The organism is Cognatishimia sp. MH4019 (assembly GCF_020177595.1).
Taxonomy (GTDB): Bacteria; Pseudomonadota; Alphaproteobacteria; order Rhodobacterales; family Rhodobacteraceae; genus JAHTBL01.
In genome coordinates this window covers 56902-114572 of record NZ_JAHTBL010000008.1, presented here as the reverse complement: position 1 = coordinate 114572, position 57671 = coordinate 56902, and the positions used below count along the sequence as shown (strand labels likewise).

Genomic DNA, 57671 nt, shown 5'->3' with positions numbered 1-57671 from the left:
CATCGCGACGCCCCGGTCAGAGGGATCAAGGCGGGTCACGTCACGGGGGCCGATATTGATCTGGCCTTCGGTGGTTTCCTCCAACCCTGCAACCATGCGCAGAAGGGTGGACTTGCCGCAGCCTGACGGGCCGACGAAGACACAAAACTCGCTGTCTTCGATCTGCAGATCAATGCCGTGGATCACTTGGGTTTCGCCGTAACGCTTGATGACGTTGGAAAGAGTGACTCCGGTCATGTCAGGATCCTGCGGTTGAGACTTGGGTTGGGAAATGCCACGCGCCAGCCTCTTCGGCGATGGCGTGGGCGGCGGCGCGGATATCGGGGACGAGCCGTTCGAGGGCGGCCAGATTGGTCCGCTGCGTCGTCGAGGTGACCGACAGCGCGCCAAGCACGCGATTGGAAGCGGTCAGGATGGGGTGGGCCACGCAGATGATGCCGGGCTCGTGCTCTTCGCGGTCAAAGCCGTAGCCATTGGCGTGGATATCGCTTAGCTCGGCGCGCAACGCGCGGGCACTGGTAAGCGTGTGATCGGTGAAGCGGTGAAAGCTCTGCTGGGCGATCACGCGGTCTTGTTCGGACGGCTCAAGAAACGCGAGCATCGCCTTGCCGACGCCTGTGCAATAGGCGGGGCCGACCTTGCCAGCCTGGGAATACATCTCGACCGGGTCTTTGGCGTTGCGTTTGTCGACATAAAGAACCTGCGCGTGATCGAGCTGGGCCAGATGCACCGTTTCGCCCACTTTGGCAGACAGCGCATCCAGATGAGGCCGCGCGATGGGCGCGAGGCTGGACTGTTGCCATGCGGCATGGGCCAGACGCACAAGACGCACGCCCAGCGAATAGACCTGACGATCCGGTTCATAGCTGAGCATGCCCTGTGAGGTCAGTGTCTGCACAAAGCGGTAGAGCGTGGCTTTGGGATAGGGCGACGCCGCGAGCAGTTCGCCAAAGCGCACCGGGCGGCCAAAGCCAGCCACCTGATCGAGCACATCAAGGGCTTTGCCCACGGTGCCGTCGCCATTACGCGGTGCGTTCATCCTTCTCCTCCCCGCTAGACCGGGATTCTGATGATCCCGTGACCGGCGCTGTTGACAAGCATAGGCGAGTCGGGATTATGATTTCAATATACAAAACTAAGTTTCAAATAATGAAACTGAAAATTCTGGAAGCACTAGGGAGGAAACCATGCATTCCATGCTCAAAGCGTCCATCGCGGCGCTTGCGACAACGGCTGTTCTGGCAGGCGGTGCGCCGGCCGAGGGCCACGGCGAAAAGCTGTCCGGCGATCTGAAGATTTTCCTTGATACATCGAACCCCGCGCCGCGCGCGACGATGGAGGACATGATCGCCCGCTTCTCAGAGATGCACCCCGATCTGACCATCGAAACCACGGTCATCGACCGCGAAGCCTATAAGACGCAGATCCGTAACTTCCTGACGGCCAATTCGCCCGACGTGGCGACATGGTATGCCGCAAACCGCATGACGCCTTATGTGTCCGCCGGTCTGTTCGAGGACGTATCGGATCTGTGGATGGAAGAAGACATCGCCACCAATCTGGCGTCGACCAAGGGTGCGATGACCATCGATGGCAAGCAGTGGGGCGTGCCATATACCTATTATCAGTGGGGCATCTACTACCGCGAGGACATCTTTAACGAGTTGGGTCTGGAAGAGCCGACCACGTGGGAGCAGGAGAAAGCCAACTGCCAGGTGATCCTGGATTCGGGTCGCAAATGCTACACCATCGGGTCGAAGTTCCTGTGGACCGCGGGCGGCTGGTTTGACTACCTGAACATGCGCACCAACGGCTTTGACTTCCACATGGAGCTGGCCCGTGGCGAGGTTCCGTGGACCGATGATCGTGTGCGCGCGACTTTCGCCAACTGGCGTGAGCTGATCGACATGGGCGCGTTTATCGACAACCACCAGTCCTATAGCTGGCAGGAAGCGCTGCCCTTCATGGTGCGTGGCGAGGCGACGGCTTATCTGATGGGCAACTTCTCGGTCGCGCAGTTCCGCGAGGCGGGTCTGACCGACGATCAGCTCGACTTCTACCAGTTCCCCGCGATCACCGAAGGGCTTGAGCTGGCTGAGAACGCACCGACGGACACGTTCCACATCCCGGCCAATGCGACCAACAAGGACAACGCCCGCGCGTTCCTGCGCTTTGTCGTATCGGCCGACAACCAGACGCTCATCAACAATGGTGAGAACCTGGGTCAGTTGCCGGTCAACGCGTCTTCGTCGGTCGATGATGACGAGTTCCTGAATCAAGGCTTCGAGATGCTTTCCTCGAACAGCCCCGGCGGTGTGGCACAGTTCTTTGACCGCGACTTCCCGGCTGAAATGGCAGCGGAAGCCATGCAGGGCCTGCAGGAGTTCATGGTGTTCCCAGACAATCTGGATGACATCCTGAACCGTCTGGAGAGCGTGCGTCAGCGCGTCTACTAAGAGCTTTCGGCAGGGCGCTGGCTTTACGCAGCGCCCTGCCCGCTTTGTCCTGATAAGCTCGCGTGCGCACGGGCTTTTCTGGTCAAAGACCCATCGGAGAGCCGCTATGACCGTTGCCACCGTTCCGGATATGAACCCGCCGCGTCGCAAGTCGTTTTACAAACGAAACGAGATTGCGCTGACCCCTTGGCTGTTTCTGGCCCCCGGCATCTTGTTCTTCGCGGTCTACGTCATCATCCCGATTTTCCAGAGCTTCAACCTGTCGCTTTACGCATGGGACGGGCTGGGCGAGGCGCGGTATATCGGCCTCGCAAACTATCAGGAACTGATGACCGACCGCGCGTTTGAAGTCTCCCTTTGGAACAACGTCAAATGGCTCGCCTTTTACTTGCTCGCCATCCCGGCGGGGTTATTCATTGCGCTGTTCCTGAATCAGACAGTCGTGGGTATCCGGCTTTATAAGTCGCTGTTTTTCTTTCCATTTGTGATCTCTCAGGTGGTCGTAGGTCTGGTCTTTGCGTGGTTTTACAACCCGTCCTTCGGGCTGCTGAACACGGCGCTGGGCTGGGTCGGGCTGGGGCCGATCAACGTGCTGGGCGACCCGACGATGGTGACTTACGGAATCATCGCCGCAGGGCTTTGGCCGCAGACGGCCTATTGCATGATCCTCTATCTGACAGGCCTGAACGCGGTCGATCCTGAGCAGATTGAGGCCGGGCGTCTGGACGGGGCCAAGGGCTTTCGGATGCTTTGGCATATCATCCTGCCGCAGCTGAAACCGGCGACGTTCATCTGCTTTGTGGTCACTATTATCGGGGCGCTGCGGTCCTTCGATCTGATCTCGATCATGACGAATGGGGGGCCGTTTGGATCATCCCGCGTGCTGTCGTTCTACATGTTTGAAAAAGCGCTGTCGGAATACGGCTTTCGCATGGGCTACGGCGCGGCCATCGCCGTGGTGCTGTTCCTGATCATGCTGATCTTCATCGCCTATTTCCTCTGGTCAATGTTCCGCGAAGAACGGGGGCATTAACGATGTTTCCGACCCCGATTGAGAAAACCTCCCGCTCTTGGCAATTCACCTATCAGAGCCTTTTGCCGCTCGCGCTGATCATGTGGCTGCTGCCGCTGATCGCGGTCGCAATCTTTTCGATCAAGCCAGCGGCAGATTTCGCGACCGGCAACTACTGGGGGGCGCCGACATCCTTTGAAGGCCTCACCAACTACATGGCCGTTTTCACGCAAAGCGACATGCCGCGTTACCTGATGAACTCGTTCCTGATCACAGTCCCCACCGTGTTGGGCTGCATCATCCTGTCATCGATGACGGGCTTTGCGCTGGGGGTCTACCGGTTCAAGTCGAACCTGCTGATCTTCTTCATGTTTGTGGCGGGCAACTTTGTGCCGTTCCAGATTCTGATGATCCCGGTGCGCGACCTCACGCTGCAGATGGGTCTGTATGATACAAAGATGGGGCTGGTGCTGTTCCACATCGCGTTCCAGACCGGGTTTTGCACGCTCTTCATGCGCAACTTCATCCGCGCCCTGCCCTTCGAGCTGATCGAGGCCGCACGGGTTGAGGGCATCGCAGAATGGCGCATCTATTGGTTCGTGGTGCTACCGCTGATGAAGCCCGCGCTGGCCGCGATGGCGGTGCTGGTCTTTACCTTTATCTGGAACGATTATTTCTGGGCGGTCGTGCTGACCCAAGGGCCAGAGGCGCAGCCGGTGACGGCGGGCATCACCTCGTTCAACGCGCAGTTCGGCGTGGCCTATCACATGCTTTCGGCAGGCAGCATCGTGGCGGCCCTGCCCCCGGTCGCGATGTTCTTTCTGATGCAGAAGCACTTCATCGCAGGGCTCACGCTGGGCGCCGTCAAATAGTGCACACATGGCGTGTGGATACGACAGCGCAGACGATTGCGCTGGCCTCGGATGGTGGTGTGCCATGGGTGAGCTATTGGGGCCCACCCTTGCCGAAAAGCGAGGATCTGGAGGCGTTGGCCAAAACCGGTCAGCTGGATTTCACCGGCGGGATGCTGGACGGGATCGCGCCCTTGTCGCTTTGCCCTGAGGCCGCCACGGGCTTTGCCGGGCAACCGGGGCTGATGGCCTATCGCGACGGCAAACTGCTGCAAACGCGGTTGCGCTTTATGTCGGCGGATCGGTTTTCGAAGGGGGATGAGAGTGATGACACGCTGCGTATCACCGTCGGTGATGACGACCTGACAGTTGTCTTCGTGTTTCATACGCGCGGGCCGATGATTGAGGCCTCCACTCAGTTAACCACGTCTAAGCCGGTGTTGCTGCACCGGTTGGCAGCTCCCGTCTTGCCCGTGCCGGAGGGTTGCACCGAGGTGTCTGACGTCGCGGGCAAATGGGTCGGCGAATGGCGCGTGCACCGGTCAGATATTCGCCACGGCATCCATATGCGCGAGGCGCGGCAGGGGCGGTCGGGGCATGATCATCCACCTTTCGCGATCCTGCATGATCCGGCGCTGTCGAACACAGATGGTGTCGCGTATTCAATGGCTTACGCGTGGTCGGGCGGTCATCGAATGATTATCGAGGCTCTGCCTGATGGGCGTCGCCAGGTGCAATGGGGCCATGCCGATGGCTCTGCCCGGATCGGCACAGAGTTCGCAACGGCTCCGCTAGTTCTGATCGCCGGCACGGCTGGCTATAACAGCGTGTCGGTGCCGATGCAGCGCCATGTGCGCGAGACCTTGGTGCCTTGGGTCAAGCGGGATCGACCCGTTCATTACAACTGCTGGGAAGCGGTCTACTTTAACCATGATTTCGAGGTGCTGCGTGAGATTGCAGATCGCGCAGCCGCCCTTGGCGCAGAGCGCTTCGTGCTGGATGATGGATGGTTCGGGTTGCGCGACGACGACACGTCGGGCTTGGGCGATTGGCAGATTGATCCGCGCAAATGGCCCGCGGGCCTAAAGCCGCTTATTGATCATGTGCGCAAACTGGGAATGGGCTTTGGGCTGTGGTTCGAGCCCGAGATGATTAACCTTAACAGCGACCTCGCGCGCGCGCGTCCCGATTGGATTTTGGGCGCGATGGATCAGCTTGAAGGGCGTCAGCAGCGCGTGCTCGACCTCTCTCGCCTTGATGTGCGGGAATATATCGTAAATCAAATTTCCAAACTCTTAAGCAATAATGAGATAGAATACATCAAATGGGACCATAATCGTGTGCTGCCCGTTTCGGATGCGGCACAAACCTATGGGATCTATGATGTGTTTGCCCGCCTGCGGGCGGCCCACCCGAAGGTTGAGATTGAAAACTGCTCTTCCGGGGGCGGTCGCATTGATCTTGGGATGATGGAATTTACTCAGCGCGTTTGGCTCTCGGATAGCAACGACGCCGTAGAGCGTGCGCGGATTCAACACGATTCCGCGCTATTTCTGCCCTGCGCAATCACCGGCAGCCATGTCGGGCCGCGCATCTGTCATACATCCGGGCGCAAGCTGAACATCAAGCTACGCGCCTGGACTGCGGCGCAGCGTCATATGGGTTTCGAAATGGACCCGCGCGAGCTGACCGACGACGAGGCGGAGTCGCTGACACTGATCACCGCTTGGTGGAAAGAGAACCGCAGCTGGATGATGGGCGCGGACATCCTGCGGCTTGATACAGAAGACGCCGCAGTTCTGGCAGAGCAGCAAATCAGCGCCGAGGGCGACCGGTTTGTGGTCTTCCGCACACAGATTTCCAATAGCACCCAAATCTCGCCGCGTTTACTAAGGTTAACAGGGTTGGAGCCTGACGCCGTCTATGAGATCAACCTGCTGAACAAAGCCGATGGCAGCCATTTGTCGCGCGGAGCCCTTGAGTTGAAGAACGGTCCGGTAAGGTTAACCGGGCAATCGTTAACGGCGCGGGGTGTTGCACTGCCCTGGGCTTTCCCCGAGACAATCTGGGTCCTGGAGGGCCGCAAGATATGACCAAAGATCGCCGCAATCGCGCTTGGTACGGCAAGCTGGACAAGGACGGTTTCATCCACCGGTCGTGGATGAAAAACCAAGGGTTTCCGGATCACGCGTTTGATGGTCGTCCGGTGATTGGCATCTGCAATACGTGGTCGGAACTGACACCATGCAACAGCGGCCTGCGAACCTTGGCCGAGGGGGTGAAACGCGGCGTTTGGGAAGCCGGTGGCTTCCCGGTTGAGTTCCCGGTGATGAGCCTGGGCGAGACACAGATGAAGCCGACAGCAATGCTGTTTCGGAACCTTTTGAGTATGGATGTCGAGGAGTCGATCCGCGCCTATGGTATTGATGGCGTTGTGCTTTTAGGCGGTTGTGACAAGACAACGCCAGGACAGCTGATGGGGGCTGCGTCGGTGGATTTACCGTCAATCGTGGTCAGTTCAGGGCCGATGCTGAACGGGAAATTCAAAGGGCAGGACATCGGATCGGGCACGGATGTCTGGAAGTTCTCGGAAGCGGTACGGGCGGGCGACATGACCTTGCAGGATTTCATGGCCGCCGAGTCTGGCATGTCGCGCAGTGCAGGCGTTTGCATGACGATGGGCACGGCCTCGACCATAGCGTCTTTGGTCGAAGCGATGGGGATGTCTTTACCCACAAACGCCGCTTTGCCAGCCGTTGACGCGCGACGGATGGCGCTGGCGCATCTGACCGGCAAACGGATTGTGGAAATGGTCGACGAGGACATCAAACCGTCTGACGTATTAACCAAGGAAGCGTTTGAGAACGCGATCCTGGCGAATGCGGCTGTGGGCGGTTCGACCAATGCGGTGGTCCACCTGCTCGCACTCGCGGGACGGGTCGGTGTTAACCTTGATCTCAAGGATTTTGAGATCGGTGGAGAGATTCCACTGTTGGTTAACTGCATGCCATCGGGCAAATACCTGATGGAAGATTTCTGCTATGCGGGCGGGATGCCGGTTGTTCTGAATGAACTCAAAGACCATTTGCGACCCGCGATGACCGTCCTGGGTGGCGATATCAGCGCCTATGCAGACGGCGCTGAATGCTACAATCGTGATGTGATCCATGGCTTTGATGACCCCGTGAAACCAGCCGCAGGATTACGGGTTTTACGCGGGAACCTGGCGCCCAATGGCGCGATTGTGAAACCGTCTGCTGCGACTGACGCATTGCTGGAACATGAAGGGGACGCCTTCGTGTTTGAGAGTATCGAGGACTTGAAAGCCAACATCGACCGCGATGATTTGCCGGTCACACCACAGACGATTTTGGTGCTGAAAGGCTGCGGGCCGAAAGGGTATCCGGGGATGCCGGAAGTGGGAAATATGCCGATCCCAAAGAAACTGGTGCAGCAGGGTGTGCGCGATATGATCCGGGTGTCAGACGCACGAATGTCGGGCACAGCGTATGGGACTGTGATCTTGCATGTGTCGCCGGAAGCGCAGGCAGGCGGGACTTTGGCTTTGGTTAAAACAGGCGACCGGATCAAGGTGTCGGCGGCCTCTGGCACACTTGAGTTGATGGTTGATGAAACTGAGCTGAAAGCACGCCGAGATATGTGGCAATCGGATGAACCTAATTATTCAAGAGGCTATGCAAAGTTGTATATTGATCATGTGCTTCAAGCAGATCAAGGCGCTGATCTGGATTTTCTTGTGGGCAAAGACACCCGCCCCGTCACGCGGGAGAGCCATTGATGGACGCCGTATTTCCAGACTTAAAAGGCGCGTCTGTCTTCATCACAGGTGGAGGAGCGGGCATTGGAGCCTCGATCACGGAAGGATTCCTGAAGCAAGGCGCGCAGGTGGCGTTTGTCCAACGCTCGGACGCGTCAGACTTTTGTGACGAAATGGAAGGCAAGCACGGGGTTCGACCCTTGTTCTTGCCGTGTGACATTACCGATATTGGCGCGCTGAAAAGTGCGATTGATCACGCGGCGGAAGCACATGGCGCCATCTCTGTTCTGGTTAACAATGCAGCGAATGATAAGCGCCATGAGACGCTGGCTGTCGACGAAGAATTCTGGGACTGGTCGCAAGCCATTAATCTCAAAGCGTACTTCTTTGCGTGTCAGGCGGTGTTGCCGGGGATGCAGGCGGCGAAGGGTGGCGCAATTATTAACTTCTCCTCTGTCAGCTACATGATGGGTAACAGCGGTTATCCGTCTTACACGACTGCGAATGCGGGGATTACGGGCATGACGCGGAGCTTGGCGCGCGAGTTTGGACCGGATGGGATCAGGGTTAATGCGTTGGCTCCAGGGTGGGTTTTGACGCAAAAACAGCTGGATATGTGGGCCGATCCAGAGAGCTTGGCGGATCATTTGGAAAAGCAGTGTTTGAAAGAGCATTTGGCGCCGGCGGATGTGGTTGGCGGAGTTTTGTATCTGGCGTCAAAAGTGAGCCGAATGATGACCGGTCAGGTCATGGTGATCGACGGCGGCGTGGTGACGACGGGATGAGCAAACCGGACTGGATAGCGGTCGATTGGGGCACCTCGCACTTGCGCGTTTACGCAATGTCGGGCGGGTCTGTTTTGGACGAGCGCGCGTCGGACGATGGCATGGGATCGTTGGAGCGTAACCAGTTTGAGGGAGCGCTTTTGGCGCTCGTGTCGGATTGGTTGGGAGACCGGACGCCGGTTTTGGCTTGCGGCATGGTCGGCGCGCGCCAAGGCTGGGTTGAAGCGCCTTATTCGAGTGTGCCAGCGGCAGTGGATCAGGTGAAGATGGTTAATGCGCCGACCTCGGACGCGCGCTTGGATGTGCGGGTTTTGCCGGGAGTGAAACAGGTGCAACCAGCCGATGTGATGCGCGGGGAAGAAACGCAAATTGCGGGGTTTCTCGCCCTGAACAAAGGATGGGACGGGGTAATTTGTTTGCCCGGAACTCATAGTAAATGGGTTTTGGTGAGTGCTAATGAAATCGTTTCGTTCCAGACATTTATGACAGGGGAGCTGTTTGCCTTGCTGTCAGAACAATCGGTGCTGCGGCACACAGTGACGACTGCAAACTGGGACGAAAGCGCGTTCTCAGAGGCCCTGTCGGATTCGATGGCACGACCAGAGAAGTTGGCGGCGAAGCTCTTTTCGATCCGGGCGGAGAGTTTGGTTAATGGAACAGCCGCTGAGGTTGGACGCGCGCGGCTTTCGGGCCTTTTAATTGGCGCGGAACTGGCAGCGGCGCGGCCGTATTGGTTGGGCCAAAAGGTGGCAGTGATTGGCGCGCCAGAGGTCGCGCGGCTTTACGTGGCGGCTTTGGCCGAACAGGGGGTTCCTGCGACACACGTGCAGGGCGACCGGATGACAATTGCGGGACTGAATGCGGCGCGATTGCGGGAAGGGATCTCGGCATGACACGGGCGTTGATAGCAATTTTGCGAGGGGTCACGCCGGATGAGGCGGTGCCGATCTGTGGCGCGTTGATCGAGGCTGGCATCGACTGGATCGAGGTGCCGATGAACTCTCCGGAGCCAGTTGAGAGCATCACCAGAATGGTTAACGCGTTTCCGGATGCGGTGATCGGCGCTGGCACAGTGTTAACCACATGTGAGGTCGATGCGATCGCGGAAGCGGGCGGACGGTTGATTGTCTCGCCAAACTGCGATGCAGAGGTGATCGCGCGCACCAAAGCGCGCAGCATGGAGAGCTGGCCGGGTGTGTTTACGCCAACCGAGGCGTTTGCAGCGCTGAAGGCGGGCGCGGATGGGTTAAAGCTGTTTCCGGGTGATATGGCAGGCACCGGAGGGCTGAAAGCGATGAGGGCGATCTTGCCGAAAGGTACGAAAGTGTACGCTGTGGGTGGCGCAGGGCCGGAGAATTTCGCGGACTGGATTTCAGCGAGCGCAGACGGATTTGGATTGGGCTCGGCGATCTACAAACCTGGGATGAGCATGGGCGAAGTAGCAGCGCGGGCGCAGGATATCGTGGCAGCTTATGACCGGGCAGTGGCATGAGCGTTGTCTTTGATGACAGCGTTTGCATGCTTGGCGAAGGGCCACTTTGGCACCCTGAGCGGCAACAGTTCTTCTGGTTCGATATAGATGGCAAAAAGCTAATAACGCATCAAGATAGCTATCAAAAAGTATGGCAATTTGATGAAAACATTTCAGCCGCGGGATGGGTCGATAAGGATCGATTGCTTATGGCCTCGGAAACCGGGCTCTATGTTTTCACGATTGAAACCGGCACTTCTGAGCTGTTGGTGAAACTGGAAGCGGAGACCGCTGTGACACGCTCGAACGATGGGCGCGCGGACCCTTGGGGCGGGTTTTGGATCGGCACAATGGGCAAGAATGCTGAGCCGGATTTGGGCGCGATCTATCGGTATTATCAGGGGGCGCTGACGAAGCTGTATGTGAACGTCACGATCCCGAATGCGATCTGTTTTTCGCCAGATCGGCGCTTTGCCTATTATGCGGATACAGCGACCAAACAGGTGATGCGGCAGGCGTTGCGAGCAGAGGACGGGATGCCGGACGATTTTGCGGAGCTGTGGCTGGATTTGCGCGACGAAGGTTTAAACCCCGATGGCGCTGTTATTGATGCCGATGGACGGATATGGCTGGCGCAATGGGGCGCTGGGCGGGTCGCCTGCTACAGTCAAGACGCGCAACTTGTTGAAACTATTGAGTTTCCCGCGCGTCACACTTCATGCCCGGCCTTCGGCGGGCCCGATCTGCAAACGCTCTATTGCACAAGCGCGGCGATTGGGGTTTCCAAGGTGCAGCGGGACTTGGAGCCGACAAACGGGATGACCTTCGCCGTTAAGGTTAATGCGACAGGGCAAAAAGAACATCAGGTGATCTTATGAAGCGCGCATTAGGCGTCTGTTATTACCCAGAACACTGGCCAGAAGCGATCTGGGCCGAGGATGCGGCGCGGATGGTCGAGACGGGAATTTCCTGGGTCCGGATTGGGGAATTTGCGTGGTCTCGGCTGGAGCCGTCCTTCGGGGATTTGCAGTTTGACTGGTTGGACCGCGCGATTGGCGTGCTTGGGTCGGCAGGGCTGAAAGTGATTCTTGGCACGCCGACGGCGACGCCGCCGCGCTGGATGCTTGACCGGCATCCGGACATGCTGGCCTGGGACGCGGAGGGACGGCCGCGTGGCTTTGGATCGCGCAGGCATTATGATTTCAGCTATGACGGCTACCGCGAGGAATGTGCGCGGATCGTGGACATTCTGGCGCGGCGCTATGGGGCGAATCCGCACATCGCTGCGTGGCAAACGGATAATGAGTATGACTGCCACGACACGGCGCTGTCCTATTCGCCCGCGGCGGAGCGCGCGTTTCAGAACTGGTTGGCGGAAACCTATGGCACCATTGACGCGCTGAATGCGGCGTGGGGCAATGTCTTTTGGTCGATGGAGTATGACCATTTCGAGCAGATCGAGCTGCCAAACCTGACGGTGACTGAACCGAACCCGAGCCATGTGATGGCGTTTCGGCGGTTCAGCTCTGACATGGTGGTGAAGTTCAACAAGGTGCAGGTGGGGCTGATCCGGGCGCAGACGGACGCGCCGATTATCCACAACTATATGGGTCGCGTGACGGCGTTCGATCACTACGACGTGGGTGCGGATCTGGATATCGCGTCTTGGGACAGCTACCCGATTGGGTTTTTATCGGATCGATTGGAGGAAGCCCCCGAGCACAAGCAGCATTATTTGCGGCAGGGCGATCCGGATTTTCAGGCGTTTCACCATGACTTGTATCGCGCTGTCGGCAAGGGCCGCTGGTGGGTGATGGAGCAGCAGCCGGGGCCTGTGAACTGGGCGCCGTATAATCCTGCCCCCCTGCCCGGCATGGCGCGGCTTTGGGCGTGGGAGGCGTTTGCCCACGGGGCCGAGACGGTCACATACTTTCGCTGGCGACAAGCGCCATTTGCGCAGGAACAAATGCATGCGGGGTTGTTGCGCCCTGATTCCGAGGCAGCTCCGGGGTTGGCTGAGGCCGCGCAAGTGGCTCAGGAATTGGAGGACGCACCGGACGTGTCTGTGACGCAGGCTCCTGTGGCACTGGTCTTCGATTATGCATCGCAATGGGCGTGGGAGACGCAGCCTCAAGGCGCGGATTTTGACTATTTCCGGCTGTGTTTCGAGATGTATCGCGGGCTGCGCAAGCTGGGGCTTTCGATTGATGTTCTGCCGCCTGATTGCGCTAATTTGAGCGGCTATAAAATCGTCCTTGCGCCGGGGCTTTTGCAGCTGTCGGACGCGTTGAGAGAAGCATTGGCAACGTTCGACGGGCAAGCGGTGCTGGGGCCGCGCACGAATACGAAGACGGCGGAGCTGACGATCCCGACGTCGATGGGGCCGGGCATTGCAGGGCTGGATGCGACGATTGCGTTCACGGAAAGTGTCCCGCCCTCCGAGCTGATCCCGCTAACGCGGGGTGGTGTTCTGGTGAAGTGGTTTGAACATCTTGAGGGCGATGCCGAGGTGGTCGAAAGTGTAGTCGACGGGCGGCCTGCGATGGTGCGCGCGGACAGGGTGCACTATCTTGCGGGATGGCCGGATGAGACTGCTTTGGACCGCATCTTGCGCGATCTGTGCGAGGTGGCGGGTCTGGTCACGCTCTCACCGCCCGATGGCTTGCGCCTGCGCGACACGGGGGCGCATCGCTTCTACATCAATTACAACCCCCATGAGGTCGAATTTGATGGGCTTCTGATCGGGGCGGCGGATGTCACATGGCGGCCCTTATAGCGTCCTTTGGAACGAGCAAAGCAGGCGCATCCGTGCACCGCGCGGTGCTGGACAATGGCGAGCTGCGGGTCGCTTTTCTGAGCTACGGCGCGACGGTGCAATCGGTTTTGTTCAGCGGTCAGGAGATGACTGTTGGCGGGGCGACAATGGCGGATTACGAAGGGCGGCGCCGCGTCTTTGGCGCGTTGGTGGGACCAGTGGCCAACCGGATCGGATACGGACGCGGAGAGATTCACGGCGTTCTGCATCGGTTCGAGGTGAACCGTGCGCCGCATATGCTGCATGGGGCCTCGGCTGCGCTGCATTTGCGGGTCTGGAATATGGCGCTGGAAGGTGAAACGGTGGTCTTCCGCATCACCTGCGCAGATGGCGAGGCCGGGTTTCCGGGCAATCGCGAGATTATCGCACGCTACCGCTTGGGCGGCTCGGCGCTGGAGTTGGAGATCGAAGGGCGCACGGATCAGCCGACACTGATGAATATCGCCAATCATTCCTATTGGAACTTAGGCGGCAATTTTGCAGATCATCATCTGCAAATCGACGCGGATCACTACTTGCCGACAGATGACACCAGCCTTCCAACCGGCGAAATCAGTGATGTGAGCGGGACGCCCTATGACTTCCGCGAAGGGCGGCGGTTGATGGAAGGGGTGCCGCCGCTGGATCATAACTTTTGCCTGGCTACGGGCGGTCGTGCCGTGTTGAGCGGTCCATCCGCGCGGATGACAGTTGAAACCGATGCGCCCGGTCTCCAAGTGTATGACGCGGCAACGCAAAGCCCGAATTACTGCGGACTTGCGCTGGAAGCCCAGCACTGGCCGGATGCGCCAAATCACGCTGATTTTCCCACAATTTTGGTGCAACCGGACGAGGTTTATCGCCAAAAAACGCGCTGGATTTTCGCCTAGATTTCAACCGGGACAGGCTGACGCGCGGTGTGCGGTCGCACCCGGCTGAAAGAGCGATCCAGTCACCTATCTCAGCCGTAATACATCGTGAAAGAGCAACTAAAAAAGGCCAGATAATGGACACTCTGCTGCTGTCTCGTATTCAATTTGGGGCGAATATCTCGTTTCATATCCTGTTCCCGACCATCACGATTGCCCTTGGCTGGGTGCTGCTGTTTTTCAAGCTGCGCTTTAAAGCAACGGGCGACATGAAGTGGATGGAAAGCTATCGCTTTTGGGTAAAGGTCTTCGCTCTCAGCTTTGCCATGGGCGTCGTCAGCGGCATCACAATGTCGTTCCAGTTCGGCACCAACTGGCCGGGCTTCATGGAGACGGTCGGCAACATCGCGGGGCCTTTGCTGGCCTATGAGGTGATGACGGCGTTCTTCCTTGAGGCGGTGTTCCTTGGCATTATGCTTTTTGGTTTTTCCAAGGTTCCCAGCTGGTTACACACTACTGCGACATTCCTTGTGGCGTTCGGCACGACGATGTCCGCGTTCTGGATTTTGGTCCTGAACAGCTGGATGCACACGCCTGCGGGCTTTGAGATGCGCGATGGTGTGGCTTTTGCGACAGACTGGTGGGCGATCATTTTCAACCCGTCGATGCCCTATCGTTTGGTTCACATGCTTCTCGCCTCAGGTCTGACCGTGGCCTTCCTGCTGGCCGGTATTTCGGCCTTCCGTTACCTGATCGGCGACAAGTGTGAGAGTGTCAAAGCGACCTTGCGTACGGGCGTCACCCTTGGCGCGCTGTTGATCCCGATCCAGATTTTTGCAGGCGACATGCACGGGCTGAACACGCTTGAGCATCAGCCTGCGAAGGTGGCTGCGATGGAGGGCAACTGGGAGACCGGACCGAATGTGCCGCTGGTGCTGTTTGCCATTCCCAACCAAGAAACCCGCTCGAATGATTTTGAGATTTCGATCCCAAATGGGGCGTCGCTGATCCTCAAGCACTCTGCCGATGGTGTTGTCCCTGGCCTGAACGATTTTGTCGAAGAAGATGGCACTATCATGCACCCCCGTGTTGCGCCGGTTTTCTATAGCTTCCGGGTTATGGTTGGCGTTGGCATGCTGATGCTGGTGATGAGCTGGGCCGCTGTCTGGTTCACCCGCAAAAAACGTGGTGGTATCGCCGGTCTTCCCAAGCCGATGCTTTACGGCTTTGTCGCGATGGCCTTCTCGGGCTGGGTGGCAACGCTGGCGGGCTGGTACACCACTGAAATTGGTCGTCAGCCGTGGCTTGTAACGGGCGTGATGGATACGGCATCGGCGGTCGCTGACGTCCCTGCCCCGCTGGTTGCATCGACGCTGATTGCATATCTCGCGATCTATGTGGTGCTCATGTTCGCCTATATCGGTGCGATCTTCTATCTGGCCCGCAAGGCCGCGAAAGGAGAGTCCATCAAACCACGCGTGCCCTCCTCTGGCGGTGCGGCAGTCTCAATCCCGGCGGAGTAAGCGACTATGGACCTTTTTGGCGATCCCGCCGTCTGGCTGCCCTTGGTATTTGCAGGCCTTATGGGTGTGTCGATCCTGATTTACGTGGTTTTGGACGGTTTTGACCTAGGCGTAGGGGTTCTGTTTCCCTTCGCTGAGGACGCAGAGAAAGACCGCATGATTGCGTCTATCGGGCCGTTCTGGGACGCAAATGAAACATGGCTTGTGCTGGCGATTGGCCTGTTGCTGGTCGCATTTCCATCGGCGCACGGAGCCATTCTGACGGCGCTCTACTTGCCTGTGGCGATCATGCTGATCGGCTTGATCCTACGGGGTGTTGCGTTCGAGTTCCGCGTGAAAGCGCCGTTAAAGCACAAGGCCTCGTGGAACAACGCGTTCTTTATCGGGTCGCTGATGACGTCGCTGAGCCAGGGCTTCATGCTGGGCATGTATATCATGGGCTTGCAGTATACTTGGGCGACATTTGCCTTTGCCTGTGTGACGGCAGTGTTTCTGACCGTTGGCTACAGCTTCATTGGCGCGTGCTGGTTGATCCTGAAAACAGAAGAAAAGCTGCAGCTGAAGTCGGTCAGCTGGGCCAAAGGGGGCATCTGGGGACTGATTTTGGGGCTTGGGGCGATCTCGCTTGCGTCACCATTGGTCAGCCCGCGCATCTTTGAGAAGTGGTTCTCGTTCCCGGAAGCGATCTTGCTGGTGCCGTTGCCGATCATGTCCGCGCTGCTTGTAGGCCTGTTATGGGCTGCGTTGCGCAAGCTGCCCACGAAAGACGACAGCTGGGCATGGTTCCCGTTCGTGTGCTCCATCGTGTTGTTCACGCTCAGCTTCTTCGGGCTGGCCTATAGCTTCTATCCTTATGTGGTGCCCGAGCAGATCACGATTTACGAGGCTGCGTCCGCGCCGGAAAGCCTGTTCATTATTCTGGTGGGAACGGTTTTCGTGTTGCCAACGATCATGGGCTACACGGTGCTTGCTTATACGGTCTTCCGCGGGAAAGCGACGGAACTGACCTACGACTGAGGCCGCACGAAAATCTACTTGCGAAAGAGGTTGTTCAACACACCTAAGAACGTTGCCAAAAGACTGAGCAATGTTGCGATGCCGATGGCGAGGGGATCGTTTGCAATCCTCTTGGACCAGGTAGGTTCGATATAGGACGGATTAGCACGGGCGCGTTGCAGCCTCAGGCGGCTATCCTCTTCGGGGGAGGTTGCAATCACGCGCAAGGGGGTGACACCGTCTGGTTGGCTTGGGGCCAGGGTCACAAAAGCATAGGCTGACAAGCGCTTGTCCTGTTCGATAGCCTCTATGGTGATTGCATCCCCCATCGACAGGGTGCCGCTGTCCACCAGCAACGCGTTTGAGCGAAAGAACGGAACCTCGCGGGTCTCATAGCGCCCCTCGCGGAGCAATTTGAGGGTTGCATGCTCGGCGGTTTGCCCCAAAACCACATCCCCTGACAGGCCGAGGCCGCCAGTTTCGGTGATTACAGTATGAGGCAGGCGCAGGATCGTTTCCGGCACAATCGGGATTTCCCCGATGCTGATCTGCCGCTCTGGCGCAAAGCGTATAAGCAAATCAATGGCGTCTGTCGCGCCACTGCGGAGCATAAGTGTCACGTCAGCGGGCCAATCCAGTTCGACATTGCTGATGCGCTGCGCAAGAAACCCACGCCCGCAGGCTTGGTCAAGATCGGCAGCCAGACGCGCCGGGTGGTCCTCTGGCAAACGCCGTTCGGGCAGGCAAAGCAACGCACGGTCAATGTCCCAAACGATTTGGGTATCGGCATCCGTCGTCACTTGTAGAAAATCAGTGGTGACATCCAGAAAAAACGATTTGGGTCGAGGCCAGACGTAATAGACCATAACGCCCAGAAACAGCAGAACGACAAGGCCCGACACCAGCCCAGGGATGCTTGATCTTTGCCCCAATAAGCGCATCGGCGCGCCCACAAGCGAAATCACCCATGGCTTGGAAAGCCGTTTGTGCGCTTTGGGAGGTGGGTACGTCTTTGCCACGGATCAGGGGTCCGCAGGCGGAAACAGTTTGATTGTCGCGGTCCGAGGCGGCGCCGCACGCCCAAAGCGTAGACGTTCGATCGAAACATCAAGCGTGGCCGAAAGTTCTCGCGGGACAGCGAAAACGCATTGATAGTTGAACCCCACACCACGCGCGGTAGTTGGATCACAGGTCATCTCGATTGTCACATCGCCAGAGGTTGCGGCGCCGAAAACACTATCAGCGCGTCCTGCGTTGATGTTGAGCACAAGCTCGACCTGCCCGTCCGCATTGGCCTTGGGACTATCGAGCGCGTTCCAGAGAACGGGGACAAAGGTCTGGGAGATACTGTCGCAATCGCCTTCATGGACAGCAACGCCGCTATTGCTATCGTCAATATTGCTCACGAAATCAGGGTGTTGGGTCGGATAGATAAACTCAACAAGCCCCCCCTCCCAACTGTTAGGCATCTGATAGGGATAAAGGGCATTGTAGCGCCCATTCTCGCCGATCACCCGGACACAGACGGCCTTTCCAGCCCATTCGCTTGAGACATGACTATAGAGACGCGGCACATCATCGGCACGATCCGCACGCGTGTGCACGCCAACCAACCAGTTGCCCGAAATCAGAGCATCCGCGCGGAGGTCATCATTGACCTCGACGATCGGCTCAAGCTGGACCAGAGGCTCCGCAGCAGCAAAACTTGCAAACAAGATGGACAGCGCCGCAGCGCAAAGGTGATAAAGAAATAGCTTTTGAAACATCGTTCTTTTGAAATTGTGACAATTGAATATAAACAAGGATACCCAAAAAATGGCTTTTGTGCACGCGTCAAGATTTCTCCTGTCGGTCGCCGTTTCGATCTTGCTGCTTTTGGGAATGCCGCGCGATGCGGAGGCCACGCAAATCGCGCTTGTGGACAGGGACGTTGGTCACGCGCTTCTCTTCAAGCATCGGGGCAACTGTTACGCGCTCTTGCCCTCACATGTGGCCGAGCGGGACAGCTTCTCGCTTCAGATGCCTTTGCAGAACCTTATCGGAGCCGGCACCGTCTTCTTGCGCGACGCGCAGAGCGATCTGGCGCTGGCCTTTGTCGAGGGCGATGTCATCCAGCGGTGTCTGGACGACTGGAGCAGCTTTCAGACAGATTTGACAACCCTTTTGGACAATCAGAAAAGCGGCGAAATCTTTCGCCTCAGCCCGGAAGGTATCCAAGACAGAACTGCCGGGGATGTGTTCGTGGTCACACCCGATATCGTAGCCGTGCGGACCAGCGATGACCTTGCGCTGGGCGAGATTCAAAAAGGCTCAAGCGGGTCGGTTCTTGAAATCGCCGGGACGGTTATCGGCATTGCCCAGCGCGCACCCAGCGGATCAGAGGCCGTCTTTTACCGGATGGATGAAATCGCGCGACGCCTTGGGAGCGACTTGTCACAAGCCCATCTGAACCATGACGGGCAACAAAGTGGGTTTCGGGTGACCGGGTGGTCAGGCAAGACGGCGTCTTCTGAACCCGACGAGGCAGGCCAAGGCCTGCTGGAGCGTGCATTTGTCACGACGTGGGACGGAAAACCGCAACAGATCGAGATCACGCTGCATCCGACGGAGCCCATTGCGCTGAACAGTATCATTCTGGGAAGCCAGGTCGGGGATCGCACCTCGCAGACCCCGCCCAAGACAATCTCGATCCAAGTGGATGCGGGACCACCGGACGCGCCTTTCTGGCGCAGTGTTGGTGTCAGGGACATGACGCCGCGCGGTGATCTGAAGATCGACATCGGCGGTGTCTTCGTGCGTCGCGTACGGCTGACGATGAATTCGGTCTGGTTTGCAGACCGACCGCTTGTCAGGCTCGACCGTTTGGACGTCGAGTGATCATTCCTTGAGGTCGATGGCCGCGTCCGAGTTGTGGCCACCCGCAAGGAGCTTGCCGCGCAAGACCCCATCAGACCCCAATGTCAGCGCGGCCTGCGCCTTGGTTCCGCTGTTCCCATGATAGTAGAACTGAACTGTCGTGCCCGAAACCCGCAACTGGCACGTCGAGTCGTAGCGCGCGTCCATCCAACACTCTTCGGTCATTTTGCCGATCGGGAAGATGAAATTGCCCACGCGGCCATCATGGGTCCCGCCGACATTGGAAATCCATTGCAAGCCAGAGGCAGATTGTTCGTTCGTCGCTGTCACCTGAAGACGCAGGTTTCCGCCAGCCTCGAAGATCGCAACAATTGCAGAGTTTCGTAGGACCGGGTTTGTGGAGAAGAGTGCATGCTCTTTCGCAATGCGCACCAAGGCGGGATCCTTGGATTTCAACAAGAGCCGCACGGCTTCATACTGGACCCGCGGGTCGGGGTTCTGAAGCGTCTGCTGATACTGCGCAATGCGGTTGGCCCCTGCCATCACCTGCGCCTGAAAGTCCTCAAGCGTCATCTCGGCCTGCGCGGTCACTGCGCTTGGAACTCCCAAAACTGTAGCTGTTAGAATTGCAGCAATACGCATGTTTTTGACGGTTTTTCGCAAAGCGACCCCTTCCCGAATTAACAGCCAATGCTTGCAATGACTCGATTAATCACCAATCATCGTGGAATATTACAAGCTTGGGATCAAGCGACCACATTTGTTTCGGGGGATTTCAATGGGTCGAGCGAGCGTTCTTTTTGCTCTGCTATTCAATGGTGCCTTTGTTGCTCTTGCAGCGATGTTCCTATTGATCATTGGTGCGCCAGACGTGCGCGCGCAGGCGCAGCAAGCGGATCAAACGCAACAGGCGTTTAAGAATTTCCTCGCGCAGGGCGATTACAACAACGCTAACTTCTATTTGCAAAATGGCCTGATCAATCCAGAGCAGTTGGATACCGGCCAGATGTTTTATGACATCCTTCATGCGCAATACTGGCAGACGCTAAACGGCCCCAACCAAAAGGTGGCTGTCTTGCATGACTACCTTGGGAAGCTGAAAGCCTTTGATATCAATCAAGAGATGACCTGCGATTGGCGCAATGGTCGAGTGCAGTCACGGTGCACGTTGTTGAACGATCTGGCGGCCTCCAAATCGGCTGTCACGCTGGCGTTTTTTGCGGATCTCAGGCTGGATCTGAACAAGACCTTTCCCAAGCGCACTGCCGCGACCTTCGACGTGATCCACCGCCTCGGGACGTCTTTCTCTTTGGCGGATATCCAGATGCTGAGCCAGAAGGGGATGATCTTTGGCGACGAGGTTTATGAACCCGTAGCGCTTGCCGCGCATTATGAGATCAATAACACTGTATCGCTGCACAGAAACGTGCCCCGCGGGCAAAGCTTGCAGATGCCCGACAACTACTTGTCGTTGAACCAGCTGAATTTCATGGACGTTCTGATCGTCGCTTTGGGAAACCAGCAGGGCTACAGACAGACCAGCGAGGCCAGCGCACGTGATGCGTTATTGTGCCAATACGTGACATTTGTTGCCGCGCAGATGCGCCCGTCTTTCGACTATCTCGGGTTCGTGTTGTTGAAACGTGATACGTTCCGCGCGGCTCAGATCGGGGAAAGGGTGCGCGCCCGCAACGCCATTTACGAGCCCTTCCCACCTGCATGTGTCAGCCTGATCGCAGGGATGGCGCAAAACCATGCACGTATCAACGACGTCATGTCGCTTTTCGCGGCACGCGGAGATGTCGAGACCGCCAGCTGGCTTTTGTCACTCAAGGCTCCGGCGACGGCCGCAACAGGAGCGACGGGCACCACAATAAATCAGTAACGCATTCGAGCCGCGATTATGCGGACAGACCAAAGGAGATTTTCATGACCACGACATTCAAACGATACATTGGCACGGTCTGCGCAACGGCGCTTTTGGCGACAGGTGCTGTGCACGCACCCCAAAAGGCATCTGCGGACAATGACTTTATCAAAGGGCTTGCCGTTGGCATTGGCGGCGCACTGATTGTGAACGAAGCCAACAAGGCGAACAAGAAACGACAGCAACAAGCCAAGCCGAAGCGCAAGGTCGTCAAGAAAGCGCCAGCGGGTCCTCGTCCGACGATTGCGACCTTCCCGACCACGCGTGATCAGGTGCGGGACTATCAGGCGCGGCTGAATTCAATGGGTTTCAATGCAGGCGCACCGGACGGGCTATACGGAGGCAAGACGCGCACAGCGGTGACGCAGTTTCAGACGTCAATTGGAGCGGCGCCAACGGGCAAGCTGACAGAAAGTGACGCCAGCATCCTGTTCCAACAAAGCAATCAGATCGCAACCGGATTGGCGGCCATGGGAACAGCCCCCGCAATGCCGCAGAACGGCCTTGCACCCGCGCCCAACGCGGCTGGTCAGATAGTCGCGGCTCCGGCACCTGCATTCCCAACCGTCGGAGCGGTCGGGCAGACAGCACCAGCCGCCACACCGACCTTCCCAGCTTCAACTGCACCCGCACCGGGTCAGCTTGCTGCCGCACCAGGCACGGCTTTCCCAACCCTCGGCGGAACATCACAAGCGGAGCCTGCGGCGAACCCTGCCTTCCCAACGACGGGTGCGGTCACACCAACGGCTCCGGCTGCGAACGCACCGGCATTTCCCCAAGTTGGGGGCGCTCCTGCGGGGACCTTGGCTGCTGCACCGGGCGCGGTAGCACCGACAACGACCTTTCCGGCCTTGGGCACGGCAGCCGTGGCTGGTGCCGCAGTCGCAACAGCACCCACCTTTCCAAGCGTAGCTGCGCCACAACCGCAGGACACCGGAAATGCGGCCCTCGCGCTGGCCGCCGCACCAAAGGTAGAGTTGCCCCAGCAAGAGATCGAGAAATTCTCGATCCTTGGTCTGGCGACAGGCCAACCGCTGGACGATGCGTTAAGCACACTTGCGACCGAAGGCTATGGTTCATGCGAAACGATTGGAACGATCACACATTGCGTGACCCAGGCTGGCAGTAATCAAGACATCGTTTCGCTTCATGCGATGGTTATGCAGGACGGCTCGAAACAGGTTGCCGCTCTGAGCCGTCGGATTGAGTTTGGTCAACAGATGCCCAAAGCCCAACTGGCTACGATGATGTCAGATCGCTATGCGAACTTGCTGGCTGCGCCATCTCATATGATCGCGACGGCAGACTGCATGGGTCAGACACAGCTGGTGCAAGCCAGTGCGTCAGGCCTTTCCGAGGATATCATGTCCGAGGACAATCCGGCGCTGGCGGGCCTGATTGATAATTGCGCCCATTTCTCTCGCATCGTGTTTGGAGAAAACACCGGCGAAGCGACGGTCGATAACCTGAGCATTTTCCTGTTTGATGGCGGCATTTTCGCGGCGAGCCCGAACCGTCCAACAGGGGCGGCGGCGATTAAGTTCTAAGCTCTGATAGACAGCCGTCTCGGCAAAGAAAAAGGGCGGGGGCTTTGCGGCCCCCGCCCTTTTCGTTTGTCCATGAGTGGACTTATTTCAGATCGAAGCGGTCCAGTTCCATAACCTTGGTCCAGGCCTTGACGAACTGGCCAACGAAGCGTTCTTCGGCGTCGTCCTGCGCGAAGACTTCTGCAATCGCGCGCAGTTGCGAGTTGGAGCCGAAGAGCAGATCGACACGGGTGCCGGTCCAGACCGGATCGCCGGTCTTGCGCGAGCGGGCTTCAAACACGGTCTCGCTGTCGCTGACGGCTTTCCACTCGGTCTCCATCGAGATCAGGTTGCGGAAGAAGTCATTGGACAGCGCGCCCTTGCGGTCGGTGAAGACCCCGTGAGAGCTATCTTCGTGATTGGCACCCATCACGCGCAGACCGCCGACAAGCACCGCCATTTCCGGCGCAGACAGCGTCAGAAGTTGGGCACGGTCGACCAGCAGTTCTTCCGCCGAGACGGAGAAGTCTTCGGCAAGGTAGTTGCGGAACCCGTCGGCTTTCGGCTCTAGCGGCTCGAAGCTTTCGGCATCGGTCTGCTCTTCGGTCGCGTCCATCCGGCCCGGTGTGAAAGGCACTTCGATGTCGTGACCTGCCGCTTTCGCAGCCTGCTCAACACCGACACCACCGGCCAGCACGATCAGATCAGCGAGCGAGATTTTCTTATCGCCCGATGCGCTGCCGTTGAACGCGCTTTGCACGCCTTCGAGGGTCTCAAGGACCTTTGCCAGCTTGGCAGGCTCGTTCACCTCCCACCCGTTTTGAGGGGCCAGACGGACACGTGCGCCGTTGGCACCACCACGACGGTCAGAGCCGCGGAAGGTCGAGGCCGAGGCCCACGCGGTGGAGACCAGATCAGACACGCTTAGACCTGTCGCGGCGATATCGGCCTTCAGCTTGGCGATGTCCGCGCCATCCACGAGCGGATGATCGACAGCGGGGATCGGGTCCTGCCAGATCAGATCTTCATCGGGGACGTCCTTGCCCAGATAGCAGACCTTGGGGCCCATATCGCGGTGGGTCAGCTTGAACCAAGCGCGGGCGTAGGCGTCTGCAAACTCGTCGGGGTTGGCGTGGTAGTGACGCGAAATCCGCTCGTATTCTGGGTCCATGCGCAGCGCCATATCGGCGGTTGTCATCATCGGCTTGTGGGTCTTGGACGCATCATGCGCGTCCGGCACCAGCTTGGCGGATTCAGGATCCTTCGGGTGCCACTGATGCGCACCTGCGGGGCTTTTGCCCAGCTCCCATTCGAACCCGAAAAGCGTGTCAAAGTAGCTCATGTCCCAAGTCGTTGGTGTTGGGGTCCATGCACCTTCGATACCTGACGTGATCGTGTCGCCGCCCGAGCCAACACCGTGGGTGCTGAGCCAACCGAAGCCCTGATCCTCAATTGCGCCGCCTTCCGGCTCGACACCGACCAGCGTTGCATCCCCGGCACCATGGGCCTTGCCGAAAGTGTGACCACCGGCGACCAGAGCGACAGTTTCTTCGTCGTTCATCGCCATGCGGGCAAAGGTTTCGCGAATATCGCGGGCCGAGGCCACAGGATCGGGATTGCCGTTGGGACCTTCGGGGTTCACGTAGATCAGACCCATCTGGACAGCCGCGAGCGGGTTGGCCAGTTCACGGTCGCCGGAATAACGCTCGTCGCCCAGCCACTCGGCCTCGGTGCCCCAGTAGATGTCTTCTTCGGGCTCATAAATATCAGCGCGACCACCGCCGAAGCCAAAGATTTTCAGACCCATGGATTCCTGCGCGACGTTACCGGCGAGGATGAACAAATCCGCCCAAGACAGGCTGTTGCCGTATTTCTGCTTGATCGGCCACAGCAGGCGGCGGGCTTTGTCGAGGTTGCCGTTGTCGGGCCAGCTGTTGAGCGGCGCAAAACGCTGGTTGCCAGTGGACGCGCCACCGCGACCGTCAGCCGTGCGGTAGGTGCCTGCCGCGTGCCATGCCATGCGGACCATGAAAGGGCCGTAGTGACCATAGTCAGCGGGCCACCATTCTTGGCTGTCAATCATCAATGCGGTGAGGTCCGCCTTGACCGCATCGAGGTCCAGCTTCTTGAAGGCTTCGGCGTAGTTGAACTCTTCCCCAAGCGGGTCAGAGGCCGGCGCGTTCTGGTGCAAAATGCGCAGGTTTAGCTGGTTTGGCCACCAGTCTTTGTTGCCACGTCCTGCAAATGTGGTGTGCAGGGTTGTGCCGTGCATCACGGGGCATTTCCCACCGGTTCCGACGTCATTTCCGTCCATGTTTTGCTCCTCAAGTCGCTATATGTGTTCGGGTCAAGCAGCGCTGCAGACGCTCTTTGCACCGCCTCTTCAGGTCGGGCGCAATAGAATCCCCCACAGCTCTTAAGCACGACGCTAACAAGGATTTGGAATTATTATAAGTTGTGTTTTCTAATGTGATTGATAACTTCAGATTATGAAAAATATCACTCTGAAACAGCTTCGTTATTTCGAGGCTTTGGCCCGTCACAAGCACTTTGGACGCGCGGCGGATGCCAGTGCCATCTCGCAACCTGCGCTGTCGATGCGGATCAAGGAGCTTGAGACCTCGCTTGGGACCGCGCTGTTTGAACGGGGGCCACGGCAGGTGAGCCTGACCGCTTTCGGCGAGGAGTTTGCCCCCCGCGCCCGCGACATTCTGCGGGCTGTGGACGAGCTGGGAGAGATGGCGCGCGCGGCAACGACAGGGTTGTCGGGACGGCTGCGGATCGGGGTGATCCCGACAATTGCGCCCTATCTGCTGCCGGCGCTTATTGGTGAGCTGACACGCGCGCATCCGCAGGTCGATATGCAAATCCGTGAGACGGTGACCCCACGCTTGCTGGAAGAGTTGCAGGACGGGCTGCTGGATACGGCGATCCTCGCTTTGCCGATTGAGGAACCCACGTTGGTAGAGACGCCGCTCTTCGAGGAAGCGATGATGCTTGTGCGCCCGAAGGCAGAGGCGGACGCCCCGGTGCCTGGCAAGGACAAGCTGCGCGAGATGCGTTTGTTGCTTCTGGAGGAAGGCCACTGCTTTCGCGACCAAGCATTGTCTTACTGCGATATGCCTGCGCAGCAACCGCGGGCGGGGCTGGACGGAAGCTCCCTCTCGACGCTGGTGCAGATGGTGGGGGCTGGCATCGGTGTAACGCTTATCCCAGAGATGGCCGTGCGGGTGGAGACACGCTCGGCCCCGGTCTGCGTGGGGCATTTTGCAGGCGAGCCGCCCAAACGCACAGTCGGGATGGTTTGGCGCAAGACGCATCCGCTGGCGACGCAGTTGGAGGAGGTCGCCGCGATTGTAAAACGCGCGGCGGTCAGCTTGATTGATGGAGTGACAGACTAGCCCGCGGCGCGGGCATCCATTGCTATGCCGTATTTCGGCAAGTCCGCAGCGGTCTTGCCGTGGGCAGCCATGAGCGTATCGCGAACGTAAGCGATATGAGCTGTCTCTTCGATGATCTCGGCCAGATATTGCGCGGCGGTCAGTGTCTTGCCGACCCCGATGGTGCCATGATTGGCCAGCACGGCAGCGCGCACGGAGGGATCGCGGAAGACCGGCGTAATCTCGACCTCGGTCTGGGGACCCCCATTGGACGACAGCGGGATCAACGGCATTCGCCCAATCTTTTCGATGGTCTGCACAGTGAGGCACGGGATCTCGATCCCGGCGCTGGCAAAGCCGGTGGCCCAAGGGCTGTGGCAATGCACGATGGCGTTGATATCGGGCCGGATGCGGTAAAGATCGAGGTGGAAATCCATATCTTTGGAGGGCTTGAACGGTGTCGGCTCAATCGTCCCGTCCAGATGCACAATCTGCAGGTTGTCGCGGGTGCATTCGGCAAAGCCGACGCCGGAAGGCTTGATAACAATGGCGTCGCCACTGGACAGGCGCACCGACAGGTTGCCGCCTGCGTTGGTCTGCAAGCCACGCTCGAAACAGCGCTGCGCGGACCAGATCAGGGCATCTTTCTTGGCTTCGATATCGGAAGGGTCAAGCATCGGGGGCATCCTTTGTGATGTCTTGCAGCGCGGCTACGGCGGCCTTGGCCACGGCACTGTCGTTGATGTGACCCGGCAAGCGGGTCAGCGGAATGTGGGTTTCCAGCGTGTCGGCAAAGGCTGCGCGCAGGGCTGGGGCTTCGATGGCACCACCGGGGCGATCCTCGGACGAGAAGCCGCCCATCGGGATAAGAACGCGCACGGGGGCTTCAGCCTTCACAAGCGCACGACCGAGGATATCGGCGCAAGTCACGACCTCGTCTTCGGTGCATTGCACATGGGTGAAAAGCGGTGAATGAGAATAGTGCGGACGCGCGCTGTAGAGGTCGGGCATCAGCGCCGCCTCTCCCAGCCCGATGAAATTAACGCCGCCGGGCAGAACCACGCGGGGCAGATGGCCCATACCGGTGAAGCGGGCCGGCATATCGGCATTGACGCCTGCGACATAGCAGCGGGTCAGCTCGTGCGGCGTGTAGTCGATCACCGATTTGAACGCACCGTTTTGCGCCCAGCGCGTGAAGGCGGCACCGCCAAAGCCGTTGGCATGAAAGACGGTGACTTCTTCCCCAGCGGCACGGAGCAGATCGCAGACTGTATCGGTGCCAGCACTGGTGACGCCCAGTGAGGTGACGCCGATGGAGGGGTTCAGCGACGCGTCGCCCGTGGGCAGCGTGCTGTGATAAAGCCCTCCGGTGATGGCTGCGGCCTGATCAAGGGCGGCGCGCGTCGTGGCGTTCAGACCGCACAGATCGGCAATGGTCGGCACCAGCACAATCGAGCTGTCGGCGATGATGTAGCGCGGATCAAACGGCAAGGTCGTGACCAGCACCTTGGGTATCGCAAGGGGCAAAGACTGCAGCACCTTGAGCGCGATCTGCCCGCCCGTGCCACCACCAATGGCGACCACCATGCGCCGCCCGTTGCCCGTATGCTCGGAAATCTCGGCGATAGCGCGATTGGTGGCAGCTTCCATGCCCGCCAGCTTGGCCTCGGGCGACCATTGCACACCGCGTGCATGAAGCGAGATATCGCAGCGCTCTACCTCGACCCCGAGGGCCAGCAACGCGGCGATCAGGTAATTGGCTTCCTCGGCCTTTGTGTCGTAGGTGGCCAGCAGAAGGACAGACATCAGCCTTTCACGGCTCCTGCGGTCATGCCGGTGATAATCTGACGGCTGGCAACAAAGGTAAAGATGATGGGCGGGATAGCCAAAAGCATCCCTGTGGCCATGATCACGCCCCAGTCGATGTCAAACTCGGTCAGCCTGTTCACGATGGTGACCGGCACGGTGCGGCTATTGCGATCCGAAAGCGCATTGGCCAGCAGAAATTCGTTCCACGCGACCCGGAACGTGAAGATCGAGGCGGCTGCAATACCCGGCTTGATGAGCGGGAGCACCACAAGAAAGAAAACCTGGAAGGGACCGGCGCCATCCATGCGCGCGGCCTCTTCCAGCTGGATCGGCACTTGAACAATAAAACTCTGTAAGATCCAGATCACGAATGGCAGGTTGAGCGCCACGTAAACAAGAATGATCCCGCCGCGCGAGCCGTCGATCCCGAATTGGAAGGTCCATATACCAAAGACCGGCACCAGAAGAACGGCAGGCGGCACCATGCGCATCATCAACGTCCAGATGGAGACCACATCGCGCCCCATGAAGCGAAAGCGCACAAGCGCGTAAGCGGCCATGGTTCCGATGATGAGCGTAATCGCGGTGGAGATCAGGCCAATGATCAACGAGTTGGTTAACGCGCGGCCAAAGGTCGGGTCGCAGCGGCGCAGGTGTTCTGGCTCATACCAAAGGAAATCGCAGAGCGCGGTCTCGTAATTGCGCAAGGTCGGCATGAACAGCCAGCTGCTGTTTTCCGACATGATGTCGACATTCAGCTTCAGCGAGGTCGCCAGCATCAGGTAGATCGGCCCAATGGCCATCAAGACCAGCGCGACAAGCAGCGCGTAGAAGGCGGGGTTCTGACGGTCGTAGGTTTTCTGGCTCATGCTTCTTCCTCGGCCGCTCGCATGCGCTCTGCGCGGATCTCCTGCGCTTTGTTATAGATGAACATCACGAAGGTCAGGATCAGCAAGACGATCAGAAGCAGGTTCGACATGGCTGCCGCCTCGCCCAGTTCACGGAACTCAGACGCCGTTCGGTTGATGCGAATCGACAGGATTTCCGTCGAAAGACCCGGCCCGCCATTGGTCATCACAAGGATCACTTCGAGCACTTTGAAACTGTCGATCAGACGCAGGAGCAGGGTCACGATCAGGACGGGCAACATGAGGGGCAGCTTGATATAGATGATCTGCTGCCAACCGGTCGCCCCGTCGATCTTGCTGGCCTCGATGGCCGAGGATGGCAGCGATTGCAGGGCGGCCAGCGACAGGATGAAGATAAACGGTGTCCATTGCCAGACATCAGCGATGATCACAGAAGTGAAGGCCCAACTGCCGTCGGACAGCCATGGGATTGGTTCAAACCCCCAGGATTCAAGCGTCTGATTAAAGATGCCCACGGTTGGGTGATACATGTAGCGCCACATGAGACCGACCACGATGGGTGCAATCATCATCGGTAGAATGAAGAGAGTGCGCAGCACGGACATGCCGCGAATGTTGCGATCCAGAAGCAGCGCAAGGCCAACGCCAATGACCATCTCAAGCGTCACCACGATGGCTGCAAATCTGAGCGTGACCCACATGCTTTCGCGGAAGGCGTCATCGCTGAAAAGTTTGATGTAATTGCGCAGGCCGACGAAATCCGCTTCACCGATGCGCTGGCTCGGGTTCCAGTCCAGAAAACTGGCGTAGATCATGTAGCAGATCGGGTAGAACAGCGCCACCAGCAACACGATCCCGGCGGGTGCCAGAAAAAGATAGGGGGTCAGCCGGTTCGCACGCGCAGTGGACATCAGATCAGAGCCTTAGAGACGGTCAGGATGGGCCGGCGCCGTAGCGCCAGCCCGGAAGGAGTGCTTACTGCCAAGTGTAATACCCGGCCTCTTCCATAACAGCGCGCGCCCGTTCGGCCACACCGTCCAGCGCTTCCTGCGGGTCCAGACCTTCGGTCAGAACCTGACTCATGGTGGTGCCGATATCCGCGTTGATCTTGCCCCATGTGGGGATGATCGGACGCCAATCGGGGTCGGCAAATTGCAGCGCTTCACCGAAGGTTGCGGAGTAAGGATACTTCGCGTTCAGCTCGGCATTCTCATAGGTGGAGAAGCGCGACGGGTTACCGCCTGCCATGGCCACGGCCAGATCACCCTCTTTCGAGGTGAGCCACTGCATCAGAAGGAAGGCCGCTTCCTTGTTCTGTGCGTTGGACGGAATGCCGATGCCGAAGCCACCGGTCTGGCTGCCGCGACGCACACCTTCGGGGTGCAAGGCGTAGCCGACCTTACCCGCGACGGTGCTTTGCGACGGATCCTCGAACCCGGCGGCAAAGGCGATGCTGTCCATGAACATGGCGGAGGAGCCTTGCTTGAAGGACGCAGCCGCTTCTGCCGGACCAAAGGTCTGCGAGCCTTCGGGGCCGCAATCGACGATGGTTTTCAGCGCGTTGGCCGCTGCGACACCCGCTTCATTGTTGATGATCGGGTTCCACTGCTCGTCAAAGACGCGACCACCAAGGGGCGCGAGGTGCAGAAGGAACGCGTGGCTCGCCTGGTGGCCGGAGGCCGCACGAGAGGCCATGCCGCCCATTCCGGGCTCTACTTCGGGGATCTGACACGCGACTTCGAGCAGTTGGTCATAGGTCTGCGGGACCTCGATACCGTGCTTCTCAAAAATGTCCTTGCGGTAGGCCAGAACCGACGTTTCAGCGCCGAACGGAATACCAAAGAGCGAGCCGGTCGGACCGGGCAGATAGCCCTTTTCGCCGCCCGCAACACCGATGTTCTGGACATAGCCGTCAATCAGGTCGCCCGCGTCATAGTTGGGGTTCGCCAGTTTGGGGTTCATGAAGTATTTCGCGAGATTCTCAAGCTGATCGGCAAAGACGTAGTCAGCTTTCGAGAAAACCACATAGGAAATGAGGTCGTAATCGCCCTCGTCCTTGGTCAACTCAAGCGTCTGGCGCTCGCGCATCTTGAGGTATTGCAGTTGGTCAACTTCAACCTCGATACCGGTTTCTTCGGTGAACTGTGGCAACACGTCGAGCACAGCGTTGTAATGCGGATGCGCGGGGAAGTTCACGACCAGCGTTGTGCCTTCATAAGGCGCATAGACATCGGCGGTGTGACCTTCGGCAAGCGCGTAGCTGGCAGTGAATGTCATCGACACCGCCATCGCGGCTGACCAGACATTGCGTTTGAGTGATTTCATATCATCCTCCCAGATGGTTATGGGCCTCTGCGGCCCCTTTTTATGAGCGGCTAGAGTGCCGCCTCTGACTGCGGGTCAAAGAGATGAACCTCATCCCCCTGCACCGTGAATTCGCGGCTTTCGCCTGCGCGGATCGGGGCCACCGTGTTGACCTCAATCGCGACCTGCTGGCCGCCCAGCTCGGAAATCAGTACAGATTGCGCGCCGATATATTCAGACAGGATCACTGGCATCGAGATGCCGCCGCTGCCTTCAGCAAAGCTGGACGGACGAATGCCTAGCGTGATTTTGCGGTCCTTGTGGGCCTGCAGCCGCGCCTTGCGATCCTCGGCCAGCGGGATTGCAAACCCGGTGCCGCGGGCGTGAAGCACGCCATCTTCTTCGGACAGTTCGGCGTCCAGAAAGTTCATTGTGGGCGAGCCGATGAAGCCAGCTACAAACTTGTTCGCAGGGTTGCGATACAGCTCTTCCGGGGTGCCGGCCTGCATTATCTCGCCAAACTTCATCACGACGATCTTGTCGCCCAGCGTCATCGCCTCGACCTGATCATGGGTCACGTAGATCATGTTTTTCTTTATACGCTGGGACATCAGCGCCAATTCGGCGCGCATCTGACCGCGTAGTTTGGCATCGAGGTTTGACAGCGGTTCATCAAACAGGAAAGTGCCCGCGTCGCGCACGAGGGCGCGGCCCATGGCGACGCGCTGACGCTGGCCGCCCGACAGCTCGGCCGGTTTGCGGTCAAGATAGGCGGTGAGATCCAGCGTCTCGGCCACTTCCTTCACGCGCGCTTCAATATCAGACTTGTTCATCCGCGCCAGACGCAAGGCAAAGGACATGTTCTTGGCGACGTTCATATGCGGATATAAAGCGTAGTCCTGAAAGACCATCGCCAGATCACGCTCTTTCGGCTCAAGCTGCGAGACGTCACGATCCCCGATCATGATCTGACCGCCAGTGACGCTTTCCAGACCCGCGATCATCCGCAGCGTCGTGGATTTGCCGCAGCCTGATGGGCCAACCAGCACCGTGAACTCGCCATCGGCCATCTCGAGGTTCAAATCCTCAATGACGGTCAGGGCACCGTAGTCCTTGCGCAGATGCTGTAGTCGTATCTCGGGCATTCAAGGCGTCTCCCACACTCGATGCTGAAAAAATAATAGTTTGTATACAAAAGCAATCTTAAATATCCAAAATAACCAGATTGGATGGTTTTTCCGCAGAGAGCATGCTACAGACAAAGGGCACAAGCCTGACAGGAGACCTCCATGGTGCAAACCAGCCCCCTTCCGCGCGAATCGACCGGTCAGAGAATCGAAGCGGCTTTGCTGGACGATATTTCAGGTGGATTGTTGCAGCCGGGCGAGCGGTTGGACGAGACCAAGCTTGCCGAACGCTTTGGCGTGTCACGCACGCCGGTCCGCGAAGCGCTAAGCCGTCTGACAGCGCAAGGCGTGTTGGTGGCGGGCGAAAAGCGGGGCGTGCGCGTCGCGCAATATACCCGTGAAGAACTGGCGCAGATGTTTGAAGCCATGCAGGAAATAGAGAGCATTTGCGCACGCTTAGCCAATCAACGCCTGACTTTATTGGGCCGTGCGGAGATTGAAGCAGCGCAGGCCGAGTGCGTGGAGGCCGCCAAGCACAATGACAGGCTGGCCTATATCAAGGCCAATGAAAAACTGCATCTGGCGATCTACCGCGCGACGGACAATCCCTATATCTGCGATCTGGCGTCGGACTTTCGCCGCAAGACCGGACCGTTCCGCGCCAAGAAACTGGCGACACAGGAAGATTTGTTAGCCTCAGTCGAGAACCATGTCGATCTGCTGAACAAAATCTTCTCGGAGGATTCACAAACGGCAGTGGATGGCATGCGCAAACATATGACCGAGAGTTTCATGCGCGTTCTCGCCGCGAACTGAGAAACTGACGGAAAGTTTTGCTGCGTATGTAGACACTTCCATATTTTTGTATACAAAAGGTTCGACTCGTATCTGGAGGACCACAATGGGTGTCGCTGAAACCAAAATCTATCCGATCAACACCGGCTGGCTCGAAGCCGACCTTGGGACCTACATTTTCTGGAAGGGTCCAGCGGGTCAGAAAATCTGGAACCCTTGTTATTGCTATTACGTCGACACCGGCGAGCATAAAATTCTGATCGACACCGGTCTTTGCGACGAAGAGCGCGCCACGAAATACCACCACAAATGCGACAAGCGCGGCAGCACCGAGGTGCATCTGCACCTCAAGGAAAAGCTGGGCGTCGACCCGTCCGAGATTGACGCGATTGTCTTTACCCACCTGCACTGGGACCACGTGCAGAACATGAAAGAATTCCCGAACGCGCGCTATATCGCCCCCTCTGCCGAGATCGAGATGGCGTATAACCCACTGCCGCTTTACTACCGCACCTATGAGTGCGGCATCCTTGGGATTGAGCCAGCCTACGCGGGGTGCGTGTTTGAAGGCATCAAGGACGAGACGGAGGTGCTGCCCGGCATCACCATGTTCCACACACCCGGACACTCGGTTGGGCATATGGCCGTGACCGTTGCCACATCGGCTGGCGATATCGTGGTCTGCGGCGATGCGATTTTCCAAGCACGCAACCTTGAGCCGAACCCTTCTGAGATGTGGCGCTATTGGGTGCCTGCGCGGTTCGTGAACTCCGTCGATGGGTGGAAATCGGTCGAGGAGATCGACAAGCGGGCAGACTACATTCTGGCCTGCCACGACAAAGCCTGCGGCGATCACGAGGTCTATCCTTTCCCCGGAATGGAGTTGCGCAAACGACGGCAGTTCATCCCTGGCTACCCATTCTATTTCGGTGACATGCCTCCGGGTACGGCCGAAAAATCGGCCCCTGCTATGAAGCCTGACGAGGTGGACGCTTATATCGAAAGCCTCGTGCCGCCGACACCGGACCCCAAGTAAATGCAAACGCTCGACAGCATCCTGACGGTCGCGGACCGCTATGATGCGATCGTGTTTGATCAATGGGGCGTGCTGCATAATGGCAGCGCGCCCTACCCTCATGCGGTCGGAGCTGTTGAGGCGCTGGCTCATGCAGGAGTGATGTTGGGGGTTCTGTCGAACTCCGGCAAATCGGCGGCGATCAACCGGGATCGGATCACGGGGATCGGGTTTCCGGCCTCGGCATTCGGCCCGGTGATGACCTCAGGCGAGGCGCTGAAGATCGACATGCGTGCAGGGCTCTTGGCGCATATCCGGGCGCTTTACGTGATTTCAGCTACGCCAGAGGACGCCGCGCGCAGCGTGGCGGACATGGGCGTGGCTCAAGTGGCGACCCTGTCCGATGCGGACGCAGTCTTGCTGATGGGGCTGCCGGACGGCGGTGACCATGCGACTGAACGGGCGGTGCTGCGCGAGGCGCGGGCTCAGGGAAAACGCTTGATCTGTTCAAACCCGGATCGGCACTCGCCCCGCGCAGATGGCGTGCTGGTGGAATCTCCTGGCGCACTGGCCCATGAATACGCAGATGAAGGCGGCGAGGTGTTGTTCTACGGCAAGCCCCATCGCCCGATTTTCGACGCGCTTGGTGCGCAGCTGGGCGCGCGTCGCGTTTTGATGGTGGGTGACAGTCCAGAGCATGACATCGCCGGGGCCAAGGCCGCCGGATGGGACAGCCTGTTCATTCAAGGCGGTCTGTATGCGGATGTTGAACCTAGGGCCGATCTTTTCGACGGGATCGGGCTGCCTGACTATATGCTCCCCACTCTGAGGTAATCTGATGACCGACCTGTCCCCCGCCTTCCGCACGCTGTCTGCGCGCCTTGGCCAAGACCCTTTGCAAGTGCAAGGGCCCGGCGGCAACACCTCGATCAAGGAAGGGGAAGTGATGTGGATCAAAGCGTCCGGTACAGAGCTGGCGGACGCGGAGGTGAAGCCGATCTTTGTGGCAGTAGACCGCGAAAAGGCCAAGGCGGAGGCGTTTGGGGCAGGCGACGGGACCTGCAAGGCGACTGTGATTGATCCGGCCAACACGCTGCGCCCGTCGATTGAGACAACATTTCACGCGCTGCTCGATTGGTCCGTCGTTGCGCATACCCATTCGGTGCCGACATTGGTGCATGCGATCAGCCCAGAGGGCCGTGCTGTGGCGGCGGAAAAACTGGCTGGGCTGCCGGTGATCTTTGTGCCTTATCACAAGCCGGGTGTGCCTTTGACAGGTGCAATTGCGGAGCGTTTACACGCGGAGACGCAGGTGATTATCCTAGAAAATCATGGCCTTGTTTGTGCGGGTGATACAGTCGAGGACGTCGCGGCATTGATCAAAGAGGTCGAGGCGCGGCTGGAAATGCCGGTTCTGATATCGGCCGCTGCGGTGCCAGAACGTGCAGCACCGGAAGGCTATGAATGGATGCCCGAAGCAACGCCTTTGGCGACAAACGCGCAGCTGAGGGAACTGGCATTGGCCGGATCTTACTACCCGGATCACGTCGTGTTTCTGGGCGCTGCGTTACCGACCAGCCCTGACGCGCCCGCCTTCCTCACCGAAGATGGGGCGGCTTTGCGTGCGGATGCGACGACGTCTCAGCGGGCGATGTTGCAATGTCTGATGGATGTGCTTTCGCGCGTGCCGGAAGACTGGACTCCAGAGCCCATTGGCATGGCTGCCGAAGCAGAATTGCTGAACTGGGATGCAGAGAAGTACCGTCAAGCATTGGCGGAGAAAGCAATACCATGAGCCTGTCGCTTGGCATTGATCTGGGCACCTCGGGCATTCGCTGTGCGGTGATTGACGCTGATCATCAGGTGATCGCGATGACGCGCGGGGGCTACCCCGATGACAGTGCGATGGGCTGGTGGCATGCGGTTGTCGAAGGGCTGGACGCGCTGCGGGCGGAAATTGGCACGGACCGAATGGCGGCGATTGAGCGCGCCGCGATTGACGGGACGTCCGGCACAATGGTGTTGGTGGATGCCGATCTGACGCCGGTGACGGACCCATTGATGTATTTCTCTGGCGGGTTCGACGAGGAGGCGGCTCAGATCGCGCAACACGCGCCAGATGGGGATATTACCCGCGGGGCCTCCTCGGCGCTGGCGCGGTTGTTGCGGTTGCAAGGGTTGGATACCGCCCAGCGCGCGGCGCATATGTGCCATCAGGCGGATTTCATTCTGGCGAAGTTGACCGGCAAAGCGGGGCTATCGGATGAGAATAACAGCCTGAAAACGGGCTATGATGTGGTCGCGCGGCGCTGGCCTGATTGGATTAACAGGACGCCAGTCAACACGCATCTGCTGCCGGAGGTGCATCCGGTTGGCACGCCGCTGGCACAGGTGAGCGCGGACGCTGTGGCGCAGTTCGGCTTTACGCCGTCGTTACTGTTCTGTGCAGGCACAACCGACAGTATCGCGGCATTTCTGGCGACAGGTGCGTCTGAGATCGGCGAGGTTGTGACCTCGCTTGGGACGACGCTTGCGATCAAGTTGCTGAGCGATGTGCGGATTGTTGATGCGGCCCACGGAATATACAGCCACCGGCTAGGTGATGCATGGCTTGTCGGCGGGGCCTCAAATACGGGCGGAGGGGCCCTTTTGGCGCTGTTCGAGTTGGAAGATTTGGCCAGTCTCAGCGCGCAAATCGACCCGGCGCAATCGAGCGGGTTGGATTACTACCCCCTGCCCCGCCCCGGCGAGCGCTTTCCGGTGAATGATCCCGCGCTGGAGCCGAGGTTGACCCCGCGCCCGGACAGTGACGTGCTGTTTCTGCATGGGCTTTTGGAGGGGATCACCCGGATTGAGGCGCAATGCTACAAGGCGCTAAAGGCGCGCGGCGCGCCCGATATTACGCGGGTCTATACAGCAGGCGGTGGGGTGAAGAACCCAGCTTGGCTGGCCATCCGAGAGCGGATGATTGACGTGTCCTTCCAGATCGCACCGCAGACCGAAGCGGCTATCGGAGCCGCGATCCTCGCCGCGCAAGACGCTTAGCAAAAGGGCAAAACCTGCGGCCCATACGTATTGGATCGGTGCCGTGTATTCTTGAAAGGTTGATTTCTGACGCGCGACAAGAAATGCTTTGCCTAGGAAAGTTTTCGATCTTTACGGAAGCTCATATGAGAAGGCAGTGACATATGGCGGGCATCAAAATTCGGAACATGGACGAGTTTGCCCGCGTGAGCGGCGTCTCTCGACCCACATTGTCCAAGTACTTCAATGCACCCGAAAGCGTAAGGGAGCGCACCCGCACCAAGATCGAAGCCGCCTTGGAGGCGCATGACTACCGGCCCAATATCTACGCGATGAACCAGAACCGGAAGCTGACCAAGACGATCGGAATTGTGGTGCCGCTTCTGACTGACCCTTATTTTGCCGAGATTGCGCGCAGCCTTGAGCAAAGATGTGTCGCGGAAGGCTACCGTCCGACGCTGTTCAGTTCCCACGGAGATACGGCGATGGAGGTGGAGGTTCTTGAAACGCTCCGCTCGCTGAAGCCCGCTGGGGTGCTTTTGGCGCCGCTGGGGCGGGCCTCTAATTTGCGGGGGCTTGAGAAGTTCTGCGCAGACGTGCCGACCTTGATTTTTGACAGCAGTGTGGATCAAATCGGCCTAGCTTTTGTAGGCTCTGACAACTTTCAGTTCACATCGCATATCACCGATTATCTGTGCCGAACCGGGGAGCCACCCTGCTTTTTCGAGATGAAGACACCGGCCAATCCGAATGCGCATCGCAGACGACAAAGCTATCTGGATGCGATGAAAGTCTATGGATTTGAACCGCATGTTATCTCGGTCGAAGGGGAAGGTTGGGACATCGAAGAGATTGGACGTCTTGGCGGGCATGACGCTTTGAAAAGCGGCCGCTTTTCGACCAATACCATTCTGTGCTCAAACGACCGTCTGGCAATTGGATTGCTGACGGCCTGCTACGAGCAGGGCATCCATGTCGGGCGCGGTCCGGAGTGCACGATTCGTGTTGCGGGACAGGACGGTCACCCGCATTCGCGCTATACCTGCCCTCCGCTGACAACCATTTCGCATGACTATGATGCGGTTTCCCAAACCGCTGCCGAAACCCTTTTTACGGCAATCGAAGGCACGGTAAAGCCTTGGGAAAGCACGAGATTGGAGGGCAAGCTGATCATGAGAGACTCAGCTTAAGCTCAAATTATTTTACGCGCGTAAATTTTTTATTGACGGCGCGTGGCCCCGCCGATTAGCGTGCGTGCATCACATCCAATAGGGAGGAACTCGGATGTCTTTGAGGACCACACTTTGTGCGGCCACAGCGATGACGTTGGTTGCCACAAGCGGTGTATTCGCCGAAAGCCACAGCAAGACCATCACCATTGCCACCGTCAATAATGGCGACATGATCCGTATGCAGGGCTACACGGACACGTTCACCGAACAGACCGGCATTGCGGTTGAATGGGTTACACTGGAAGAGAATGTACTGCGTCAGCGCGTGACGACAGACATCACCACAAAAGGCGGTGCTTTCGACATCATGACCATCGGCATGTATGAAACGCCGATCTGGGGTGCCAACGAGTGGCTGGTCCCACTGGACGATCTGTCGGCTGAATATGACGTGGACGACATCCTGCCTGCAATGGCCGGTGGTCTGTCCCATGACGGCACGCTTTATGCGGCACCGTTCTACGGCGAAAGCTCGATGGTGATGTATCGCACGGACCTGATGGAAGCCGCTGGCCTTGAGATGCCAGACGCGCCGACATGGGAGTTCATCCGCGAAGCAGCCGCTGCCATGACTGACCGCGATAACGACATCAATGGCATCTGCCTGCGCGGCAAAGCCGGTTGGGGTGAAGGCGGCGCATTCATTACGGCAATGTCCAACTCGTTCGGTGCACGCTGGTTCGACATGGACTGGAACGCACAGTTCGACACCGAAGCTTGGGCCAATACGCTCAACTTCTACAAAGGCATGATGGACGAGTCCGGCCCTTCGGGTTACGCGACCAACGGCTTTAACGAGAACCTGTCGCTGTTCAATCAGGGCAAATGCGGCATGTGGATCGACGCCACAGTAGCTGCATCCTTTGTGACCGGCGACGACTCGACCGTTGCAGACAGCGTGAGCTTTGCACTGGCACCTGACAATGGTTTGGGCAAACGCTCCAACTGGTTGTGGGCATGGGCCTTGGCGATCCCGGCGGGCACCCAGCAGGAAGCCGAAGCCAAGCAGTTCATCGAATGGGCCACATCCAAGGACTATATCGAGCTGGTTGCAGCGAACGAAGGCTGGGCCAACGTGCCTCCGGGCGCACGCACCTCGCTTTACGAGAACCCTGACTATCAGGCCGTGCCTTTCGCACAGATGACACTGGACTCGATCCTGTCGGCCGATCCCACGGACTCCACTGTCGAGCCAAGCCCCTATGTCGGCATTCAGTTCGCAGCGATCCCCGAGTTTGCGGGTATCGCGACCGAAGTGAGCCAGGAGTTCTCGGCCGCATATGCAGGTCAGCAGAGCATCGAGGAAGCGCTTGAAAAAGCTCAGGCGATCACCAACGAAGCGATGGAAGCCGCAGGTTACCGCTAAATCGCACTGGTTTCACGGGCGGCCTTGTGCTGCCCGTGAGCCCCCCTTTCAAATTTCGCACCGTTCCATAACGTACCCAGACGGCGCCCCCGTCTACGAACGAGGTATATCCAATGGCAACCAAAGCATCTCGCTCAGCCGCCCGCATCATGATGGCGCCCGCCGTGGTCTTGCTCCTTGGATGGATGCTGGTGCCACTGACGATGACGCTGTGGTTCTCGTTCACCAAATACCTGCCCTTACGTGGTGACAGTATTGAGCGTGGCCTGGATTGGGTCGGGTTTGACAACTACGCGCGCTTTTTGTCGTCCAGCTCGTTCTGGCCCAGCGTGCAGACCACCCTGATCATGGTGGGCGGTGTTTTGATCATCACGGTCGTTCTCGGTATCCTTCTGGCGATGCTGCTGGATCAGCCGATCTGGGGCCAAGGCGTTGTTCGTATCCTTGTCATCGCTCCGTTCTTCGTGATGCCAACCGTTTCGGCCCTCGTATGGAAAAACATGCTGATGGACCCGGTGAACGGCATCTTTGCCCATATCTGGCGTTTTTTCGGGGCCGCGCCCGTCTCGTGGCTGTCGGATGCCTCGCTCAGCTCGGTCATCATGATCGTCTCGTGGCAGTGGCTGCCCTTTGCAACGCTGATCCTGCTGACCGCGATCCAGTCGCTGGACAGCGAACAGTTGGAGGCCGCAGAGATGGATGGCGCCCCTGCCCTCAAGCGGTTCTGGTTCATCGTGCTGCCGCATCTGTCGCGCGCAATCACCATCGTGATCCTAATTCAGACGATCTTTCTTCTGTCGATTTTCGCAGAAATTTTCGTCACCACCGGCGGCGCTTTCGGCACCCGCACCCTGACCTATCTGATCTTCCAGAGGGTCATCGACAGCCAAAACATCGGGCTGGGGTCTGCGGGCGGTGTCTACGCCATCATCCTTGCCAATATCGTTGCGATCTTCCTGATGCGCATCGTCGGCAAAAATCTGGACACGTGAGGAGCTGATCTCATGGCCCGTGCTGTAACGACCAATCGCAAGATCATCACCAGCGCTGCTGCGTGGACGATTGCGCTAATCATCTTCTTCCCGATTTTCTGGACGATTCTGACAAGCTTCAAAACCGAAGCGCAGGCGATCAATGATCCGCCGCTGTTCTTCAACTTCGACTGGACGCTGGAGAATTACGCCATCGTGCAGGAACGCTCGGACTATATGAAGTTCTTGTGGAACTCGGTTATTGTGGCCGGTGGTTCGACCTTGCTGGGCATCCTCATTGCGATCCCCGCGGCATGGTCGATGGCTTTCGTGCCCTCTAAGCGCACCAAGGACATCCTGCTGTGGATGCTGTCCACCAAGATGCTGCCCGCTGTCGGCGTGCTTTACCCGATCAGCCTGATCTTTGTGGAGTTCAACCTGCTGGATACCCGTGGTGGTCTGATCGTTGTTCTGATGCTGATCAACCTGCCGATCATCGTCTGGATGCTCTACACCTATTTCAGGGAAATTCCTGGTGAGATCCTTGAAGCAGCCCGCATGGATGGCGCGACCTTGAAGGAGGAAATCCTTTACGTGCTGACCCCAATGGCGGTCCCGGGCATCGCCTCGACAGTGCTGCTGAACTTCATCCTCGCGTGGAACGAGGCGTTCTGGACGCTGAACCTGACGGCGGCCAATGCGGCCCCGCTGACTGCGTTCATTGCCAGCTATTCCAGCCCCGAAGGCCTCTTTTTCGCAAAGCTCAGCGCGGCCTCGACCATGGCCATCGCGCCGATCCTCATTCTTGGCTGGTTCAGCCAAAAGCAACTTGTGCGCGGCCTGACATTCGGCGCCGTGAAGTAAAGGACCAGAGACATGGGACAGATAGAACTCAAGCAAGTCACCAAAAGCTTTGGCGATGTTCAGGTTATTCCTCCGCTGGACCTGACGATTGAAGACGGCGAGTTTACCGTCTTCGTCGGTCCCTCGGGCTGCGGCAAGTCCACGTTGCTGCGCTTGATTGCCGGGCTGGAGGATATCACCACCGGCCATATCGAGATCGATGGCAAGGACGCCACGGATGTGGTTCCCGCCAAGCGCGGCCTTGCGATGGTGTTCCAGTCATATGCGCTTTACCCGCATATGTCGGTACGCAAGAACATCGCCTTCCCACTGCGCATGTCCAAGATGGATCAGGCAGAGATCACCAAGCGGGTGGAAGGTGCGGCCAGCGTGCTGAACCTGACCGACTATCTGGATCGTCGTCCCGGTCAGCTGTCGGGCGGTCAACGCCAGCGTGTGGCCATCGGACGCGCAATTGTGCGCGAGCCTGCGGCGTTTCTTTTTGACGAGCCTCTCTCAAACCTTGATGCCGCGTTGCGCGTCGGCATGCGCCTTGAGATTTCCGAGCTGCACAAGCGGCTTGAGACCACGATGATTTACGTGACCCATGATCAAGTCGAAGCGATGACCATGGCCGACAAGATCGTCGTGCTGCAAAGCGGCGTGATTGAGCAGGTCGGCACCCCGCTTGAACTCTATCGCACGCCGCGCAACACGTTTGTGGCGGGCTTTATCGGTTCGCCAAAGATGAACCTGATCGAAGGGGCTGAGGCAGCCAAGCATGACGCCACCACCATCGGTATCAGGCCAGAGCATATCGACGTTGTCGAAAGCGGTGGGCTCTGGCAAGGCACGGTGGGCGTGGCCGAGCATCTGGGCTCTGACACGTTCTTTCACATCCACAATACCGGGCTGGCCGAGACCTTGACCGTGCGCGCGATTGGGGATGTGAGCCTTAAACATGGCGACACCATTCATCTGACCCCGCGCAGCCACGAAATTCATCGCTTTGGCGCAGACGGGCTGCGGATGGCGTAATGCAAAGGCTGGCAGGCAAAACCGCGCTGATTACGGGCGCCGCCCGTGGGATCGGGCTGACCTTCGCCAAGGCCTATGTGGCCGAAGGCGCGCGAGTGGTGATTGCCGATATCGACGCAGATCGTGCCGAAGTCGCGGCGCATGAGATCGGTACAGCCGCGCTTGCCGTGAAAATGGACGTCACCGACCAAGCCAGCGTTGAAGCCGGGATTGCAGCGGGTGTAGAGGCCTTTGGGCAGATCGACATCCTGATCAACAATGCCGCGATTTTCACAGCAGCCCCTGTGATGGAGATCACCGCGTCTGACTATCAGCGCGTCTTTGATATCAACGTCAAAGGGGCGCTTTTCACGATGCAGGCGGCGGCGCGGCAGATGATCGCGCAAGGCAATGGCGGGCGGATCATCAACATGGCATCTCAGGCCGGACGGAGAGGCGAAGGCTTGGTTGCGGTCTATTGCGCCAGCAAGGCCGCGATTATCAGCCTGACCCAATCGGCAGGCCTGGATTTGATCAAGCATGGCATCAACGTCAACGCCATCGCGCCCGGTGTCGTCGATGGCGAGCATTGGGATCATGTGGACGCGCTCTTTGCAAAATACGAGGGCAAAGAGCCCGGCCAGAAGAAACGCGAAGTGGGGGCAGCGGTGCCTTATGGGCGTATGGGCACCGCAGAAGACTTGACCGGCATGGCGGTCTTTCTGGCCTCTGAAGAGGCGCGTTACATCGTGGCCCAGACCTACAATGTCGATGGCGGGAATTGGATGAGCTGATGGCAGGTCAGGCTGAACATACGGCCGTCTCAAAGCTGAGCGAGGCAACCCTGCGGACGCTTCCGGCGACCGTCAAAGTGCCGGGTTACGACCATGCAGCACTGACCCCAGGCATTGTGCATATCGGTCTAGGCAATTTTCACCGCGCCCATCAGGCCTGGTATCTACACCAGTTGATGGAGCAAGGCCTCGCACATGATTGGGCGATTATCGGCGCTGGCGTGCGGTCGGGTGATGCGAAGATGCGCGAACGGCTTTTGGCGCAGGACTGTCTGACGACACTGATTGAGCTTGATCCCAAAGGAACCTCGGTAGAGGTCACAGGCCCAATGATTGACTTCATCGAGGTTCAGCCTGGTAATTCTGCGCTGATCACAGCGATGTCTGACCCGCGGATCCGGATCGTCTCTTTAACCGTGACCGAGGGCGGGTATTACCAGACCGAAACCGGCGCACTGGACATAGATCATCCCGACATCCAGCACGATATGCATCATCCTGCAAAGCCGATTACAGCCTTCGGTGCGATGATTGCGGCCTATGCGGCGCGGCGGGCTGCCGGGATAAAGCCGTTCACCGGGCAATGCTGCGACAACCTGCAAAACAATGGGGCTGTGCTGCGCCAAAGCATTGTCGGTCTGGCCAAGCTGATCGACCCGGAATTGGCAGATTGGATCGACCGCGAGGCCTGTTTTCCCAACGCGATGGTGGATTGTATCGTCCCGGCCACGGGCGACGCTGAGCTGTCTTTCGTCAAACAATTGGGCATTGATGACGCCGCCCCCGTGACCCACGAGAAGTACCGCCAATGGGTGCTGGAAGACCGATTCTGCGCGGGGCGCCCCCCATGGGAGGAGGCTGGCGTCACCATCACCGATAATGTGCACGCCTACGAGAACATGAAGATCCGCATGTTGAACGCAGGGCATCAGGTTCTTGCAAATGTCGGCCAGGTTTTGGGCATTGCCACGATTGCCGATTGTATGGCCGATGCGGATGTGGCTGCGTTCTTCAATAAGGTCGAAACGGACGGCATCCTGCCCCATGTGGATGCCGTGGAGGGTGTTGACCCACTGGATTATCTTGCGCTGATCGAAGGCCGTTTTGCCAATCCGCTGATCCGGGATACGACGCGGCGCGTGGCCTTTGACGGCTCTTCCCGACACCCAGGCTTTGTGCTGCCGATCTTGCGAGATGCTTTGGCGGCTGGTGCGTCCATCGACGGCTTGGCGCTGGTCGAGGCATTCTGGGCGCGCATGTGCGAAGGCACGCGCGAGACCGGAGAGCAGATTGAAGCCAATGATCCGGTTTGGGATGATCTCACATCTGCTGCCCTCGCGGCGAAATCCAACCCGAACGCGTGGCTGCAGCAGACACAATTCTACGGCGATCTTGCCCATGATCATCGCTTTGCCCAAGCCTTTGATCGCTGGTTGCGGATGATCTGGAAAGATGGCGCGCGCGCGGCGATATCAGCTTATTTGTCCGCGTGATGGCTGGCACGGATTTCGACACACTTCTGCGTCGCATCGAGGGTCTTTCGCCGAATGCTGCGCGCTGCCTGATTGCCATTGCGGGCCCGCCCGCATCTGGCAAATCCACCTTGGCCGCAGAGCTTGCCGAACACTTGGGCGCGATCGCCATGGTGCTGCCGATGGACGGGTTTCATTTGGATAATGCGGAACTCTCCGATCTGGGCCTGCTCGACCGCAAGGGTGCGCCCGAGACCTTTGATGCACAGGGCTTCGTCGATCTGGTGCAAAATCTGCGCGAGACGCCCGTTTTGACGGTCCCGACCTTCGACAGGGCTGCGGACAAGACAATACCCGCAGGTGATCGGATCGGCCCTGACACCCAGATCGTTCTGATTGAGGGAAATTATCTATTGCTGAATACCACGCCCTGGGCTCAGCTAAAGAACGCGTTTGATCTGACTGTCAGCCTGCGTGTTGAGCACGATGAACTTGAAAGACGCCTCGTTGAGCGTTGGTACACTCATGGTCTGTCGCATCGTGACGCCCTCAAACGCGCGCGTGAGAATGACTTGCGAAATGCAGATTTTGTGGACGAACATTCCTACCCGGCCGATGTGGTTTATCTCGGGTGAAGGGCCGCCAGGTTCATAGGCGCGTGAAGAACTGTGCGGTTGGGGAGCGGGTATTTAAGATGTGATGCCGACAGGCACTTGATCTTAGTATTTAAAATTATTGTTATGACTAAATAATTTTTCACGCCACGAACACCTTCGACTAATTTTTAGGCGACACCTGACATGCATTTTGGTCAAGTTGTGAATATGGGTTCTACGAAAGGTGTCTACCTTCAGCCCTAAGCCAACCTGCAGCTCTACAACCAAAAGCTGCGCTGTAGCCCGCCCAGTCGGTCATATTCTGCGTCTACAAGACCGGTGTTGCCTTAGCTATCCGAGCGGAACGAAGTTGCGATCCGGAAACGGAACCATTGTTTCTGTTGGAGGTTGTTCAGAGTGATCCGCTTCCAAACAAATGGGATGTCATGTCCGTAAAACTCTTTCTCGCTCGCATTCTGGAGCCCATCGAGCGGCGCATTGATGCCGTCAAGAACGTAAGCGATGCGCCCTGTCGTATCGAGCCATACGCCGGATATGAAACGCCTGAGGGCGTGGTGCTTCGTGGTCGCATTCTGACTGCGGCACCGAAACGTCGCGACCACGATGAGAGCAATAAATGGCAAAGTGCGCGTGAATTTTTCCGTCGTTTTGCAACCGATGAACGGGCTGACGTCTCGGTGTCGATCGCTTCGGGTGACGTCACGGTGGAAAGCGACGAGGAAGGCTATTTCAAGCTTGTTGTCCCCCGCGACGCGATTGCCGAGGACGGGACGGTCGAGTTAACGGCCAAAACCACAAGCGCGCATGCCAAGGTCTTTCTTGTTCCGGATAACGATGAAACCGGCGTGATCTCGGATATCGACGATACGATGATGCATACCGGCGCATATTCCCTTGTGATCAACCTGTGGAACACGATCACGGGTAGTGTTGCATCGCGGCAAGTCTTTCCAGGCTCGATTGATCTGATCAAACACTTTCATTCGCGGGGCGCACCGATCTTTTACGTGTCGTCGTCCCCTTGGAACCTGCATACGTTTCTTCATCGTGTGTTCGAAAGGAATGGGCTTCCTCTCGGCCCCATGTTCCTACGCGATCTGGGCATCTCGCAAACACAATTCGTGACGGGCACGCACGGCGATCACAAGGGCGCGGCAGTCCAGACCATCCTCGCCGCTCAACCCGATCGGAAATTTGTTCTCGTCGGGGATACCGGTCAGCACGACGCCGAAATTTACGGAAGGATTGCACGAGATCATCCCGAGAGGATTTCGCGCATACTCTTGCGGCAGCCGACCGACAACTTACCGGAAATTGCCGAAGACGCCGTAGGATGGAGCCGTGCCATTGGTATCGATGTTCAAGTTGTTCGAGATTTCAGCGAGGTTGAGCTGGACAGTGGCAGATAGTCCGCAGCTTTCAAGAAAATGGCCACGCCTTCTCTCTCGCACGCGTATCGTGTCGGTATCAGACAAACTAAGCGCTGCGGGCCGCCATGATGTCGGCCTTCCCTCTAAAGCAGGTGTTTGAGAGCTCTGGTGAGCATTTGCGCGCATTTCGTGAGTTGCGCTTCGCAGATGTATTCGTCTGCCTTATGGCCCTGATCTGCCATCGAACCGGGGCCGCAAACAACCGTAGGAATGCCAAGGTCTGAAAGAAAACCGCCTTCTGTGCCGAAGGCCACTTTGCAGATTTTGCCACCTGACCAGTTTTGCACTGAGGTTACTGCCGCGTTCGTGGCTGCAGTCGCCAAACCCGGATAGGCGGCCAAGGGCTGCAGTTTCACGCCAGCAACTTTGGAATACGGCGCTTTCACTGCATCGACGGCTTCGCTGATCCTACGCTCCAGAAGGTCTGGATCATCTTCCGCGAGGTGTCGAAATTCGAACAGCACTTCGGCGCTAACCGGCACTATATTCAATGCGGTGCCACTGTGCATCCGGCCCACATGGATCGTAGTATAGGGAATGTCATAGCTGTCATCCCGGCTGCCGTTTCGTGCCAACCCGTCCTGCAACGCGCGCAGGGCCGCGACAAAGTCCACCGCAATATGCAGTGCACTGACATGCCGTGGTGCCAACGCAGAGTGACCTGCCTGACCTGTTATCCGTGCCATATAAGCCCGCTTGCCCTTGTGACCTATCGCGACTTGCATTTCGGTCGGTTCGCCAACGATGGCCAGTTCGGGGCGCTTCAACAGAGGTTTCAGGCGGTCTTTCATGCGGTCAATGCCAACGCAGCCGATCTCTTCATCGTAGGAGATCAGCAGCCTAAGCGGCGCTTTCAGGGCTTTTCCGCTCGCCCTATCCGCTGTCGCCAGCATTTCGGCCAAAAAGCCCTTCATATCCGTCGTGCCACGCCCGAAAAGCTGGTCGCCCTTGCGTGTCAGCTGAAAGGGTGGACGGGTCCATGCCTGGCCTTCCACCGGGACAACGTCGGAATGCGCTGACAAAAGAAGGCCGCCGTCCGTCTGCGGGCCGATCTCTGCGTAAAGGCCTGCTTTTTCCTCGGTTAGATCGGGGATACGGTGGACCCGAAACTGTCGCGCGCGCAGAAAATCCTCAACATAGGCTATCAGATCAAGGTTGGGCCGGTGACTGACGGTGTCAAACGCAATCAGCCGGTCCAGAATGTCCAGTGACAGCGTCATTACAACGGCTCCCCGCCGATGGGTTCAAGCGCACCGCAGGCGACCTGATCGCGGGCGAAATTCATGAAGGTTCGCACGGTGCGAGAGTTTTCCGCACCCTGCGTCGTAAGCAAGCCCATGCGCAAAGGCCGCACAGAGCCTGCAATGGGCACGCAAACCAGTGGCAGCCCATCCGGGGAGACATCGCTTTGCGGTCGGACATTGGCGATGGAATAGCCAAAACCATTGCCGACCATCGACCGCATCACTGCCATGTCGCGCGTGCGCTCGGCGATGCGGGGGCGTTGTTTGACGGCTTCGAACAGAGAAAGGAAGTAATCCGTGCTGATCGGCAGATCCAGCAGCACCATTGGCAGATCAGCGAGGTCTTTGATGTCAATCTCTTCTTTGTCCGCATGGTTGTGCGTAGCACTTAGCAATGCGAAAGGGCGTAGGCGCACAAGTCCGGTAAATTGCAGATCCGTGGGGATATCCATATCGTAGGTCAGCGCGATATCAATATCGGAGCGGCGCAATGCGCTGAAGATCTCGGCCTGGTTCAGCTCGGTTTGATTTATGCGGACATCTGGATAGGCCGCTTCATATCCGGCTCGCATGCGCGGCAAGACGAGCTGTGCGAAAGTGATGAGGCATCCGACAGCCAGAGGGCCACGTGCTGTGCCGGACACGTCTGAGGCAATGTCGGCGATCGTCGCGGCCTCTTTCAGGACGTGCTTTGCCTGATCAATCACCTTGCGCCCACCTTGTGTGATCGACAGGCCTTGAGCGTGTTGCCGGACAAACAGAGAAATGCCGAGTTCGTCCTCCAACTGTGAGATCGCGGCTGAAATGGAAGGCGAGGACACATTCAGGCGCTCGGATGCCCGAGCGATGCTGCCTGTCTCACCAACGGCGACAAGATACTCCAATTGCCGAAGTGTGAAGCGGGGCAAATGTACTTCCTTTGACATGAACCTGCATGCAGCAAATCAGGTTTTCTACCCCAGAGCCAGAGAAGGCTCCACGTCACATGCGTCCCCGCTTACCAGTTTGCCCGAAAGGGGCTTCATTCGGATCGAGGGTTACACAGATAAAGCCCGCCGTCTCGGTCATCTGCCTGATGTCACGCGTCGCCCGGCACACCGTAGGACGGGGCCTCTGAAGGGTCGAGCGCGCGGCGCACGTAGTCATCCAGTTGAGGTTTGTAGACATCCCATGCGGTTGCAATCGCTTTGATGGGGCAGTCTTCAGTCCAGTCGCAGCGCAGTTCGGCCACGGGCCAAGTGACCTTGTCGACCAACAAGAGACCCGCCGAATGAACCGGCCCGGCTTCACCGCCTGCAGCAAGACCTGCGCACATGGCGGCAATCAGGCGGTCGCCCAGATGGCCTGTCGCGGTCTCAAACCCTGCGACAATGGCGGCGGGCACCTCTGTGTTGTCCAGCAAATTTCCACCAGAGGCCACGTTGCGTCCCTGCGCCTCGTTCCAATTGCCCAGCACATTTGCACCCGAATGAATCGCCGTACGCCCAGCGGTGTCGATGGCAAGAAGCTGGCGGTATTCCATATGGGCCGCGTCTGTCACAACAGCATTGACGGCTTCCGGCGCAGACAGGCCTTGCGCCATCCGGTCCAATGTCTTGGGCCCCAGCGTTGGATCAGTCACATTTTGACTGGCCACCGCGCCAACACCAGCACGCGCATAAGCACAGCGCGCCGCAACTGCAGGAGAGGAGGACGAGATGGCCATGCCGAACATGCCTGTATCCGCGCATCGGGCGACAAGGGAAAATGTCATGGGTCTAATCCGGGATCACGGCTGTGGCGTCGATCTCCACCAGCCATTCGGGCCGCGCCAGCGCCTGCACCACCAAACCGGTCGAAACCGGATGCACGCCTTGGATATACTCGCCCATCGTGCGGTAAACCGCTTCGCGGTGGCGCACATCGGTGATGTAGACGACCACCTTCACCAAATGCTCCATCTGTCCGCCTGCCTCTTGGATCAACTGGCGAATGTTCTGCATCACCTTGTGGGTCTGTTCGACAGGATCATGGCTGTCGAGGTTGACGGCATCATCCAGGTTCTGCGGACACTGACCGCGCATCCACACCGTTTTGCCCCCGTGGGTCACAACCGCCTGACACAGATCATTGTCCAGCGCCTGTTCGGGGTAGGTATCGCGGGTGTTGAAAGGGCGAATGCGGGTATGTGTCATGTCAAGCCGCCTGCCCTTCATCAATCTTGGCCATCAGATATTGCGCAAAATCATAGTTCGGCCGTTCCGAGTGGCTCAGATGCCCCGGCGTGGCCGCGTCAGAGCAAAGGCCGCGATAGACCTTCTCTGTGCAACCCCGATCCTCAAGATTCACATCATCCAAAAGGCTCTTGAGCTGTGCAAAGTTCTCGTTCGTATCCGGATCATTGGCAAAATCGTTGGACATGCCACCGCCGAAGCGAATGTGGACCTGACCCGGCCCTTTGGGGTGCAGGGACAGATACCAGAAATAGCCGGGCGTAAGCGTGATCATCAGGCTGGGATAAAGCGCCAGAAGATATGTCATACGCCGTTCCTCTCCCTTCAAGCGGTCATTCTTTGTGGGATGCGCCATCGCAATGCGAAGCGCTTCATCTTTCAGAATTGTGTGGTAGTTGAAGGCAGGGCGGCCCGGGGGGCAGATCATGTCTTCGAGCTTGGACAGGCTCCCGATCGTGCCTGCATGACAAACTGGCAGATGGTAGCTTTCCATGAAATTCTCGGCCAGCACTTTCCAGTTGGTATCCCAGACGTGTTCTTCGTAGAACGCCTCGGAATAGTTGGTCATGTCATAGCCAGAGATCATCTGTGCGACCTCTACCAACTGATCGCAGACCGGCGCGGCATCGGGGTCGAGGCAGACAAAAACCCAGCCTAACCATTCTTCGCACCGCATGTGCGGGAGCGCGTAGTGATCCTTGCAGAACCCTTCATTCTGCGTCATCGCCGGTGCGCCGCGCAGTTTGCCGTCAAGGTTGTAGGTCCAGGCGTGGTACGGACACACGATGGTCTTGGCGCTGCCCCGCCCGTGCAGCAAGGTCGACATACGGTGCAGGCAGACATTGTTGAGCGCCCGCAGAGCACCCTCACCGTCACGCAGAACGACAATAGGTTGGCCTGCAAGTTCGCAGGATACATAGTCACCCGGGGACGACAGTGAATCTGCGCGCCCCACACAATACCACTCTTTGCTGAAGATATGCTCCAACTCGGCTGCGACGAAGGTTGGCGACGTATACACCTCTGTCGGCATGGCGCGTGCACGCTCGAAAGGCACGGACGTGTTATCGCGCAATGCGGCAATCGGGTCGACATGATCCTTGGGCATGGGCACATCTCCTTGAGCGAGTCGGCACTGAAACGTCACGCAACATTGTGCGACCGCCTGCCCTTAAAAGAAAGTGTGCCGTTAACTTATCATTGCTTAGGCAAAGCAGAACCACTGCTTCGCAAATGACTGATTGGTTCGACGTCCCTCGCACTATAGCACGTTGGACAAAGCAACAGAGGCGATTGCCATGGAACAGATCGACACTCTTGTTATCGGCGCAGGTCAGGGCGGTGTTGCGACCAGTGAACATCTGCGTGCAGCTGGCATTGATCACGTGGTTGTCGAACGGGGTCGCATCGCAGAGCGCTGGCGGTCGGAGCGGTGGGATTCTTTGAAGGCAAATGGTCCGGCCTGGCATGACCGCTTTCCCGGAATGGCCTTTTCATGTGACGGCGAAGACTTTCCCGACAAGGAGAGCGTCGCTCGCTATTTTGAAGACTATGCCCTTATAATCGACGCGCCGGTCCGGACCGGCGTCACCGTTGAAGCGGTCACACCACACCCGGGTCGCGCAGGTTTCCATGTGCGCACATCCCGGGGCGAGTTTGATGCCCACAATGTCGTCTGCGCCACCGGTCCCTTCCAAAAACCGGCCATCCCGTCGATCGTGCCGGACACGGCGGAGGTAACGCAGATGCACTCGACCGCTTACCGCAACCCGCAGGCCTTGCCCGAGGGGGCTGTTTTGATCGTCGGAGGCGGGTCATCCGGCTCCCAGATCGCGGCCGAATTGCATGATGCCGGACGTGAGGTCTATTTCTCAATCGGCCCGCACGACCGCCCTCCACGGCGCTATCGGGGGCGTGACAACGTCTGGTGGCTTGGTGTACTGGGCATCTGGAACATGGACACCCCTGCGCCGGGGACCGAACATGTGACCATTGCCGTGAGCGGCGCACATGGCGGCAAGACCGTGGATTTTCGACGACTTGCTGAACAGGGCATCACGCTTTTAGGGATGACCAGCGGATATGAGGACGGGGTCCTGCACATTGCCGATGATCTCAAAACCAACATAGACGCAGGCGATGCCAACTATCTGTCTCTTCTGGAAGCTGCAGACGCCTATGTGCGCCGCACCGGGATTGACCTGCCGCCAGAGCCCGAAGCCTGGCAAATCCCCGCTGATCCCACCTGTGTCACCGATCCGGTCAGATCGCTGAACCTGACCGAGCGTGGCATCGGCACGATTATTTGGGCAACCGGTTTTCGATTTGACTACAGCTGGCTGCACGCGGACACGCTGGACGAGAGCGGTAGACCGATCCATCAACGCGGTGTCTCGAAGGTGCCGGGTCTTTACTTCGTAGGCTTACCTTGGCAGTCCCGCAGAGGCTCCTCTTTCATTTGGGGGGTCTGGCACGACGCCAAGTTCATCGTGGACCAAATCGCGATCCAGCAAAACTATCAAGACTATCACCAGAGCAAGGCGTGAACTGATTAGAGTGTCAGGATCAACCGCCGCAGCAAGTGCGAAAACTTCACGCGCCCAAATCTAGCAAGCGCGCCATTGCTACATGCTTTAAAGGCGCCAGCTACAAAACTGTTCGCAATTGATAGCCCGGTGCATAGATCAGTCGGACTTTTGTGACGGATGCGGTGTGATCCCAAGTCAGACGGTCTATGGCAAAGAGTGCGCTGCGCTCTGACACACGCAGCATATCTGCTTCTTCCGGTGTCGCCTGAACAGCGGAAAATCCGATCTCGCCGCCAGTGTAGGGGGCATTCGCCATGAGCCACTCGTTTGCGCTGATCTGATCGAAGCCCTCGGACAAGGCTTTCGGAACAACGGTTGTATTGATCCACCTGTCTTCCAGCGCGTAGGCCGCATCGTCGGCCAAATGAAGTGCGCGCACGTGAAGCAGCGTGCCGGCGGCTGGGGTTCTCATCGAACCACTTACCTCCAAAGGCGGGATAGCCTCGCTGCGTTCGATCAACTGGTAGCCATATTTGCAGCCCCGCTCTTCCACTTCCTTGCGGATGACAGAGATATCCAAAGTGGCTTTTGCCACGGGCTGAGCGGCAACGCGCGTTCCGGCTTTGCGCCGACGATCAAGCAGCCCACTGTCCGCCAGAGACCGCAACGCGCGGTTCACGGTGGCTCTTGCACAGCCAAACTCCATCGCGAGGTCGGCCTCATTCGGTATCAACTCCCCCGGAGGCCATTCGCGCGCATGAATGCGGCGACGCACTTCCTCTTGAACGCTCTGCCAGTTGCGGAATGTCGGTGCGGTCATAGTGCGTCTCTAAGCTCGTCAATCGTGTCTTTGTATGCCGCGACAATCTCGCTGCGACGCGTGTGGGCGCCATCCTTTACCATGTGACGTCCGGCCGACCAAACATCGGTCACCAATCGGTCGTCGCCCGAAAAAACCCAAGCGTCGAGAGCCGTGTCCCGGTCTCTGCCCCACATGAATTCTGAACTTGTATCAAGTGCAAGCATATCTGCCCAATATCCGACTTCCAGGCTGCCCGTTTCTCTGCCCGAGGCCTGTGCACCGCCTTCGACGATCCCTTCGAAAATGCGCCGCCCGGTGGACTGCTCCGAGGACGCAAGCGCCGCACGCGTTCCGTCCCGTAGTCGCTGGGAGTAGTCGAGCGTTCTGAGTTCTTCGCTGAGCGAAATACGGATGTTGCTGTCAGATCCAACCGCAAAGGTGCCGCCATTATCCACCCAGCGGATCGCATCGAAAATACCGTCTCCCAAACTGCTTTCGGTTATTGGGCACAAGCCTGCAACTGCACCTGAGCGTGCAAGCGCAACGGTTTCTTCCGGCGTCATCTGGGTGCAATGTATCAAACACCAGCGCTCATTCAGATCGATGTTGTCTAGGGCCCAAGTGACAGGACGTGCGCCCCAATGGCTTTCAACTTCCTCGACCTCTGCGCGCTGTTCCGCCAGATGCATATGGATGGGGCCGTGTTCAAAAGCCGAACTGTAGGCACGAAGCTGATCGACCCCAACGGCACGAAGCGAATGAGGGGCGACACCGATTTTCGTATCCAGCGATGAAGCCCTGACACCATCGGCTGCTGCATCGACCAATGACAGAAACTGATCGAAATTATTTGCGAACCGGATTTGTCCGGCGGTCAGGTCTCGCTGATCACACCCGCCATATTGATAATGGACCGGCAGTAAACACAGCCCAATGCCAGTTTGATCGGATGCAGATAGAATGCGAAGAGACGTTTCCGCGATAGTGTCATAATGCGCGCCGCCGGGTTGGTGGTGGAGATAGTGAAATTCCACCGACGCGCCGTATCCAGCCTCCAGCATTTCCATTTGGGCCAATGCGGTGATCGCCTCGATATGCTCGGGGGTCAGCCGGTCAAGAAACCGGAACATAAGTTGGCGCCACGTCCAGAAGCTGTCTTGTCGATGTGAGCCGCGACCTTCCGTCAGGCCCGCCATGGCGCGTTGAAATCCGTGGCTGTGCACATTGACGGGCGCGGGAAGCAACAATGCGACTTGGTTGCCAACCTTTGGCGCGCCTACTTCAAGCGCATCTATCCGACCTGACGCATCAACCTCAACGCGCACCTTTGAGGCCCAGCCGGACGGCAAGAGCGCTGTCTCTGCCCAGATCGTTTGCATGTTTCGCTCCGCTTGACAGATTATTATGTGCAGACATAAAAACATTAAACATACCCCTAATCAAGTGAGTCGATTGATGCTTCTTACAAACGCACATCTCACGACCCTGAGGGACAATCGCGACTATGGCTTGATTGAAAATGGGGCAATCGCACTTGATGGCGCGCAGATTGCGTGGGTGGGACCAGCTGGGGGCATTCCACCCGAATATCAGTCCGCAGAGACACATGATTTAGGTGGGCGGCTTGTGACGCCGGCGTTGATCGACTGTCACACACATATCGTGTTCGGAGGTAACCGTGCCGCGGAGTTCGAGTTGCGCTTGAATGGTGCCAGCTATGAGGAAGTGGCCCGGGCTGGCGGCGGCATTCTATCCACGGTAGCCGCCACACGGCGCGCGGACGAAACCGCCCTTCTCGAAGATGCGCTTCGCAGAGTGGACACGCTTCTTTCCGAAGGCGTCACCGTGATCGAGGTGAAGTCAGGCTACGGTCTGGACAACGACACAGAGCTGAAGATGCTGCGGGTCGCGCGCCGGATCGCACAGGAAAGATCCGTCCAAATACGCACCAGTTTCCTTGGCGCGCATGCTGTGCCACCTGAGTATAAGAAAACGCCAGATGCATATATAGATGATGTCTGCATCCCTGCCCTTCACGCCGCACATTCAGACTGTTTGGTCGATGCCGTAGACGGGTTTTGCGAAGGGATTGCCTTTGACACCAAGCAAATCCGGCGTGTTTTTGATGAGGCCGTGCAGTTGGGCCTGCCGGTCAAACTACACGCCGAGCAGCTTTCAAACATTGGCGGCACCCGGTTGGCCGCTGAATACGGCGCTCTGAGCGCTGATCACCTCGAGTATGCGACGAATGCCGACGCAAAAGCGCTTGCGGGCTCCGGCACAGTCGCAACAGTTCTGCCAGGCGCATTCTACACCCTGCGCGAGACGCAGTTGCCGCCGATCCAGGCCTTCCGGGACCACGGCGTTCCGATTGCTTTGGCGACGGATTGCAATCCCGGCTCGTCCCCTCTGACGTCACCTCTTTTGATAATGAACATGGCCTGCACGCTTTTCCGCATGACGCCGCTAGAGGCCTTGCTGGGTATGACGGCCCATGCGGCCCAAGCGCTTGGATTAAAGAACCGTGGTCGCATTGCGCCCGGTTATCGTGCTGATCTGTGTGTTTGGGACGCGGCACATCCTGCGGAACTGTCTTATCGGATGGGCTTCAATCCCCTTCACACGCGCATTTTCAGGGGCGTTTTATAATGATCATCCTCACACCCGGCACTGCGACCCTCGCGCAACTACAAGACATCTGGGCGGGCAGTTCCAACGTTCGGCTTGATCCGGCTTTTCACGATGGAATTGCAGCGGCGCATGCGATGGTCACTAAGGCCGCAGCGGGGGAGAAGGCGATCTATGGCGTCAATACCGGGTTTGGGAAACTGGCCAGTGTCAAGATCGCGGCGAATGATGTCGCAACCCTGCAGCGTAACCTGATCCTGTCGCATTGCTGCGGTGTGGGCGAGGCGCTGGATGATGCCACCACCCGGTTGATGATGGTACTCAAGCTACTGTCACTGGGGCGCGGCGCGTCCGGTGTCGCCATGCGTACGATCCAGATCATTGAGGACATGCTTGCCAAAGGTGTCTTGCCCTTTATTCCTGATCAAGGCTCGGTCGGTGCTTCTGGCGATCTGGCGCCCCTCGCCCATATGGCGGCCGCAATGATCGGAGAGGGTGAAGCGACACTGAATGGCGTCAGGATGCCCGCAGGCGACGCCCTGAAAAAAGCCGGTCTCAAGCCCATCGTCTTGGGCGCGAAAGAAGGTCTCGCCTTGATCAATGGCACGCAGTTTTCGACGGCTTGTGCCTTGGTCGGGCTATGGGGCGCATGGCGCAATGCCGCGACGTCGGTTTTGACCTGTGCCTTGTCGACAGATGCCATCATGGGATCCACGGCCCCGCTACAGCAGGCGATCCACACATTGCGCGGTCATCCCGGCCAAATTGCGGTCGCGCAGGCTCAACGCGCCTTGATGGAGGGCTCGGAAATTCGCGAGAGCCACCGCGATGGAGATACCCGGGTTCAAGATCCGTACTGTATCCGCTGCCAACCTCAGGTGACAGGAGCGGCGATGGATCTTCTTCATTTCGCAGGGCGCACGTTGGAGATCGAAGCAAACGCGGTGACCGACAACCCATTGGTGCTGGTAGATGACAACCTGATTGTATCGGGTGGAAATTTCCACGCAGAGCCTGTCGGTTTTGCCGCCGACCAAATCGCCGTCGCTCTGTCAGAGATCGGGGCGATTGCGCAACGGCGCGTCGCATTGATGGTGGACCCCACATTGTCCTTCGATTTGCCACCGTTTCTGACGCCGGATCCCGGGCTCAATTCCGGTCTGATGATTGCCGAGGTCACGACGGCTGCGCTGATGAGTGAAAACAAACACCTTGCCAACCCTTGCACGACTGACAGCACGCCCACCTCTGCCAATCAGGAAGATCACGTCAGTATGGCGGCACATGCCGCGCGCAGGCTGGAGCGGATGAATAAGAATCTGAATGTGATCCTTGGCGTAGAGGCGA

53 protein-coding genes (2 of these 53 only partly in view) are annotated in these 57671 nt (G+C 58.3%); 34 read left to right on the top strand and 19 right to left on the bottom strand.

Annotated features, from left to right (window positions below; genetic code table 11):
* Together KUW67_RS14315 and KUW67_RS14310 are read right to left on the bottom strand one after the other, a co-directional pair.
* Positions 1 to 237, bottom strand: partial view of an ABC transporter ATP-binding protein gene (locus KUW67_RS14315; protein WP_224826005.1) — the 5' end (the start) only. It extends 819 nt beyond the left edge of the window; 237 of the gene's 1056 nt are visible here — the first part of the coding sequence; the start codon lies at positions 235 to 237; its stop codon lies beyond the left edge, outside the window.
* 1 nt (position 238) lies between these two features.
* The gene (locus tag KUW67_RS14310; protein ID WP_224826004.1) at positions 239 to 1039 is read right to left on the bottom strand and encodes an IclR family transcriptional regulator; all 801 of its coding nucleotides are present in this window, start codon (positions 1037 to 1039) and stop codon (positions 239 to 241) included.
* A gap of 148 nt (positions 1040 to 1187) precedes the next feature.
* On the opposite strand from KUW67_RS14310, the gene KUW67_RS14305 reads away from it, so the two are divergent.
* The 13 genes from KUW67_RS14305 (at position 1188) to KUW67_RS14245 (ending at position 16556) form a co-directional block, all read left to right on the top strand.
* On the top strand, positions 1188 to 2456 hold the full coding sequence (locus KUW67_RS14305) for an ABC transporter substrate-binding protein (protein WP_224826003.1): 1269 nt from the start codon (positions 1188 to 1190) through the stop codon (positions 2454 to 2456).
* A 130-nt stretch (positions 2457 to 2586) separates the two neighbouring features.
* Entirely contained in the window at positions 2587 to 3489 is a 903-nt protein-coding gene (locus tag KUW67_RS14300) for a carbohydrate ABC transporter permease (protein ID WP_370635005.1), read from the top strand.
* 2 nt (positions 3490 to 3491) lie between these two features.
* Entirely contained in the window at positions 3492 to 4340 is an 849-nt protein-coding gene (locus tag KUW67_RS14295) for a carbohydrate ABC transporter permease (protein ID WP_224826001.1), read from the top strand.
* Positions 4337 to 6412 carry an alpha-galactosidase gene (locus KUW67_RS14290; protein WP_224826066.1) on the top strand — a complete coding sequence of 692 codons (2076 nt, stop codon included), beginning with the start codon at positions 4337 to 4339 and terminating at the stop codon, positions 6410 to 6412. The genes KUW67_RS14295 and KUW67_RS14290 overlap by 4 nt, the downstream gene beginning before the upstream one ends.
* Complete coding sequence (locus tag KUW67_RS14285; protein WP_224826000.1) at positions 6409 to 8118, top strand: IlvD/Edd family dehydratase; 1710 nt, start codon at positions 6409 to 6411, stop codon at positions 8116 to 8118. The genes KUW67_RS14290 and KUW67_RS14285 overlap by 4 nt, the downstream gene beginning before the upstream one ends.
* Positions 8118 to 8882: an SDR family NAD(P)-dependent oxidoreductase gene (locus tag KUW67_RS14280; RefSeq protein WP_224825999.1), complete on the top strand. Its 765-nt coding sequence runs from the start codon at positions 8118 to 8120 to the stop codon at positions 8880 to 8882. Before KUW67_RS14285 ends, KUW67_RS14280 begins: the two co-directional genes overlap by 1 nt.
* The gene (locus tag KUW67_RS14275; RefSeq protein WP_224825998.1) at positions 8879 to 9775 is read left to right on the top strand and encodes a 2-dehydro-3-deoxygalactonokinase; all 897 of its coding nucleotides are present in this window, start codon (positions 8879 to 8881) and stop codon (positions 9773 to 9775) included. Before KUW67_RS14280 ends, KUW67_RS14275 begins: the two co-directional genes overlap by 4 nt.
* Positions 9772 to 10374, top strand: a complete 603-nt coding sequence (locus KUW67_RS14270) for a 2-dehydro-3-deoxy-6-phosphogalactonate aldolase (protein WP_224825997.1) — start codon at positions 9772 to 9774, stop codon at positions 10372 to 10374. The genes KUW67_RS14275 and KUW67_RS14270 overlap by 4 nt, the downstream gene beginning before the upstream one ends.
* Positions 10371 to 11231 (top strand): SMP-30/gluconolactonase/LRE family protein, encoded by an 861-nt coding sequence (locus KUW67_RS14265; RefSeq protein ID WP_224825996.1) that lies wholly within the window; start codon positions 10371 to 10373, stop codon positions 11229 to 11231. Before KUW67_RS14270 ends, KUW67_RS14265 begins: the two co-directional genes overlap by 4 nt.
* Entirely contained in the window at positions 11228 to 13129 is a 1902-nt protein-coding gene (locus tag KUW67_RS14260; RefSeq protein ID WP_224825995.1) for a beta-galactosidase, read from the top strand. Before KUW67_RS14265 ends, KUW67_RS14260 begins: the two co-directional genes overlap by 4 nt.
* Positions 13114 to 14037 carry an aldose epimerase family protein gene (locus KUW67_RS14255; RefSeq protein WP_224825994.1) on the top strand — a complete coding sequence of 308 codons (924 nt, stop codon included), beginning with the start codon at positions 13114 to 13116 and terminating at the stop codon, positions 14035 to 14037. The genes KUW67_RS14260 and KUW67_RS14255 overlap by 16 nt, the downstream gene beginning before the upstream one ends.
* A gap of 116 nt (positions 14038 to 14153) precedes the next feature.
* The gene (locus KUW67_RS14250) at positions 14154 to 15539 is read left to right on the top strand and encodes a cytochrome ubiquinol oxidase subunit I (RefSeq protein ID WP_224825993.1); all 1386 of its coding nucleotides are present in this window, start codon (positions 14154 to 14156) and stop codon (positions 15537 to 15539) included.
* Between the two features lie 6 nt (positions 15540 to 15545).
* Positions 15546 to 16556 carry a cytochrome d ubiquinol oxidase subunit II gene (locus tag KUW67_RS14245; RefSeq protein WP_224825992.1) on the top strand — a complete coding sequence of 337 codons (1011 nt, stop codon included), beginning with the start codon at positions 15546 to 15548 and terminating at the stop codon, positions 16554 to 16556.
* 14 nt (positions 16557 to 16570) lie between these two features.
* On the opposite strand, the gene KUW67_RS14240 is transcribed toward KUW67_RS14245, so the two are convergent.
* Together KUW67_RS14240 and KUW67_RS14235 are read right to left on the bottom strand one after the other, a co-directional pair.
* Positions 16571 to 17437 carry a hypothetical protein gene (locus KUW67_RS14240; protein ID WP_224825991.1) on the bottom strand — a complete coding sequence of 289 codons (867 nt, stop codon included), beginning with the start codon at positions 17435 to 17437 and terminating at the stop codon, positions 16571 to 16573.
* A gap of 120 nt (positions 17438 to 17557) precedes the next feature.
* Positions 17558 to 18250, bottom strand: a complete 693-nt coding sequence (locus tag KUW67_RS14235) for a hypothetical protein (protein WP_224825990.1) — start codon at positions 18248 to 18250, stop codon at positions 17558 to 17560.
* 100 nt (positions 18251 to 18350) lie between these two features.
* On the opposite strand from KUW67_RS14235, the gene KUW67_RS14230 reads away from it, so the two are divergent.
* The gene (locus KUW67_RS14230; RefSeq protein WP_224825989.1) at positions 18351 to 19412 is read left to right on the top strand and encodes a hypothetical protein; all 1062 of its coding nucleotides are present in this window, start codon (positions 18351 to 18353) and stop codon (positions 19410 to 19412) included.
* On the opposite strand, the gene KUW67_RS14225 is transcribed toward KUW67_RS14230, so the two are convergent.
* Positions 19413 to 19982, bottom strand: a complete 570-nt coding sequence (locus KUW67_RS14225) for a HEAT repeat domain-containing protein (protein WP_224825988.1) — start codon at positions 19980 to 19982, stop codon at positions 19413 to 19415.
* 250 nt (positions 19983 to 20232) lie between these two features.
* Here KUW67_RS14225 and KUW67_RS14220 point away from each other — a divergent pair, with 250 nt between their 5' ends.
* On the top strand, positions 20233 to 21276 hold the full coding sequence (locus tag KUW67_RS14220; protein ID WP_224825987.1) for a hypothetical protein: 1044 nt from the start codon (positions 20233 to 20235) through the stop codon (positions 21274 to 21276).
* A 44-nt stretch (positions 21277 to 21320) separates the two neighbouring features.
* Positions 21321 to 22865 carry a peptidoglycan-binding protein gene (locus KUW67_RS14215; protein WP_224825986.1) on the top strand — a complete coding sequence of 515 codons (1545 nt, stop codon included), beginning with the start codon at positions 21321 to 21323 and terminating at the stop codon, positions 22863 to 22865.
* Positions 22866 to 22947: 82 nt separating this feature from the next.
* On the opposite strand, the gene katG is transcribed toward KUW67_RS14215, so the two are convergent.
* Positions 22948 to 25158 (bottom strand): catalase/peroxidase HPI, encoded by a 2211-nt coding sequence (gene katG / locus KUW67_RS14210; RefSeq protein ID WP_224825985.1) that lies wholly within the window; start codon positions 25156 to 25158, stop codon positions 22948 to 22950.
* A gap of 175 nt (positions 25159 to 25333) precedes the next feature.
* Between katG and KUW67_RS14205 the strand changes: the two genes are divergently transcribed.
* The gene (locus tag KUW67_RS14205; protein ID WP_224825984.1) at positions 25334 to 26245 is read left to right on the top strand and encodes a LysR substrate-binding domain-containing protein; all 912 of its coding nucleotides are present in this window, start codon (positions 25334 to 25336) and stop codon (positions 26243 to 26245) included.
* Here KUW67_RS14205 and KUW67_RS14200 read toward each other — a convergent pair.
* From KUW67_RS14200 to KUW67_RS14175, 6 genes are all read right to left on the bottom strand, one after another.
* Positions 26242 to 26901 carry a class II aldolase/adducin family protein gene (locus tag KUW67_RS14200; RefSeq protein ID WP_224825983.1) on the bottom strand — a complete coding sequence of 220 codons (660 nt, stop codon included), beginning with the start codon at positions 26899 to 26901 and terminating at the stop codon, positions 26242 to 26244. The genes KUW67_RS14205 and KUW67_RS14200 overlap by 4 nt on opposite strands.
* On the bottom strand, positions 26894 to 28030 hold the full coding sequence (locus KUW67_RS14195; RefSeq protein ID WP_224825982.1) for a Tm-1-like ATP-binding domain-containing protein: 1137 nt from the start codon (positions 28028 to 28030) through the stop codon (positions 26894 to 26896). The genes KUW67_RS14200 and KUW67_RS14195 overlap by 8 nt, the downstream gene beginning before the upstream one ends.
* Positions 28030 to 28902, bottom strand: coding sequence for a carbohydrate ABC transporter permease (locus KUW67_RS14190; protein WP_224825981.1), 873 nt, complete (start codon positions 28900 to 28902; stop codon positions 28030 to 28032). Before KUW67_RS14190 ends, KUW67_RS14195 begins: the two co-directional genes overlap by 1 nt.
* A complete protein-coding gene (locus tag KUW67_RS14185) occupies positions 28899 to 29813 on the bottom strand; it encodes a carbohydrate ABC transporter permease (RefSeq protein WP_224825980.1) in 915 nt (304 codons plus the stop codon). Before KUW67_RS14185 ends, KUW67_RS14190 begins: the two co-directional genes overlap by 4 nt.
* 64 nt (positions 29814 to 29877) lie before the next feature.
* The gene (locus tag KUW67_RS14180; RefSeq protein ID WP_224825979.1) at positions 29878 to 31227 is read right to left on the bottom strand and encodes an extracellular solute-binding protein; all 1350 of its coding nucleotides are present in this window, start codon (positions 31225 to 31227) and stop codon (positions 29878 to 29880) included.
* A 50-nt stretch (positions 31228 to 31277) separates the two neighbouring features.
* Positions 31278 to 32351: an ABC transporter ATP-binding protein gene (locus tag KUW67_RS14175; protein ID WP_224825978.1), complete on the bottom strand. Its 1074-nt coding sequence runs from the start codon at positions 32349 to 32351 to the stop codon at positions 31278 to 31280.
* Positions 32352 to 32495: 144 nt separating this feature from the next.
* Here KUW67_RS14175 and KUW67_RS14170 point away from each other — a divergent pair, with 144 nt between their 5' ends.
* The 14 genes from KUW67_RS14170 to KUW67_RS14105 all read left to right on the top strand — a co-directional run bounded on the left by KUW67_RS14170 (position 32496) and on the right by KUW67_RS14105 (position 46888).
* Positions 32496 to 33149 (top strand): GntR family transcriptional regulator, encoded by a 654-nt coding sequence (locus KUW67_RS14170; protein ID WP_224825977.1) that lies wholly within the window; start codon positions 32496 to 32498, stop codon positions 33147 to 33149.
* An 85-nt stretch (positions 33150 to 33234) separates the two neighbouring features.
* Positions 33235 to 34164: an N-acyl homoserine lactonase family protein gene (locus KUW67_RS14165; RefSeq protein WP_224825976.1), complete on the top strand. Its 930-nt coding sequence runs from the start codon at positions 33235 to 33237 to the stop codon at positions 34162 to 34164.
* Positions 34165 to 34977, top strand: a complete 813-nt coding sequence (locus KUW67_RS14160; RefSeq protein ID WP_224825975.1) for a TIGR01459 family HAD-type hydrolase — start codon at positions 34165 to 34167, stop codon at positions 34975 to 34977.
* Between the two features lie 4 nt (positions 34978 to 34981).
* Positions 34982 to 35938 (top strand): class II aldolase/adducin family protein, encoded by a 957-nt coding sequence (locus KUW67_RS14155; protein WP_224825974.1) that lies wholly within the window; start codon positions 34982 to 34984, stop codon positions 35936 to 35938.
* Complete coding sequence (locus KUW67_RS14150) at positions 35935 to 37188, top strand: FGGY-family carbohydrate kinase (RefSeq protein ID WP_224825973.1); 1254 nt, start codon at positions 35935 to 35937, stop codon at positions 37186 to 37188. The genes KUW67_RS14155 and KUW67_RS14150 overlap by 4 nt, the downstream gene beginning before the upstream one ends.
* A gap of 143 nt (positions 37189 to 37331) precedes the next feature.
* On the top strand, positions 37332 to 38357 hold the full coding sequence (locus tag KUW67_RS14145) for a LacI family DNA-binding transcriptional regulator (protein WP_224825972.1): 1026 nt from the start codon (positions 37332 to 37334) through the stop codon (positions 38355 to 38357).
* 94 nt (positions 38358 to 38451) lie between these two features.
* Entirely contained in the window at positions 38452 to 39765 is a 1314-nt protein-coding gene (locus KUW67_RS14140; RefSeq protein WP_224825971.1) for a sugar ABC transporter substrate-binding protein, read from the top strand.
* Positions 39766 to 39878: 113 nt separating this feature from the next.
* The gene (locus KUW67_RS14135) at positions 39879 to 40757 is read left to right on the top strand and encodes a carbohydrate ABC transporter permease (RefSeq protein ID WP_224825970.1); all 879 of its coding nucleotides are present in this window, start codon (positions 39879 to 39881) and stop codon (positions 40755 to 40757) included.
* A 12-nt stretch (positions 40758 to 40769) separates the two neighbouring features.
* On the top strand, positions 40770 to 41600 hold the full coding sequence (locus KUW67_RS14130) for a carbohydrate ABC transporter permease (protein WP_224825969.1): 831 nt from the start codon (positions 40770 to 40772) through the stop codon (positions 41598 to 41600).
* A gap of 12 nt (positions 41601 to 41612) precedes the next feature.
* On the top strand, positions 41613 to 42617 hold the full coding sequence (locus tag KUW67_RS14125) for an ABC transporter ATP-binding protein (protein ID WP_224825968.1): 1005 nt from the start codon (positions 41613 to 41615) through the stop codon (positions 42615 to 42617).
* Positions 42617 to 43390, top strand: a complete 774-nt coding sequence (locus KUW67_RS14120; protein ID WP_224825967.1) for an L-iditol 2-dehydrogenase — start codon at positions 42617 to 42619, stop codon at positions 43388 to 43390. Before KUW67_RS14125 ends, KUW67_RS14120 begins: the two co-directional genes overlap by 1 nt.
* A complete protein-coding gene (locus KUW67_RS14115; RefSeq protein ID WP_224825966.1) occupies positions 43390 to 44883 on the top strand; it encodes a mannitol dehydrogenase family protein in 1494 nt (497 codons plus the stop codon). Before KUW67_RS14120 ends, KUW67_RS14115 begins: the two co-directional genes overlap by 1 nt.
* Positions 44883 to 45497: an AAA family ATPase gene (locus KUW67_RS14110; protein WP_224825965.1), complete on the top strand. Its 615-nt coding sequence runs from the start codon at positions 44883 to 44885 to the stop codon at positions 45495 to 45497. Before KUW67_RS14115 ends, KUW67_RS14110 begins: the two co-directional genes overlap by 1 nt.
* Positions 45498 to 45904: 407 nt before the next feature.
* The gene (locus KUW67_RS14105; RefSeq protein WP_224825964.1) at positions 45905 to 46888 is read left to right on the top strand and encodes a phosphatase domain-containing protein; all 984 of its coding nucleotides are present in this window, start codon (positions 45905 to 45907) and stop codon (positions 46886 to 46888) included.
* A gap of 104 nt (positions 46889 to 46992) precedes the next feature.
* Here the strand turns inward: KUW67_RS14105 and argE are convergent, their stop codons facing one another.
* The 5 genes from argE to KUW67_RS14080 form a co-directional block, all read right to left on the bottom strand.
* Positions 46993 to 48129: an acetylornithine deacetylase gene (gene argE, locus KUW67_RS14100; protein ID WP_224825963.1), complete on the bottom strand. Its 1137-nt coding sequence runs from the start codon at positions 48127 to 48129 to the stop codon at positions 46993 to 46995.
* A complete protein-coding gene (locus tag KUW67_RS14095; RefSeq protein WP_224825962.1) occupies positions 48129 to 49061 on the bottom strand; it encodes a LysR family transcriptional regulator in 933 nt (310 codons plus the stop codon). Before KUW67_RS14095 ends, argE begins: the two co-directional genes overlap by 1 nt.
* A gap of 170 nt (positions 49062 to 49231) precedes the next feature.
* The gene (locus KUW67_RS14090) at positions 49232 to 49906 is read right to left on the bottom strand and encodes a DUF1028 domain-containing protein (protein ID WP_224825961.1); all 675 of its coding nucleotides are present in this window, start codon (positions 49904 to 49906) and stop codon (positions 49232 to 49234) included.
* Between the two features lie 4 nt (positions 49907 to 49910).
* Entirely contained in the window at positions 49911 to 50327 is a 417-nt protein-coding gene (locus tag KUW67_RS14085) for a RidA family protein (RefSeq protein ID WP_224825960.1), read from the bottom strand.
* A gap of 1 nt (position 50328) precedes the next feature.
* The gene (locus KUW67_RS14080) at positions 50329 to 51474 is read right to left on the bottom strand and encodes an aromatic ring-hydroxylating dioxygenase subunit alpha (RefSeq protein ID WP_224825959.1); all 1146 of its coding nucleotides are present in this window, start codon (positions 51472 to 51474) and stop codon (positions 50329 to 50331) included.
* A gap of 184 nt (positions 51475 to 51658) precedes the next feature.
* Between KUW67_RS14080 and KUW67_RS14075 the strand changes: the two genes are divergently transcribed.
* Positions 51659 to 52912, top strand: a complete 1254-nt coding sequence (locus tag KUW67_RS14075; protein ID WP_224826065.1) for an NAD(P)/FAD-dependent oxidoreductase — start codon at positions 51659 to 51661, stop codon at positions 52910 to 52912.
* 100 nt (positions 52913 to 53012) lie between these two features.
* Here the strand turns inward: KUW67_RS14075 and KUW67_RS14070 are convergent, their stop codons facing one another.
* Both KUW67_RS14070 and KUW67_RS14065 read right to left on the bottom strand, forming a co-directional pair.
* On the bottom strand, positions 53013 to 53714 hold the full coding sequence (locus tag KUW67_RS14070; protein WP_224825958.1) for a UTRA domain-containing protein: 702 nt from the start codon (positions 53712 to 53714) through the stop codon (positions 53013 to 53015).
* Positions 53711 to 55075 (bottom strand): formimidoylglutamate deiminase, encoded by a 1365-nt coding sequence (locus KUW67_RS14065; protein ID WP_224825957.1) that lies wholly within the window; start codon positions 55073 to 55075, stop codon positions 53711 to 53713. The genes KUW67_RS14070 and KUW67_RS14065 overlap by 4 nt, the downstream gene beginning before the upstream one ends.
* A gap of 76 nt (positions 55076 to 55151) precedes the next feature.
* Between KUW67_RS14065 and hutI the strand changes: the two genes are divergently transcribed.
* Positions 55152 to 56345 (top strand): imidazolonepropionase, encoded by a 1194-nt coding sequence (hutI, locus tag KUW67_RS14060; RefSeq protein WP_224825956.1) that lies wholly within the window; start codon positions 55152 to 55154, stop codon positions 56343 to 56345.
* On the top strand, positions 56345 to 57671 hold the 5' portion of the coding sequence (gene hutH, locus KUW67_RS14055) for a histidine ammonia-lyase (RefSeq protein WP_224825955.1). 212 nt of this gene lie beyond the right edge of the window; 1327 of the gene's 1539 nt are visible here — the first part of the coding sequence; it begins with the start codon at positions 56345 to 56347; its stop codon lies off the right edge, out of view. The genes hutI and hutH overlap by 1 nt, the downstream gene beginning before the upstream one ends.

Coding starts and splice junctions, on each gene's coding strand:
- KUW67_RS14170 (WP_224825977.1), top strand. CDS start 32,496: ATGGTGCAAACCAGCCCCCTTCCGCGCGAATCGACCGGTCAGAGAATC.
- KUW67_RS14085 (WP_224825960.1), bottom strand. CDS start 50,327: ATGACACATACCCGCATTCGCCCTTTCAACACCCGCGATACCTACCCC.
- KUW67_RS14270 (WP_224825997.1), top strand. CDS start 9,772: ATGACACGGGCGTTGATAGCAATTTTGCGAGGGGTCACGCCGGATGAG.
- KUW67_RS14250 (WP_224825993.1), top strand. CDS start 14,154: ATGGACACTCTGCTGCTGTCTCGTATTCAATTTGGGGCGAATATCTCG.
- KUW67_RS14105 (WP_224825964.1), top strand. CDS start 45,905: ATGTCCGTAAAACTCTTTCTCGCTCGCATTCTGGAGCCCATCGAGCGG.
- KUW67_RS14205 (WP_224825984.1), top strand. CDS start 25,334: ATGAAAAATATCACTCTGAAACAGCTTCGTTATTTCGAGGCTTTGGCC.
- KUW67_RS14130 (WP_224825969.1), top strand. CDS start 40,770: ATGGCCCGTGCTGTAACGACCAATCGCAAGATCATCACCAGCGCTGCT.
- KUW67_RS14255 (WP_224825994.1), top strand. CDS start 13,114: ATGGCGGCCCTTATAGCGTCCTTTGGAACGAGCAAAGCAGGCGCATCC.
- katG (WP_224825985.1), bottom strand. CDS start 25,158: ATGGACGGAAATGACGTCGGAACCGGTGGGAAATGCCCCGTGATGCAC.
- KUW67_RS14190 (WP_224825981.1), bottom strand. CDS start 28,902: ATGAGCCAGAAAACCTACGACCGTCAGAACCCCGCCTTCTACGCGCTG.
- KUW67_RS14150 (WP_224825973.1), top strand. CDS start 35,935: ATGAGCCTGTCGCTTGGCATTGATCTGGGCACCTCGGGCATTCGCTGT.
- KUW67_RS14295 (WP_224826001.1), top strand. CDS start 3,492: ATGTTTCCGACCCCGATTGAGAAAACCTCCCGCTCTTGGCAATTCACC.
- KUW67_RS14145 (WP_224825972.1), top strand. CDS start 37,332: ATGGCGGGCATCAAAATTCGGAACATGGACGAGTTTGCCCGCGTGAGC.
- KUW67_RS14140 (WP_224825971.1), top strand. CDS start 38,452: ATGTCTTTGAGGACCACACTTTGTGCGGCCACAGCGATGACGTTGGTT.
- KUW67_RS14275 (WP_224825998.1), top strand. CDS start 8,879: ATGAGCAAACCGGACTGGATAGCGGTCGATTGGGGCACCTCGCACTTG.
- KUW67_RS14305 (WP_224826003.1), top strand. CDS start 1,188: ATGCATTCCATGCTCAAAGCGTCCATCGCGGCGCTTGCGACAACGGCT.
- KUW67_RS14200 (WP_224825983.1), bottom strand. CDS start 26,901: ATGCTTGACCCTTCCGATATCGAAGCCAAGAAAGATGCCCTGATCTGG.
- KUW67_RS14110 (WP_224825965.1), top strand. CDS start 44,883: ATGGCTGGCACGGATTTCGACACACTTCTGCGTCGCATCGAGGGTCTT.
- KUW67_RS14115 (WP_224825966.1), top strand. CDS start 43,390: ATGGCAGGTCAGGCTGAACATACGGCCGTCTCAAAGCTGAGCGAGGCA.
- KUW67_RS14285 (WP_224826000.1), top strand. CDS start 6,409: ATGACCAAAGATCGCCGCAATCGCGCTTGGTACGGCAAGCTGGACAAG.
- KUW67_RS14135 (WP_224825970.1), top strand. CDS start 39,879: ATGGCAACCAAAGCATCTCGCTCAGCCGCCCGCATCATGATGGCGCCC.
- KUW67_RS14220 (WP_224825987.1), top strand. CDS start 20,233: ATGTTCCTATTGATCATTGGTGCGCCAGACGTGCGCGCGCAGGCGCAG.
- KUW67_RS14230 (WP_224825989.1), top strand. CDS start 18,351: ATGGCTTTTGTGCACGCGTCAAGATTTCTCCTGTCGGTCGCCGTTTCG.
- KUW67_RS14175 (WP_224825978.1), bottom strand. CDS start 32,351: ATGCCCGAGATACGACTACAGCATCTGCGCAAGGACTACGGTGCCCTG.
- KUW67_RS14125 (WP_224825968.1), top strand. CDS start 41,613: ATGGGACAGATAGAACTCAAGCAAGTCACCAAAAGCTTTGGCGATGTT.
- KUW67_RS14280 (WP_224825999.1), top strand. CDS start 8,118: ATGGACGCCGTATTTCCAGACTTAAAAGGCGCGTCTGTCTTCATCACA.
- KUW67_RS14300 (WP_370635005.1), top strand. CDS start 2,587: ATGAACCCGCCGCGTCGCAAGTCGTTTTACAAACGAAACGAGATTGCG.
- KUW67_RS14155 (WP_224825974.1), top strand. CDS start 34,982: ATGACCGACCTGTCCCCCGCCTTCCGCACGCTGTCTGCGCGCCTTGGC.
- KUW67_RS14090 (WP_224825961.1), bottom strand. CDS start 49,906: ATGACATTTTCCCTTGTCGCCCGATGCGCGGATACAGGCATGTTCGGC.
- KUW67_RS14180 (WP_224825979.1), bottom strand. CDS start 31,227: ATGAAATCACTCAAACGCAATGTCTGGTCAGCCGCGATGGCGGTGTCG.
- argE (WP_224825963.1), bottom strand. CDS start 48,129: ATGACGCTGTCACTGGACATTCTGGACCGGCTGATTGCGTTTGACACC.
- KUW67_RS14215 (WP_224825986.1), top strand. CDS start 21,321: ATGACCACGACATTCAAACGATACATTGGCACGGTCTGCGCAACGGCG.
- KUW67_RS14260 (WP_224825995.1), top strand. CDS start 11,228: ATGAAGCGCGCATTAGGCGTCTGTTATTACCCAGAACACTGGCCAGAA.
- KUW67_RS14265 (WP_224825996.1), top strand. CDS start 10,371: ATGAGCGTTGTCTTTGATGACAGCGTTTGCATGCTTGGCGAAGGGCCA.
- KUW67_RS14065 (WP_224825957.1), bottom strand. CDS start 55,075: ATGCAAACGATCTGGGCAGAGACAGCGCTCTTGCCGTCCGGCTGGGCC.
- KUW67_RS14165 (WP_224825976.1), top strand. CDS start 33,235: ATGGGTGTCGCTGAAACCAAAATCTATCCGATCAACACCGGCTGGCTC.
- KUW67_RS14310 (WP_224826004.1), bottom strand. CDS start 1,039: ATGAACGCACCGCGTAATGGCGACGGCACCGTGGGCAAAGCCCTTGAT.
- KUW67_RS14070 (WP_224825958.1), bottom strand. CDS start 53,714: ATGACCGCACCGACATTCCGCAACTGGCAGAGCGTTCAAGAGGAAGTG.
- KUW67_RS14080 (WP_224825959.1), bottom strand. CDS start 51,474: ATGCCCAAGGATCATGTCGACCCGATTGCCGCATTGCGCGATAACACG.
- KUW67_RS14120 (WP_224825967.1), top strand. CDS start 42,617: ATGCAAAGGCTGGCAGGCAAAACCGCGCTGATTACGGGCGCCGCCCGT.
- hutI (WP_224825956.1), top strand. CDS start 55,152: ATGCTTCTTACAAACGCACATCTCACGACCCTGAGGGACAATCGCGAC.
- KUW67_RS14195 (WP_224825982.1), bottom strand. CDS start 28,030: ATGTCTGTCCTTCTGCTGGCCACCTACGACACAAAGGCCGAGGAAGCC.
- KUW67_RS14245 (WP_224825992.1), top strand. CDS start 15,546: ATGGACCTTTTTGGCGATCCCGCCGTCTGGCTGCCCTTGGTATTTGCA.
- KUW67_RS14160 (WP_224825975.1), top strand. CDS start 34,165: ATGCAAACGCTCGACAGCATCCTGACGGTCGCGGACCGCTATGATGCG.
- KUW67_RS14185 (WP_224825980.1), bottom strand. CDS start 29,813: ATGTCCACTGCGCGTGCGAACCGGCTGACCCCCTATCTTTTTCTGGCA.